Source organism: Oerskovia enterophila, assembly GCF_001692445.1.
Taxonomy (GTDB): Bacteria; Actinomycetota; Actinomycetes; order Actinomycetales; family Cellulomonadaceae; genus Oerskovia; species Oerskovia enterophila.
Map to the genome: position 1 here is coordinate 1 of NZ_MAQA01000004.1, position 57,671 is coordinate 57,671.

Consider the following 57,671-nt stretch of genomic DNA (forward strand, 5'->3'; position numbering starts at 1 on the left):
GCTCTATCCCCTGAGCTACAGGCGCGTGGGCACGAACACGGAGGATCGGGCCCGGGGTGGGCGCGGTTGGGACAGTCCGGGGCCGGGACGCTAGGCTGTCGGGCGTCCCACCGGGCCCGATCCTCCGTGTTCGTGCCCACGCGCCTGTAGCTCAGGGGATAGAGCACCGCTCTCCTAAAGCGGGTGTCGCCAGTTCGAATCTGGCCAGGCGCACCGAACGAACCCGCAGGTCAAAGGCACTTTCTGTTAACACCCTGGCTATTGCGCCTCCCCCAGCGGGGGAGAGAAACTGCACCAAACTGCGACGCTTTGACCTGCACTGATACAAACTTGTTATTTCTGGACCTCCCCCAAACCTCCCCCAGGGGAGCCTGTAGAGCGGGCGTCTAGGGGTGCGGCGGGACGGCGCTATCAAGCCGATCCTGAGCGCGGGAACGCGCGGGTGACAGGGGCGCCAATCTCGAAAGACCTCCCCCGGAGAGCGAAACCGTGCCGCTACGTCCTGGTTAGACCCATTTAGACCAGCTTTCTTGGCGGCCTGGAGTTCACAGGCCGCGGAACCCCACGGGCCGGTCAGAATCTCGCCGGGGGGCACCGGGCGATGGTCCGGAACGCGTCCTCCGCACGCAACCACACCACCAGATCGCGCTGACGCACCCCCGGGTGCGCTCATGACGTGGGTGTCGGTCCACTTGACCGCCCTTGCGGACAGCAACACATCGTGCGCGCTCCACAGCGAGCCCCGAACTACGAACCCGTGCCGCGCCTATCCACGAGACACCACACAGTTCACCCGCGTCGGCGAGCCCAGATCCGCTCCTTCGATGGCATCCTCACGGCAGGGCGGGTGCGCGCTGACCGCTACTTCAAGCAGATCCAACCCTTCGGACCCTTGATCGGCTACATAGGAGGCCAAGTGGCGAACTTCGTACGACTGACGATGGGTGGCCTCAGAGGCTTTGCCCAGGAGCAGAGTCTTGAGTTCGCGCAGCCCAACGGCTCCCAGGGAAGCGGGCTGACCTTGCTGGTTGGTGCCAACAACTCCGGCAAGTCGACGATCATCGAGGGTCTGCGAGCGCTCAGTCAGTCCGCACCGCCAGCGTTCTCCAGCGGTCGACGGAACCGTGCCTTCGGCGACCGAGTGATGATACGGCTGGAGGGCGCAGACGGGGAGCCTACCGTGAGGCTGGAATCCGTCCGACCCGGTGGCAGTGAAGCAACGGCCGAAGGGACGATTGAGTCCGGCAGCCTCTTCGTCGTGCCGTCACGCCGCAGCTTCGCGCACCTGTTCCACGCCTCCATAAACACCCCCGGAGATCGGGTCAACTACCTCGGGAGGTACAGGGACGAAAGCCTTCGCCAGCAGAACCTTAGCAATTTCGAGATTCGGTTGTTCTCCATCGACCGAGATGCGAGTCGCAGAGCGACGTTCCAAAAGATGATGTCCAGAGTCATCGACCCGCCCCCGGAGTGGACGATCGACCAGTCGGACAATGGGCAGCATTTCCTCAAGTACCGGTGGCCCAGCCCCGGCGGACTCGACAGTGACCATTCGAGCGAGGGGCTCGGGGACGGGCTGACGAGCCTCCTGTCGATCATCGATGCTCTGTACGACTCAGAGCCATCGACCATGATCGTGATCGACGAGCCCGAGTTGTCTTTGCACCCGGAGTATCAGCGTCGACTCGCCGCGCTCCTTGTCGACCTGTCAAAAGACAGACAGATCGTCTGTGCAACGCATTCCCCGTACTTCATCTCGTGGGAGGCGATCAGCAACGGTGCCTGCGTCGTTCGGACGTACCGCTCACCAGACGGCTGCCAGGTACGCGCCGCTTCGCGCGACTCGCTCCGGTCGGTTGCTAGATCGGTGCGCGACACAAATAACCCGCACACCCTGGGTCTTCAGGCGAACGAGGTGTTCTTCCTGCACGACAGGGTAATCCTCGTCGAGGGGCAGGAGGACGTGGTCTTCTTTGACTTCGTGATGAAGGCGCTGGGCGTTGAGCTGCCTGGTTCGTTCTTCGGCTGGGGTGTTGGCGGGGCCGGGAAGATGGGCGCATTCGCAGGGCTCCTGCGCGACCTTGGCTACGAGTTCGTCGTCGGTATCTTGGACAACGACAAGACGGAAGAGCGTGACAAGCTTAGGACTCGCTTCCCCGAGTACCACTTTGAGTGCATCCCAGCAGCGGACATCCGAACCAAAGAGGCCCAGCCTCCTCGTGAAGAAAAGGTCGGGTTGCTAGACAGCAAGGGTCGCATCCGCGAGGAGCACAAGGCGGATACCGCAGACATGTTCAGTCGGATCAAGGCATACTGCGAACCCACGACGGTTGACATTCCCGGAATCGCGGACGAAGACCATGCGTCGCAACGATGATGAACGCATTTCCGCGGGCAGTAGCTCCTCGTGCATGTCTCACAGGAGCCTGACGATCGCCGGTAGGTCGCCCGACGGGCGGACGGGCGCACGTCCGGGCAGCTCGTAGTTCAAGGGCCTGCGCTGCGACCAGGGGCGGTCCTCCAACTGACCTGGGCGGGGCGCGGACGCCGTCAACCCGGCCCGGTCGTCTCTCTTGCGGCGGACCAACCGGGCATCTATGCTGACCTGCAAAGACGTCCGATCTACCGCGGCTCTCCTAAAGCGGATGTCGCCAGTTCGAATCTGGCCAGGCGCACCGAGGTAAGAGCGCAGTTCAGAGGCTCGGAGGCCCTGGATCTGAGTTCCGAAGAGGCCGGATTCTGGGGACTAAAGCCGCACCGCGGTGATCTGCACTTATTCGAACCTGTCAACTCCACGAATCCCCAGAAAATCCCCAGGGACTCTTCGGGACGGGGGTCAGATCGCGACGTCGATGTCGACGCCGTGGACCGTCACGACCAGCCGAGGTCGCTCGGCGCCCGCTGCGACGAGATGGTTGCGCAGTGTGGACAGCAGCATGTCGCTCTGGCGCTCGATCTGCGAGACCGCGCCCTGCGTCACGCCGAGCTGCTCTGCGATCTGCGCCTGGGTCTGGGCTCCCGCCCTGCGGATGGCAGACAGCGTCGCGGCGTAGGTGTCGTCCTCGGAGCGCATCTGCTCCCGGATGGCCTGAACCCGTGTCGCACGGTCTGGGTCTGCGAGTGTGCGGGCAAGCTTGTCGTTGCCTCGCACGAACTCGTTCTCGCTCATTTCACTTCTCCCTCTCTCGCAGCCACCGGTCGATGACCTGGTCCGCGCGGGTGCCCACGCTCTCGTAGAAGACGTCGCCCATGTTTGCCTTGTCCCCGGCCAACAGCGCGACGACCACCGTGTCCTCGTCGTCCGGGAACCAGCAGATCAGCCGCAGGGCGATTCCCTGCACGTAGGGGTGGCTGACCCGCCACACCGCGTACTTCTCGGGATCGACCCCGCGATGATCGCCGTCGAGCTGCGCTCGACCTTCGACAATCTGCGCTACCGATGGGAGCACACCGACGACTGGACCGCAGCCGAGCTGGCGATCGCGAGGCACGCCGAGGCGGTACGGATCCACCCGTTCGTCGACGGCAACGGCAGGTCAACGCGCCTGCTGGCCGACCTCGTCCTCCTCACCGTCTCCCCGGACGACGAACCGGCAGTGGTGTTCGACTGGGACCTGGACAGGAGCTTCTACATCCCCGCGCTGCGCCGGTTCGACCAGACCCGCAACCCCGCAGAGCTTGCCGAGCTCGTCGCCCTCCAGCTCGTCGACTCTGACTGAACAGCCCCGTCGGGACATGCCCTCAGAGTTCGGCGACGAACGGCGCGACGGCTCGCTCCATCGCATCCGCAAATTCGTTCGGTGAACCGAGCGGGACAGCACGATCTGGTCGTAGCAAGCACGGCTGGACCTGTTGGGACGCGGTCACCCGCAACGCCCAGAAACCCTCGACGCACTGAGCGCGTACAGGGCAGTCTGCGCAGGCTGGGTCAGGAAGGAACCGCGGGGCTGGACGAGTCGATCAGGACGACGCTCACTCCGCGGTACTGGTACCGCAGCTTCGTCTGTCCTGTGACGCGCGAGTCGTCGACAGGCCGACCGCACTCCGCGGAGAGCAGCGACTTGATCGTGTCACCGTCCACCCTGTTCTCGCTGCGAGCGTTGAACTCGGTCTCGACGAGCTGGAGCAGCTGGAGATCCGCGCCGACCTCGTCGGCGAACAGCATGATGTCTCGGATCTCGTGCAGGTTCTGCGGCTGCACCAACGTGTTGATCTCGACCTTCGGTAGTCGCTCTGCGGCAAGCCGGATGGCGTTGGTCACCGCGCGCACGGGCATGCGGGTTGCGGCAATGGACGCGAAGCTGGAGTCGGACAGGTAGTGCAGCGACAGCTTGATCTTTTCGATGTGGCATTCCTCGAGCCAGCCGATCGCTCGCGGTAGCAAGGTGGCGTTGCTGACCAGTGCGACCGAGTAGTCCTTCGACGAGTGCTCTGGGATCGACTCCAGGATGGTGCGCGCGCCAGGGTGCAGAAGCGGCTCGCCTCCGGTGATGTAGATGTGGTGTGAGCCCAGCACTATCGCGGCACGTATGACGGCAACCGCAGTTTCCGTCTTGAGCATGCTCCCGGTTGCGGGCGTCACACTCTGCGGCGTTACGGCGCCTTCGTTGTGGCAGAACCAGCATGCGATGCGCCTCGCGATGTGAGCAACCAGCGCAGGGCGGCCGTCGATCTGGCAGAGGGGCTCCTTCACCAGTTCGGGCTCGACCACCTCAACCTGCTCGCTCGGCCCGGCGCCGGCTGAGCGCACGGTTGTTGGTCGACACCCGGTAGTGTGCCCCGGTGGGGCGGTGCTGTGGCGTTCGCGTCCACGTCGATGAGGACGACATGGAGGGGTTTTGGACGGGCTTCTAGACGGAGAGCTGCTTGAGGGGGCGCACGAGGCTCGGATCTCGTACAGGCCCGCCCGGATCGCGATGCCGCTCCGAGGTGGCGACTTCCGCAGACAGGTCGAGCACGTGTGCCAAGTGTGGGGTGGGGCCACGAGGCCGTTGATCCCCGTCGACCGCGAAGGGCGCGTCGGCGAGCTGTGGCGTGGCGTCCTGCCGGGAGCAGACGTGGACGGCCTGGACGGCGCCCACCCCTTCGATCTCGCGAAGATCGAAGAGCTCCGGGTCACTTCCGATAGGTCCGGTCCGAGCTACGGGGACCAGCTCGCGATCACCCTGCTGCCGTACCGGCGAGAAGAGGAGTTCCCGAAGCTTGAGGTTGTGACGCTTGAGCTGGACGACCCGTGGGACGGAATCTACGCCGCCTGCTTGGGGGCACTGCCCGAGTCGCTTGATGCTGAGTACCTACGGACTCAGCACTACAACCCAGATCTGGCGTTCGAGGATTTCGCACACGTTGACCGCGTACGAGTCATGGGTTCGCTGGACGACCTGCTGGAGCGTCTCGTGGCTCGTACGCCTGCCACGCCGAGGCGCATGTCGATGCTTCATCTCGCGTACGGGACGAGCGGGAGCAGTTCGATCCGCTCGAGGACAGACGTCATTCCTCAGGAGGGTTTCGCCCGCAACGACGCTGGCCCGAACGTCGTCGTCGTGTGTTCTCCTGGGAGCACCGACGACCTGGCGCTTCTGTGGAACCTGCGCGCGGCGAACGGCGACGCCTTCTCCGTACCGATCGGCGTACCAGCAGAATCCCTCGATGCCGACGCGCTCTCGAAGATCTTGCGTGAGGGCAGAATCGCGATCAACGGAATGCCTCACCGCTCGCTCTACGTGACGAGCACCAGCGTCTCGGCCGCCGACCTACGCAGCGCCGTGGCGCAGCAGGACATGGCAGAGATAGTCGAGCCTGCCGAATTGGTTGACTTAGGACGGCCGGGGACGATCAGCAGAGACGAGGTGCTCATCTGGGCAGAGGGGAAGTCCCGCGTTCAGATGGTGCCCCGGGATTCAGTGGAACGGATCTTCGAGCGCGGGGCACCAAGCGACTTCACCCGGATGTACCTCGATGTGCAGGTGTATGACAGCCCCCTGCCCCAGGCCCCCGACTACAGGGTCGGAGACTTCTACGCAGGGTCACGCACGACCTTCACAGTCCTAGACCGGTCGTCCAAGATCGAGGATCTTGAGTGGCCTTCGCGTCTGCTCATGGCGCAGTCGCTGGCGGCGAGGCGCGGCTACGATCTCGCAGAGTCTGATCCGGGCCGTGTGGCGCGCTTCGCGCTCGCCGCCATGGGAAGCATTCCTGGAATCGACATGCTCATCCACGCCCCGCTGCTCGGTCTCCTCGAAGAGATGGCGGCACGGCAAGGTTTCAACTGGTACAAGAGCCGCCTGCGATCTCAGGGGGACACCGCAGACCCGCTCGACGCAGTCGGCCCAACAGTGGACGAACTCCCTCGCAAGACCCTCAACGACTTCAGAAAGGTGCTCGGCCAGAACTCGGCGGCCGCGCGCCAGTGGCTGGTGTGGGCCGAGAAGGCAAACGTCGTCGTCAAGGGTTTCGAGATTTCGTGCCCGGTGTGCGGGGCGAAGCAATGGCTCCCCGTCTCGGCGTTCGCCCCACCGATCACGTGCCGTGGCTGCGCCGGACACATCGAGTACCCGTTCGGCCAGCACACCTCGGTCGACTTTCGGTACCGGCTGTCCGAGCGCATGAGACGTGTGTTCGAGTGCGATGCGATGGGTCACCTGCTGCTGCTCCGGCTCTTCAGGTACGTCTTCCACCCGAGTCCGGGCGGCGGGGGTTTCCTCGTAGGTATGAGTCCGGGGATGGAGGTGCGCAAGCGCGGAACTGCTGACCCCCTCGGAGAGGCAGATCTCCTCATGCTCAGCCGTGCCGGGGAGTTCATCCCGGCAGAGTTCAAACGTTCAGCGACCGGGTTGACTGAGGGCGAGATGGAGAAGCTCGATCGGCTCTGCGAGGCACTCCACTCACCCTGGTCCGTCGTTGCGTACGCCGCGTACAACAAGGACGTCGAGACCGACATCGCCGGTCTTGAGCGACGGGACAGCGCCGGGGTCCGCACGCGCGTCGTGCTCTCGTACGACCGGCTTTTAAGCGTGCACCCCGTCTGGAGCATGGGCGACGATCCCTTCGCGATTCGGACAATGAGCCAGGAGGAGATCGACGAGCGCGAGGCGGCGTTCGTCAGCTCCCTCGCCGGGATTGATCCTGGTGATCGCAGCTGGCTGGAGTACTCGATGCTCGAGACCCGCTGACGCTGGTCAGCCGGTCGGGTGCATCTGTGCGATAGGGCCGCGAGTAGTCCGATCGACCGGCTGGCGCCGGAGCCACCGCTCGAGCGCGAGGCCGAGCCGCGCAGCCACAATGGGGGTCGCCGGGTCCGGCGCGTCGGTGACGAACCCGCGCCGAGTGAGCGCGCCCTCGAGCCCGTCGAGCGAGACGACGTCGGCACCAGGCACGCTCAGCCAACGCACGCTCGCGCTCTCGCCAGCCTTGCTCGGCCACACAATCCAGAGCGGGCGCACCAGCACGCCGCCGGACTGACGGACGTACGAGCCCATCCTGTCGACGGCCAGCTGTGCGTGACGGTGCGTGGCCGGAGCGAACATTTCCGTGCCTCTGCGCGGGGTTACGCCCAGCCACCCACCCCAGTAGGTGCCTGGTTCCCAGAGCTTCGCGTCGACCAGCAGCACGCGCCCACCGTGAACCCAGATGCCGTCCACATCCGCACCTCGCGATCCGGGGATCGTGCACGGCCCTAGTGCCACCGCGTGGGGCAGCTGCTCGTGCAGCAGGTCCTCCGTTGCTCGCTCGGCTCGCGCTGCGAGGTACTGGCCGCGGGCAGCGGTTTCCCGCCATCCGGTGCTCGTCATGACTGCGTCTCCGTTCTCGACGGAGCCGTCCCCGTCGCCTCGTCGTCCGCTGCGTCGGTCCGAGCAGCGGTGCCTTCCTCTGTACCGCCGAGCAGGCGTCGTGCAGCCGAATCCGCCCTGCGGCCAGCGGGCGTGCAGGACGAGGGTCTCCGCGACGACGGTGCCGACCGCGTCACTGCGGTCGTCGGGGACGGTCGCAGGGAGCACCGCGGCGGCCTCCATCCACGCGCGCAGCACTTCAGCGAATCCCTCAGGAGGGTTGTCGCCGACGAGCACCGGGGCCACCGAGGACCAGGCCCCGGATGCCAGGCGGCAGGAGCTTCCCGTACGCGCGCACCAGCTCGGTCTGCTCGTCGATGATCGGTAGGCCGCGCTTGCTCTGCTGGTGCAGCCGGACCGCGCGAGTGCGCTCCGCCTTCGCTTCCGCTCGTCGCGTCTTGCGTGTCTTTCGTGCCTCGGCGGCGCCAGAGGCCAGCGCTGCACGGTCGAGGTCTGCGACGGTCCACGTCTCCAGATCCACACCGGCGTCGGCGACAGCCCGGCGGGTATTCTTACCCAGGCCGCCGGCGACCCTGGCGTGCGGTTCGCGGCCGTCAGCGACAAGCGCGCGAGACAGCGCAGTGCGCATCAGTGCCCACCAGCCCATGCGACCAAGCCCAGCGCCCTCGAAGACGTCGTGGGTCACCAGCCGTGCGACGGAGCGCACGTCTTCGGTCATCAGCTGAGCAAGAGGCGACGCAGAACCCGCATAATTGAGGGCCACCCGGAAGCCGAGGCCTGAGCTACGGCCGTAGTCGCGACGGACCACCCATACCCTCGACGGACCGGCATAACGACGAACCGCCGTGCGCACTGTCGCCGGGTCCCACCCGAGCGCCGCACCGGTGTCATGGGCCGTGCCTGGCGCAGCACACCCACGACAGCCTTGATGTCGTCCGCGTCGCACGCACCAGCCGCACGATCTGCGTACTGCACGGCACGGGCAGCCGCCAAAGCAGCGGCGCGAGGGGAGCGTCCAAGTGCCCGCGTCTGCACAGCGCGCACAGCAGCATCACGGGCGGCTGGGTCAGCGCGCACAGCAGCATCACGGGCGGCTGGGTCAGCGCCCTTCCCACCGATATGCACACCCGCCGACGGTGCAGTGATGGTCGATACGTCACTCATGAGGAACACCTCCCAGAGAGTCGGCGCGGGGCTCCGTCATCCGTCCCGACGTGCGCAACGCGGAGCGCCGCCGCGGAGCCGAGCGAAACTCGACCAGCGCGAAAATCGCGCGCAGCAAAGCCCCCACGGCGCCAGAGTGGAGGCGTTCTCGGCAACGCCGAGTCAGGGCGAGATTGGACGTCGTGGCGTGCGTCGTCGTGAGAAACGTCCGCAGTGTGACGAACAGGGCACCACCCTGAACCGCCGGAACCTGGGGCAGCGGCAGATGGCCGCCGCGGCGGCGGCCATCGGAATCCCTGACTTGACCGTCCATGAGCTCCGGCACACCGCGCCATTGCATCCGGTCTCGATGTCCACGCTGTCCAGCGCATCGCCGGCCACTCGCGGCTGTCTACGAGCCTGACGTGTACTCGCACTGGCTGGGGGGAGGACTGGACCGCCGCGAGGGAGCAGATAGGGGACTACGTGGCTGCGGAGCGTGCGAAGGCTGCGCTCAAAGTCCCCAGAAAATCCCCTGAGGCTCCCGAGCAAGCCTCTGACCTGCGCGACTAACTCAAAGACAACCGGGCTCCTAAGGCGGGTGTCGCCAGTTCGAATCTGGCCAGGCGCACCAGCATCTCCCCGGCTTGCCTGGGCCCCCGGGTCTACCGCTCGTCGCGCCGCTCGACCGACGCCCTCGTCGCCTCCGGCGCGCGGCCCCGCGCCACCACCCGCCCGGCGAACTCCTCGACCGCTGCGACGACCGCGTCGAACCTCATCGAGTGGAACAGGTCGAACCCGTGCTGCGCCCCGGGCAGCTCGGCGTACACGACCGGCGACGACGAGACCTCCCGCAGGTGCCGCACGAACCGGCGCGCCCCCTCGACCGGCACCAGGGTGTCCTGGTCGCCGTGCACCACGAGGAACGGGGGAGCGTCGGGCCGCACGTAGTCGGCCGGCGACGAGTCGACGGCCAGGTCGCGGCCGCTGCCGTAGTACTCGCCGAAGTAGCCGTAGAGGCAGACCACCCCGACCACGGACGTGTCGGCGCCCTCGAACCCGGGCTGGAACCGGGCGTCTCCCGGGGTGAGCGCGGCGAGCGCCGCGAGGTGCGCGCCGGCCGAGCTGCCCGCGACGACGACACGAGCGGTGTCGGCCCCGTGGTCGGCGCCGTGCTCGCGGACCCAGGCCAGCACCTGCTTGGCGTCGACCAGGTGGCCGGGGAAGTTCGTCGTCGGGCGCAGTCCGTAGTTCGCGCTCACGCACACCCAGCCGTGGCTCGCGAGGCGCGAGAGCATCGCCCGGGCCTCGAGCTCCTTGCGCCCGCTCACGTACCCACCGCCGTGGAAGTACACGAGCGTCGGCCCGTCGGGCGGGCGCGACCGGGGGCGGTACACGTCGAGCCGGTGGTGCTGGGCGCCGTCGCCGTACGCCAGGTCGCGCACACGCGCGACGTCGCGTCGCCGTACCGCGAACGGGGCCAGCAGGATCCGGCGCCAGGGCAGCCCGCGCGCCGTGACGGCTCCCGGCGCGGTCGCGAGTCCCGCGACGAGCGTGCGGTCGAGCGCGGGCACCGCGCGCAGGCCGCGTCGCGCGACCACGACGAGCCCGGCCGCGGTCAGGACGGACAGGGCGAGCCCGACGCGGCCGGCGGGCGTCGCGCCGTCGCCGTCGCCGACCGCGATCACCGACAGGGCGGTCAGCGCGGCCAGCATGACGAACGGCTGCTCGTTCACCAGGACGCTCAGGCGAAAGCTCAACCGTCCCAGTCCGGGCGGCCGGCGGGCGGGGACCAGGGACGTCGTGGTGCAGCACGCGAGCAGCAGCACCGGGACGAGGTACCCGATCGCCATGGCCCGCTCCTTCGCCGCCCGCGCGTGGACGCGTCGTCGTCCGCGTCTTCCGGTCTACACCGCCGGGCCCGACGGCGCGCGGGCAGGTCCGCACGCGCGGACGCCGCGGCCGGCCAGCCGGGGTGGGCTGACGGCCACGGCGTCAGGTTCTGTCCTCCCGTCGGTGCGGCACCTGTCGCCGCACCGACGGGGCGTCGGTCAGCTGCTCAGCGCCGCGGTCGGCGAGGTGCGGGACGCGCGCACGGCGGGCAGGACGCCCGCGACCGCCCCCACGAGGATCGTGACGACGACCCCCAGCACGGGGACCTCGGGGGGGATCGCGAGACTCCACCCGTTCGTCCTGGCGACGACGGCCGTGATGACCCACCCGAGGACGGCTCCGGCGACCCCGCCGAGGGCCGAGAGCAGCATCGCCTCGAAGAGGAACTGCACCCGGATGTGCTTGCGCGTGGCGCCCAGGGAGCGCCGCAGACCGATCTCCTGGCGCCGTTCCAGGACCGAGATGACCATGGTGTTGGCCACCCCGATCCCACCGACGAGCAGGGCGATCGAGCCCACCCCGACCAGGAGCCCGGTGAAGGCCTGGTCGACCGTGTTCTTCGCGGCGAGGGCGTCCGAGGGGCGGCTGACCTGCACCTGGCTCGGCGAGTCGGGGTGGATCGTCGGCGGCAGAAGCTTGCGCACCTGGGCGACGCTCTCCTCCGTGGACCGCTCGTAGATCGTCGTCGGCGCACCGTCGTGGTCGAAGAGGTCGGAGGCGATCGGTTCGCCGACGAGTGCCGTCGAGTCGAGCTCCGGGGCGAGGGGCGACGACTCGAGGATGCCCACGACGGTGAACGGGTGACCGCCCACCCACACGAGGCTGCCCACCGTGCCGATCCCCAGGCGTTCGGCCGTCCCGCGGCCCAGGACGACGGCCGGGTACTGCGCGGTCGACTCGTTGAGCCACGACCCGTGCATGAGCCGGGCACCGGTCGCCTCGAGCAGGTCGAGGTCGGCGGCCGCCACGGTCAACCCTCCGGTGCGGCCGGGATCGACCTCGGAGCTGCGGAAGATCGTGATCGTGTCGAGCGTGCCGATCGAGCTCACGTGCAGGACGTCCGGGATGCGCCGCACGAGCGCGACCGCGTCCGGTGGGAGGGGCGCGTCCTGGCCGAGGACGTCCGTGCCGGCCGTGACCGTGAGCAGGTTGGTACCCAGCGCGGACAGCTTGTCCTTGATGAGCGCCTGGCTCGAGGTCGAGATGCCGATCACGGAGATCATGGCGGCGATACCGATCGCGATGCCCAAGGACGAGAGGATCGCGCGCATGGGGCGGGCGCGCAGCCCGTGCAGGCCGAGGCTGAAGAGGTCGCCGGGCCGGAGCCTGGAACGGCGGTCGAGGCTCATCGGCTGTCCTCCCGGTCGTCGGAGAGGATCCTGCCGTCGCGGATGCGGACCTGCCGGGGCAGGCGGTCGGCGAGCTCCTGGTCGTGGGTGATGACCACGACCGTGGTCCCGGACCTGTTCAGGTCGTGGAGGATCTCGACGACGCCCTCGCCGGAGGCGGTGTCGAGGCTGCCGGTCGGCTCGTCCGCCAGGAGCAGGCGAGGTTCGCCGACGACGGCGCGCGCGATCGCGACGCGCTGGCGCTCTCCGCCCGACATCTGCCGCGGGTGGTGGTGCAACCGTGCGCCGAGGCCCACGCGTTCGAGAGCAGTGCGCGCCCGGCGACGGCGCTCGCGGGGCGCCAGGCCGGTGTACAGCAGACCGGTCGCGACGTTGTCGAGGGCCGTGACGCCGTCGGACAGGTGGAACTGCTGGAAGATGAACCCGATCGTGTAGGCCCGCAGGGCCGAGAGGCTCGCGTCGCTCATGGCGGTCACGTCGTTCCCGGCGATCCTGGTCGCGCCCGAGGACGCGCGGTCCAGGGACCCGATGATGTTGAGCATGGTCGACTTGCCGGACCCGCTCGGGCCGACGATCGCGACCATCTCACCCTCGTCGATCTTCAGGGTGACTCCACCGAGCGCGACCGTCGGTGGTGACCCGTAGGTGCGGGTCACGTCCTCCAGGTCGATGATCGCTGTGCTCACTTGGCCACCACGATCGTGTCGCCCACCTCGAGGTCGCCCCCGGTCACCTCGACCAGGCCGTTGGCGAACGTGCCGAGCTCGACCGGCACCAGGTGCGTGCTGTCGCCGTCCGAGGTCTCGACGGCGAAGCCGCCCCCCGGCTGCGCGAGCAGGGCCAGGACGGGCACGGTCAGCACGTCGGTCGCGCGGGTCCGGGTGAGCACGAGCGTGACGGCGACGTTGTCGAGAGACTCGGCCGCAGCCGGGTCGTCGAGCGTGAGGGTCACGGGCACCTTGAGCGTCTTGTCGTCGCCGCCCTCCTGCTCGACCGGCGCCCCCACCTCGGCGACCGTTCCCGTCGTGGAGACGCCTCCCGGGAGGGTGATCGCCACGTTGGTGCCGACGGGGGCGATGGGTGCCTGTGCCTGGTCGAGGAAGGCCTGGACCTGCTTGTCCGGTCCCGTGACGGAGAGGATCTCGGGACCGGCGGTGTCGCCGACCTGCGCCTTGTGCGACTGCACGCGGACGTCGACGAGCGAGAAGACGACCCGGCCCAGGTCGATCGTGCCGGTCTGCTCGACCTTCAGCGACTTCTGCCACTTCTTGATCGCGGCCGTCGTGCTCTCGCTGAACGTGGAGTCGGGCTTCGCGACGAAGAAGCCCAGCTGGGCGAGGTTCTGCTCGAGCTGGAGGACGTCGTTCCCCGGGGACATCCCGGCGGTGAACGCGCGCCAGGCGGGCAGGGGCCCTCGCAGCAGGGTCACGGGGAGGTCGTCGATCCGGAACAGCTCCTGGCCCACGGTGACCACCGTGCCCGGTGCGGGGAGCCCGGTGATCACCCCGGTGAGCTCCGTCCCCAGGTCGCGTTGCGCGTTGTGGGCCAAGGTGCCCTGGGTCCGGACCTGCTCCGTGAGGTCACCCCGGTTCACGGTGACGGTCTCGAGCTCGAGCCGGGTGCTCGTGGGGTCGGGGGCCGCGGGCGGACGCGTGAGAGCGACCACGCCGACGACGGCCGCGACGGCTGCGAGGGCGCCGAGGGTCGTCAGGATCCAGCGTCGTGCTCGGTGCGGGCGGGCGGTGGTGGTCGCCGAGGACTGGTCGGTGGTGGTGGGAGCGCTCACTGGACGGCTTCCTGGCTCTTGGCGTAGCAGGTGTCGACGACGTCGGGGTCGATCTCAGGACCGAGCGCCTCGCTCATGCCCGATCCCTTGACGGGGTCGGGGTAGTCGTAGCCGGCCTCGCGCATGCACGCGGCGAATGCCAGCTGGGCCTCGAACATCTCGTCCTCGGACGGCATGTTCTCGTCGACGGGGGCCTCGCCGATCTCGTCGATGCAGGCCGTGTACTCGGTGTCGAACGCCGCCGACTCCTCGCTCGTCATCGACGGCGTGCTGCCACCCCCCTCGCTCATGGCGACGAGGTCGTAGCCGGCGTCGAGCATGCAGTCGTCGACGTCCTGCCGCCATTCCTCGATGGTCATCTTGGCGGCTCCCGTGTCGAGCTCGGGGTCGGCGTCCGCAGCGGGGGAGCAGGCCGAGACCGCGAGGAGCAGGCCCGTCCCGAGGAGCGCGGTGAGGGAACGGATGGTCGTCGTGCGCACAGTGTTGTCCTTTCGTCGCGTCGAGGTCGGGCGACCTGACGTGCTGCGCCGATCTCATCAAGCCCTTGGTTGCGGAAACGTAAGGTCCGCGCCTTACCTCGACGCAACCTTCTCCGTGGTCTCCTGAGGGAGATGGATCGGCGAGGCGCCGCGAACGGGCTTCCTGAGCGAAGGAAGAAGGGTGGACACGCACGTGAGAGTGCTGATCGTGGAGGACGAGGAGTACCTGGCCGACGCCGTCCGGGCACGTCTGGCCATGGAGGCGATCGCGGCCGACGTGGCCCCGGACGGCGACGCGGCGCTCCTCGCCGTCGACCTGTACGACTACGACGTGGTACTGCTCGACCGGGACATCCCCGGCGTGCACGGGGACGAGGTCTGCCGGCGCCTGGCGGCCGACCCTGCCGGGCCCGCGGTGCTGATGCTCACGGCAGCGGGGACCCTCGACGACCGTGTGGACGGGCTCGGCCTCGGGGCCGACGACTATCTGTCCAAGCCGTTCGAGTTCCCCGAGCTCATCGCCCGGCTCCGCGCCCTCAACCGGCGCAGCTTCACGTCCCGGCCTCCGGTGCTCGAGCGACGCGGAGTCCGCCTTGACCCGTTCCGCCGCGAGGTCACGGTCAGGGGTCGGCGCGTCACCCTGACCCGGAAGGAGTTCGCGGTGCTGGAGCTGCTCCTGGCGGCCGACGGAGCCGTGGTCAGCGCGGAGACGCTCCTGGAGAAGGCCTGGGACGAGAACGCCAACCCCTTCACGCACGCCGTCAAGGTGACCGTCAGCACGCTGCGGCGCAAGCTCGGCGACCCGGGGGTCATCACGACGGTGCCCGGTGCGGGGTACGTGATCAGCGATGACTAGCCCGCGGCCCACCCCGCCGCCGTCGGACCTCGACGGCGGGGAGCCGGTGACGAAGCGCTACCGCCTGACGGTGCGCGCGCGGCTCGCACTGACCTACTCGGCGCTCCTGACGGGGGCGGGCATCGTCCTGCTCGCGATCGTCTACGTCTTCATGCGCTACGTCCCCACCTACGACTTCGCCGCGGCCACGACGGCGTCCACCGACGCGGCCTCGGTCGCCCCCGGGGGCTCGCTGGTCCCCACCGACGACCCGACGGCACCGGCAGCGGTGGTCGTCCCCGCGTCCGAGCTCCTGGTGACGTCGAGCGAGCAGCTCCTCAACCTCCTGCTCGTGACCTCGATCGTCGTGCTCGTCGTCCTGGCGGTGCTGGGCACCGCGGTCGGCTGGGCGGTGGCGGGCCGGATGCTCCGGCCGTTGCAGGACATCAACTCGGCCGTGCACCGGGCGAGCGAGGGAGACCTGGCGCAGCGGATCCGGTTGTCCGGACCCCGGGACGAGATCTCGGAGCTCGCAGAGAGCTTCGACGAGATGCTCGATCGCCTCGACCGGTCCTTCACGGCCACGCGCCGCTTCGCAGCCAACGCCTCGCACGAGCTGCGGACCCCGCTCGCGACGACCCGGGCCATGCTGGACGTCGCCCTGGCCCAGCACGACGACCCGGAGGAGAGGGTCGTGTTCGACCGCCTCCGGGTCATGAACGAACGGAACATCGAGACGGTGACGGCCCTTCTGGACCTGGCGAGGATCGACTCGTCGCCACCGCGCCTCGAGCAGTTCGACCCGTCCAGGGTCGTCGCCCAGGCGATCGAGTCGTGCGCCGAGGAGGCAGCGGCCCACGACGTGCGGATCGAGCACCGGCTGACCGAGACGACCATCGACGGCGAACCCGTCCTGCTCCGCCAGCTGGTCACCAATCTTGTGCAGAACGGGATTCGGCACAACGAGCCCGGCGGATTTCTCGCGGTCGAGGCCGCCCCGTCCGACGTTCCGGGGGGATGGGAGATCGAGGTCGTCAGCTCCGGCCAGGTCCTCGATCCCGAGGCCGTCGAGAGATTCACCGATCCGTTCATGAGAGGAACCGGGCGCACGAGGAATGCGAGCTCGGCCGGACAGGGACTGGGGTTGTCGATCGTCGCGGCGATCGTCGACCGGTTCCGGGGCGAGCTCCGGCTCGCGCCGCGCCAGGGCGGGGGCCTGCGGGTGAGCGTGGTCCTCCCGCCGGCCCGCAGCGTGAACGGCGAGCACCCGCGGTCCATGACGTGAAGAAGGTGATCCGGTGCCCGGGTCGCCTCGCCGGACCTGCCCCTCCCGACGAGGGGCAGGTCCGATACCGAATTCCAGAGCGGTCTCTTTCCGGGCAGCCTTGACAAAGGCGTCAGGAATGTTCGCCCCAGCATCCGTGGCGAATTCGCCAGGTGTTTCTTCCGGAGGTGCACGGCTTCTTCCGTGCACCGTGCCCGCGCGGTCGGTCCATCTGCTGATCGCGCATTGTCCGCGAGAAGCCGCACCCGCACGTGCAGCGGGCACCACGCCCCTAGGCTGGAGGCGCCCCGGGGATGGCCGGGGCCACTGCCTGAAGGGCCGCACGCATGAGCGACGTTCTGCACGACGACCAGACCCTCGACCCGCTGACCGTGAAGGGCTTCCGGCACAGCCGTCAGTGGGTGTTCGGCACCATGCTGTTCTCGGCGCTGGTCAGCCTGACCGCTTCGTTCGTCCTGTCCTACGACGCGGTGCTCCTTGCAGCGAACCCGACGGCCGAGCTCTCGTGCAACGTCAACGAGGTCCTGTCCTGCGGCGCCGTGGGGGTCGCGTGGCAGTCGTCGTTGTTCGGCTTCCCCAACGCGTTCCTCGGGCTGATCGCCGAACCCGTGGTCATCACGATCGCGGTCGCGAGCCTCGGCGGGGTGCGGTTCCCGCGCTGGTTCATGTTCTCGGCGCAGGTCGTCTACACGCTGGGACTGATCTTCGCGTACTGGCTCTTCTACCAGTCCATGTTCGTGATCGGCGCGCTGTGCCCCTGGTGCCTGCTCGTCACGCTCTCGACGACGCTCGTCTTCATGACGCTCCTGCACTGGAACATCCTCGAGAACAACCTCTACCTCCCGGCCAGGGCGCAGGAGCGCGCGCTGTCGTTCGTCCGCTCCGACGCGGACGTGTTCCTCACGGCGGCCTGGGTCGTCCTGATGATCGCGGGCGTCGTGCTCAAGCACGGTTCCAAGCTCTTCGGCTGAGCCCCGCGCAGGGCGGGGAAGAGCCTCCTGCCCGACGGCGCCACTCACCCTCGCGGCCACGCCCCACCCGGGGCGTGGCCGCTCGTGCGTCAGCACACGATGTGGCCGATGTGGCACTGAATGCCACGTTGACGGCCGTCCAGGAAGAATCTGCCGCGGCGAACTGGACGCTCGTCCACTTTCACCCGCTGCCGTCCGCTCACAGGTTTGACGAACCGTAGAAGACCTTGCAGAATCATCTCTGACGGTGCGTATCGCCTGCCCCCTGCGCGGTGCGCACCGTCCTCACACTTTCTCGGCCCGTTCTCGGTGCGCAATGACGCTCACAGCGAGTTCACAGGAGCCGGACCTCCCTCCCCGCAGTCGCCCTGGTGGCCTTTCTCGTCGCCCCGAGCAACCCGAAACGGCCGCCCACGGCGTGCCGGTGCCGGTTCGGCCACCCGCGACGGTTAGCGTTCCAGAGTGAACGCAGCCGCCCGCACCTCATCTGCCCACGAGTCCGTGGCCGATTCCGCTCGGCCGCTCACCGACCAGACCGCGCCCGACGGCGCCTCAGCCGGTGCCCCGCCGAAGGGGTCCGACGGCGCGACCGTCGCAGGGCCGCCCGTGCTCGTCGAGCCCCCCACGACCGCCGAGCTCGTCGAGGACGCCGTCCGGTCCTGGCGTGCCTCGCTCGTCGAGCTCGCGGGCGGTTCCTCGCTCGCGGACATCGGGCTCCTGGGGGACGCCGTCATCGATCTCACCGCGGCCCACCCGTCGGGGGTCGCGCAGCTCTTCGCCGGCCGACCGACCCGCCTGTCCAACCTCTTCCGCGAAGGGGCGTCGCTGCCCGCTGCTCGCCGCCGGGCCCGCGCCGTGGTCGTCCGGTCGCAGGAGCACGCCCAGCGCTACGGCGTCGCACCGACCTACCTCGCGATCGGTGTCACGACCTGGACCGAGGAGGAGCCCTCACGGCTCCCCACCGACGACGTCGCAGCGCTCGCGCACGTCGCCGGCTCGTCGCACGGCCGGACCATCGACGGGGCGACCGGCCTGCCTGCCGATCCCGCGGACCCGGCTCACGACCCCTCGGCCGACCCGGCCCAGGCCGCGCAGGGCGACCACGAGGCCGCCGCCGGCGCGCCGCACGCGGTGAGCGGCGCCGTCGGGCCCGAGGACGCCACGGTGAACCCGGCCGGCGGGGCCACCGCGCCCGACCCGGTCCTGCCGCGCACCGTGCGCGCCCCCGTCCTGCTACGCCCTCTCACGCTCACCCCGCGCGGCGACAGCGAGACCGACTACGACCTCACGCTCGAACCGACCGTCGAGATCAACCCCCTGCTCGCCCGCACCCTGCGCGCCCACGGCGGGCTGATCGACCCCGTGACGCTCGCCCGCAGCGCCTTCACGCCCGCGGGCTTCGACCCCTCGGACGCGCTCACCAGGATCACGGCCGTGGGCCGGGCCGTGCTCGGCGACTTCGAGATGACCCAGCGCGTGCTCGTCGGGACGTTCGTCCACCCCGGCCAGGTGCTCGTCGACGACCTCGACGAGCTGGCCTCGGGCCTGGAGCGGCACGAGGTCGTCGCGGCGCTCGCCGGCTCCGACGAGGCCGCGACCGCGCTCGAGCGCGAGCTCCCGGCGCCCCGCGTCGGGGACGCGGACCCCACCCAGGAGCGCGGGGTGGGCGACCTCGACCCCGCCCAGCGCCACGTGATCGACACGCTCGCGACCGGCAGCCACCTGTTCGTCGACGCTCCCGCGGGGTCCGACGTCGCGGGCACGCTCGCGGCCGTCGTGGCCGAGGCGGCGGCCAGCGGGCGCAGCATCCTCTACGTCCCCGGGCACCGCAGGGCGGCCGACTCGCTGACCCACCGGCTCGAGACGCTCGGCCTGGACGGACTGATCCTCGACATCGAGCCCGAGCCCACGTGGCGGGCCACGGCCTCGCACCGCCTGCTCGCGGCCATGGCCGCCGAGGCCGAGGTCGTCGACACCGACGCCGTGGCCCGCGTGCGCGACGGGCTCCTCGGTGCGCGTGCCCAGCTCTCGGGCTACGTCGAGTCGCTGCACCTGGTGCGCGAGCCGTGGGGGGTGTCCGCGTACGCGGCCCTGCAGGCGCTCGCACGCCTCACCGCGCAGCGCCCCGCTCCCGCGACGACCGTCCGACTCGGACCCGAGGTCACGCTCCGGATCGGCGCCGAGCGCCGCGCCGAGCTCGCGGCGCGGCTCGAAGGCGCGGCCGACGTCGGCGCGTTCACGCTCCGCTCGACGTCCACGCCCTGGTTCGGCGCGGACATCACGAGCAGCGAGGGCGCCCAGGACGCACTGGTCCGGGTCGAGCGGCTCGCGGCGCGGACCCTGCCCGAGCTCCGCGAGCAGGTCGAGTCGGTCGCCCGGACCACGGGCCTCACGCCTGCCACGTCGGTCCGCCAGTGGGGCGAGCAGCTCACGATGCTCGGCGGGATGCGCGGCACCCTCGACGCGTTCCAGCCCCTGATCTTCGAGCGCACCGCGACCGACCTCGTCGAGGCCACCGGGACGCGCCAGTGGCGCGCCGACAACGGGATCGACATGGGCTGGGCCCATCGGCGACGGCTCCGCAAGCAGGCCAAGGACATGCTCCGTCCCGGGGTCCGGGTCGCGGACCTCCACGCGGCCCTCGTCGAGGTCCAGGCGCAGCGCGCGGTCTGGCAGGCGCAGTGCCCCCGCGGCGGCTGGCCCACCCTCCCCGAGGGGCTCGCGGCGATCGAGGACACGTTCGAGGCCGTGCGTCTCGACCTCGAGTACCTCGAGCCGGTCCTGTCCACGACCCCCGTCGGGGCGGACCTGATGGATCTCCCGCTCCCCGAGCTCGCCGCGCGCCTCGTGAGCCTGAGCGAGGAGAAGGACGCGCTCGAGCACCTGCCGGCACGCACCGCGGCGCTGCGGTCGCTGCGTGACGAGGGGCTCGGCGAGCTGCTCGACGACCTCTCGGCCCGACGCGTCGAGAAGGAGCTGGTGGGCCCCGAGCTCGACCTCGCGTGGTGGAGCTCGGTCTTCGAGCAGATCCTCGCGCAGGACCCCGCGCTGGCAGGTCAGGACGGTGCGGGCCTCGAGGCGCTCGCGGGCCGGTTCCGCGAGCTCGACCGGACCCACATCACCGCGCTCTCGGCCCCCGTGCGGGTCGCGGTGCGCGAGCACCTCGGCGGCGCGATGCGCGATCACCGGTCCGAGGCGGAGGCCCTGTTCACCGAGCTCCTCGAGGGGCGGCTCACGAGCCTGCGCGACGCGCACGAGCTCTACCCCGAGGTCCTGCGCCGGCTGCGCCCGTGCGTCGTCGCGTCGCCCACGCTCGTGCCGCACCTGTTCACCCCGGCGCGCACGGTCGACCTCGTGATCCTCGACGCCGTCCAGCACCTGCCGGTCGAGCTCGTGCTGTCGGCCCTCGCCCGCGGCCGTCAGGTCGTGGTCGTCGGGGACCCGCGTGCAGCGTCCGGGTCGGCCGTCAAGGAGCTCGCCGCCGTCCTGCCCACGGTCGCCCTGTCCGCGGGTGGTGCGCGACGCGACCCGTACCTGACGGCCTTCCTCGTCGCGCACGGGTACGAGGGCGTGCTCCGCCCGAGCCCGCTGCCGCGGGCCGAGCCCCTGGTGCACCTCGACCTGGTCGACGGCGCAGGGATGCCCGACCCGACCTCGGGAGCGGTCGAGAGCACGCAGGCCGAGGTGGACCGGGTCGTGGAGATCGCGATCGAGCACGCCATGACGCGCCCCGAGGAGTCGCTCGCGATCGTCACGGTGAGCGCGGTGCACGCCGACCGGATCCGGGACGCGCTGCTCGCCGAGGTCCGGCAGAACCCGGCCCTTGCCGCGTTCTTCTCCGGTGCGCGGGCCGAGCCCGTCGTGGTGGCCGAGGTCTCGGCGGTCGCGGGGCTCACGCGTGACGCGATCGTCCTGTCGGTCGGGTACGGCCGCACCCCGCACGGGCGGGTCCTGCACCGGTTCGGCGTGCTCAACGCCGCGGGTGGGGACGCGATGCTCCTCGACACGCTGGGCTCGACGCGCCGTCGGCTGCACGTCGTCACGTGCTTCACCGCGGCCGACCTCGACCCCGAGAGGCTGCGGGGGCACGGCGCCAAGCTGCTCGCCGAGGTCCTGGACCTGGCCGAGCAGCGCAACGGCCGCGCGGACCAGGTCACGCTCGGCAACGGCGTGGACGTCGGGGGGAACCCGGACCGCCTCGTGATCGACCTGGCCGAGCGTCTGTGGCGCGCGGGTCTCGTGGTCGAGACCGACTACGGCGTGGCCGGGGGCGACCGGATCCCGCTCGTCGTGGGGCACCCCGACCTCCCGGGCGAGCTCCTCGTGGCGGTCCTGACCGACGACGACGCGTACGTCGCCGAGCGCAGCGTCCGCGTCCGCGACCGGCAGATCGCCGAGCGGCTCGAGTCCGCGGGATGGGTCGTGGCGCAGGTGTGGTCGGCGGCGGCGTTCCTCGACCCGGCCAAGGAGGCCGAGCGCATCCGCCGCGTGGTCCAGGCGGTGCGCGACGCTCGGCTGCCCGAGCGGGGCGGGATCGCGCAGACGGGGGGCGGCGACCGCATCGTCGTGGTGCCCGTGGTCGCGGACGACGAGTTCGGTACCGACTGACGGCTGAGAGAATGGGCGTGTGCTCCCCGACGACCCAGCCTCCCGCCCCGATGCCCCGGACCCTGCGGGAGACGTTGCGGGCGACGTTCCGGCGGTGGGCGTGCCGAGCGGGCATCCGCCGCGACGCAGGTCTCGCCGGGTCGTGCGACGGGGCACCGAGCAGGCAGGAGTCGCTGGACTGGGGTCCGACGACGACGCCGTGACCTGGGGCGACGCGCGCCCGGGGGCTGCGGAGAGCAGTCACGACGCCGAGCTTCTGCGAGACGTCCCGCCGCACTGGTCCTGAGTCGTCCGCTGCTCGGCGGGCTGCCCGGTCGGGCCGGCGCTCTTGCGGGCCGCGCCGGTGGGTCGGTGTTGCCAGGGGGCGGTGTTGTTTCTGCGTAGCCACCACGATTGTGGTGGCTACGCAGAAACACCACCCTCCTCTACCCGGAGGTGAGGTCGGCGGCACGCGGCCGCCGCCTTGAGGGCGCGAGCACGAACCTCAGCGGATGCCGGGCCCGTCGACCGGACCGGAACCCGGGCCGGCGCCGCGTGCGTTCTGCGCCGCGAGCAGGTCGCGGATCTCCTGGAGGACCAGGACGTCCTCGGCCGGCGCCTCGGGCTCGGCCTGCTCACCCGTCTTGCGCATCGATGCCAGGTGGTTCATGGGCATGACGATGACGAAGTAGAGCGCAGCGGCGACGCACAGGAACTTGAAGAGCGCGTCGAGGATGAGACCGATGCTGAAGTCGGCACCGTTGATGCTGAAGTTCAGGACACCCGTCAGGTCCGGCTTCCCGAAGATGGCGGCGACGAGCGGGTTGATGAGGCCGTCGACGATCGACGTCACGACGAGCGTGAACGCCCCGCCGATCACGACGCCGACCGCCAGGTCGATCGCGTTGCCGCGGAGCACGAACTCCTTGAAGCCGTTGAACACGTTCTTCATGCCAGGGTCCTTTCGAGAGGGGCGCAGACCCGGTCTGCGCGCCGAGGTCTCGGCGGCGTCCGGCCGGCAGGTTTGTCCTGACGTGATCTTTCCATGCTCGGGTGGTCGCGCATCTGGACGTCCGGCGCGCCGCGCGTCCGGGCACCGCCGCCGGCGGGGGCACGACCGCGGCCGCCACCCGCCACTACGGCACCAGCACGGCCGACAGTCCGCCCCACTGGCCGAGCCCCGCGAGCGACGCCGCTTCCTCGGGCAGCACGGCCACCAGCGTCACGCCGCTCTCGGCGGTGTCGCCGCCGAGAAGCCCGCCCGCGGGCTCCTTGGCGAGGGCCCCGGCCAGCACGAGCGCACGTCGCGCGACGTACGTGCCGGGCGCCCCGTCAGAGGACTCGTCGCCACCGGACGCGGCGACCAGGAGGTCCACCCGGTCCCCGGGGCCCAGCATGGTCGCCACGGCCGGGTCGGCCAGCCGCACCGGTGCCACGACCGTCCCGGCGGGGGCGGACGCCGCGAGCTCGCCCGCGGTCACGAGCGAGGGGGAGACGGTCTGCCCGCGCGGGAGTGCGACGGACGTCGTGCGCCCGACGGCGTCGCTCACCCTGGTCAGGGAGACCTGCGGTGCGAGCGACGACGCGACGTCCTCGACCCGGAGGTCGCGTCCGGTCAGCACGACCCCGGCACCGACGTCCCGGGCGGCGACCACCACGGGGCTGGTCTCGGGGGGTGGTGGGCTCACCCTGCCCACGACGACCGCGGCCACGAGGCCGCATCCCACGGCGACCACGACGGGACGTGACCGCCACGCGAGGGCGTGCAGGCGCCGTCGGGCAGCTGAGGACCGCGGCCGGGACGTGCGCCGGGAGCGTTCTGAGGCAGGAGGCATGGCGCGACCGTAGGGCGCCCGGCGGGGGTCGTGCACCGCCACTGGGCTATCTGTGGACGGACCGCGCCGCCCACGGCCTGTGGACGGCCTGGAGGCGCGTCAGCTCGCGGAGGAGCCCGACGAGCTCGACGAACCCGACGTCCCGCTCGACGAGGACGTGCCCGTCGAGCCGCTCGACGAAGAACCGCTCGACGACGAGCCGCTGCTCGACGAGTCCGACGACTTGGACCCCGCGGAGGGCGTGGTCGACGCGCTGCCGGCTCCCATGCTGGACGACTTCGAGGACCGCGAGTCCGTCCGGTAGAAGCCCGAGCCCTTGAAGGTCACGCCGACCGACGAGAAGACCTTGCGCAGGCGTCCGCCGCACTCCGGGCACACCGTCAGAGCATCGTCGGTGAACGCCTGGTGGATGTCGAAGGCGTGGCCGCAGGCAGTGCACGTGTACGCGTAGGTGGGCACGGTCTCTCCTCAAGAGGTCGCGGGGGGAGTGCGGTCGTCGCGGGCCGGGCGCGAGCCTGGACCGGGTGCCCGGCGCCCGCTCGGAGGCAGGGCCGGACTGGCACTCGGGGCTTCTGAGTGCTAATCATACGCCTGGCCCGCCCGGGGTAGTCTCGCACCGTGTCTGCTGAAGTCCCTGCCGGAGTCCACGGCGACCCGTCGCCGCCCGCCCACACGTCCCGACGGGGAGGTTCCCGAGCCCGCCGGGCCACGATCGCGATCGCCGCGCTGCTGGTCGTGCTGCTCGTCGGGGTGTCGATCTTCGCGTTCGTCACGGTCCGCCGCCCCCTCCCGCAGACCGACGGCACCCTCACGGTCCCCGGCCTGGACGGCGAGGTCAGCGTGCTCCGCGACGCCCAGGGCGTGCCGCAGATCTACGCCGACACCCCCGAGGACCTGTTCCGCGCGCAGGGCTACGTCCAGGCGCAGGACCGGTTCTTCGAGATGGACTACCGCCGCCACGTCACGTCCGGTCGCCTGGCAGAGCTGGTCGGGGACAGCAAGGAGGCGATCGACGCGGACAAGGTCACCCGCACCTTCGGCTGGCGCCTCGTCGCCGAGGAGGAGTGGAAGATCGTCGCTCCCGAGACCAAGGCCTACCTCCAGGCGTACGCGGACGGCGTGAACGCGTACCTCGAGGACCGGGACCCGAGCGAGATCGCGCTCGAGTACACCGTGCTCGGGACGAGCGTGAGCGTGGCCGACCCCGAGCCGTGGGACCCGATCGACTCGCTCGCCTGGCTCAAGGCCATGGCCTGGGACCTGCGCGGCAACTACGACGACGAGCTCGAGCGCGCCATCGCCTACGGCAGCTTCGCCGGCGGCGGGACGGGCACCGAGGACCCGGCCCGCGTCGCGCAGGACGTCGCCCGCGTGGGGACGCTCTTCCCGGCCTACCTGTCGGACGTGAACCTCCCCATCCTCGACCCCGCCGAGGTCCCGACGGCGACCGCCCCGGCCGAGGTCGACGTCGAGGACGTCGAGCAGACGAGCTACATGCCGACCCTCGGGGGCAGCGAGCTCCAGTCCGCGGTCGGCGCCGCCGACCGTGCGCTCGCAGCCGTCCCGGTCCTCGTCGGGCGTGGCGAGGGGACGGGCTCCAACTCCTGGGCCGTCTCGGGCGAGCACACCGAGAGCGGCAAGCCGCTCCTGGCGAACGACCCGCACCTCGCGCTCCAGGCCCCCGGGGTCTGGGCCCAGGTCGGGCTCCACTGCAACACCGTGAGCCCCTCGTGCGGGTTCGACGTCGCGGGCTTCTCGTTCGCCGGGTTCCCGGGCGTCATCATCGGTCACAACGCCGACGTCGCCTGGGGCCTGACCAACATGGGCGCGGACGTCACCGACTTCTTCATCGAGCGCGTCCGCGACGAGACGTACCTGCGGGGCGACGACTGGGTCCCGCTCGAGACCCGCACGGAGACCATCAAGGTCAACGGGGGACAGGACGTCGAGCTCGAGGTCTCGTCGACGCTCCACGGCCCGATCGTCTCGACCGTGCTGCCCCTGGACAAGGTCGCGGAGGCCCCCACCGAGGGCACCCCGCTCGGGGACTACGAGGTCGCGCTCCAGTGGACCGCGCTCGAGCCCGGCCGCACGGCCGACGCGGTCTTCGCGTTCGACCTCGCGGCGAGCGCCGACGACATGCGCGAGGCCGCCGCACTCTTCGAGGTACCCGCGCAGAACGTCGTGTTCGCGACGACCGACGGCCACATCGGCTACCAGGCCCCGGGCAGGATCCCGGTGCGCGAGGTCGTCGAGGGACCGGTGCCCTCGGACGGTACCTGGCCCCGCCCGGGCTGGGACGAGCGCTTCGACTGGACGGGCTACGTGCCCGCTGCCCAGATGCCGGGGGTCGTCGACCCCGAGGAGGGCTTCATCGTCGCGGCGAACCAGGCCGTGCTGCCCGCCGGGACCACCCCGTTCCTCACGACGGACTGGGACTACGGCTACCGTTCGCAGCGCATCCGGACGCTCCTGCAGACCGAGATCGACTCGGGCCGCAAGGTCGACGTCGCGATGATGAACACCATCCAGAACGACGACTGGAGCCCGTTCGCCGACGCCCTGCTCCCGTCGCTGCTCGACCAGGACATCGAGAACAGCAAGGGCGTCCGCAACGACTTCGCGGCCGAGGGCCAGGACCTGCTGGCCGACTGGGACGGCTCGATGGACAAGGACTCCGCGGCTGCGGCGTACTTCGCGGCCGTCTGGCGCAACCTGCTCGAGATCACCTTCTGGGACGACCTGCCCGAGGAGATCCGCCCCGCAGGCGGCAGCCGCTGGCTCGCCGTGGTCCAGAACATGCTCCTGGACGAGACCAACGCGTTCTGGGACGACCGGCAGACCGTGAGCGTCGTCGAGACCCGCGACGAGGTCCTCAACCAGGCGCTCGTCTCGGCCCGCCTCGACCTCACGACCGAGCTCTCCAAGAAGACGACCGACTGGGAGTGGGGCAAGCTGCACACGCTGTCCCTGGGGCACCTCGTCCTGGACAACGACGCCGTCCCGGGCGTCGTCCGCGCGTACATGAACCCGCGCACGGTGAGCATGCCGGGCGGGTCCTCGATCGTCAACGCCACGTCGTGGGACGCCGCGTCGGGGAACTTCGAGGTCACCTCGGGCCCGTCGATGCGCATGGTCGTCGACCTCGACGACCTGGACTCCTCGACCTGGGTCACCGTGACGGGCGTCTCGGGCCACCCGGCGTCGAAGCACTACGAGGACCAGCTGGGCACGTGGGCCGCGGGCGAGACGTACGCGTGGCCGTTCTCGGTCTCGGCCGTCGCCGACCAGACGAAGGACGAGCTCCGCCTCGTCCCGTGACGGGCGCGCCGCCGTCGGGCACCTGCTGCCCGACGGCGCCACGCACCCGCCCGCCCGGCCCACCCCGGTGGGCGGCCGGCTGAGCACGACGAAGGGGCCGGTCCGGGCGCGATGCGCCCGGACCGGCCCCTTCGTCGTCGGGGAGGTGCGGGGTCAGTCCTGGACGAGCCAGCGCCATCCCTGCGGGGTCGCGACTCCGTCGATCGTCCGGTCGTGCTTCTCGAGGGGGAGCGGACGCTCGTCGGCGTCGTAGACCTCGTCGGGGAAGACCACGGCGATCACCTTGGTGCCGGGGCGCATGTGCTCCAGGGCCCTGTCGTACCAGCCGCCGCCCTGGCCCAGCCGGACACCGCGCGTGTCGACGGCGAGCGCCGGCGCGATGACGACGTCGGCGTCGACGAGCGCGGCCGCGCCCAGCGCAGGTCCGCTCGGCTCGGGCGGGCGGCCAGGGGCGCGCTCGCGCAGGTCGTGCGAGCCCGCGTACTCGGCCCAGTCGCGCTGCAGTCCCGCGCCGAGCACGGGGAGCAGGACCCGGACGCCGCGCGCGGCGAGGCGGTCGAGCATCGCGGTCGTGCCGGGCTCCGTGGGGCGTGCGGCGTAGGTCGCGACGCAGCGGGCCGACAGGACCTCGGGGATGGTCTCGATCACGTCCGCGATAGCGACGGCCGCTTCGTCGCGGCGCCTCTCGCTACGCGTGGATCGGGCGGTGCGGATGGCTTTTCGGAGGATCTCCTTCGCGTCCTCGGGTTCGATGCTTCCGTGCAAGGGGTAGGGCTGAACCGGGCCACTCATGCGCCTATTGTCGCAAAGGTTCGGGCAAGAAGTGTCCGGGGTCCCGTCGTCGGACGGAAAGGGTCCGGGACGTGGGGGCTCGCGTGCCGACGGGTGTGGTGCGTGACTCGGCGCGCGGCGCTATCGTCGGTGCGCCAGATCGTGATACACCCTGTCCACCGGGCCTCACGTCAGTGATCCTGGTGCTCGGAGGCAGGACGTCTCGGGCTCTGCTGCCGGGAACGGATGATCGATGGGCGCACGAGGATGACCAACAAGATCGCACGAGCATGGAGCATGTCGAAGCCCTGGCCGGTCACGCTGCGCGAGGACGCGGTCGACGGCAGCGTGGTGCTGCGCCCGCTGCACCGTCGTGACGGCCACGACTGGATGACGCTGCGGGCCCGCAACGCGTCCTGGCTCGAACGCTGGGAGGCGACCTCGCCCCGACCCGGCACGGGGGCCGGCGGCCCGCCGACGTTCGGCGAGTACGCGCGCATCCTCGCCGCCCAGGCGCGCGCGGGGACGTCGTTGCCGTTCGCGGTCGAGCTCGACGGCGAGCTGGTCGGTCAGCTCACGGTCTCGAGCATCACCTACGGGTCGCTCTGCTCGGCGAGCATCGGTTACTGGGTCGGTGAGCACGTCGCGGGGCGCGGGGTGATCCCGACCGCGGTCGCCATGAGCACGGACTACTGCTTCCAGGTGCTGGGCCTGCACCGCATCGAGATCAACATCCGCCCGGAGAACGGTCCCAGCATCCGGGTCGTCGAGAAGCTCGGGCTGCGCGACGAGGGGCTGCGCGAGAGATACCTGCACATCCAGGGGCAGTGGTGCGACCACCGGACCTTCGCGATCACGGCCGAGGAGGTCCCCGACGGTCTGCTCGCGCGGTGGCAGGAGACACGGCGCTCGGCCTCCTAGCGCACGGACGCGACCGCGAAAAGGACCGACACGCCGTCCGGCGTCCGGTCGACCGCGAGGGGCCTCGCCTACGGTCGGGATGTGGATTCGACGACGGGCTCAGGAGGCGTGGCGGTCCTTGCGCTGTTCGTCCTGTGGTTCGCCTACTACGTCCCCCACCGGGTCAAGCAGCGCCAGCAGCTGCAGGACGCCCGGGTCGAGGACAGGTTCTCGGGGTCCTTGCGGGTCCTCGCGGTCGTCTCGGGACGTCGGCGCGGGGCACCGGGGGAGGGCGCGGAGCACGCGTCGTCGGGCGAGGGGCGTTCGTTGCTCCTGGGCCCGGTCCCGGTCAGCGAGCCGGACGTCGCCCTGATGTCGAGGGCGTCCGACGCGTCCGGGTCGACGTCACGCGTCCTGCAGGTCACGACCGGGGTCACCACCGACCGCCGGCCATCGTCGGAGGAGGAGCCGCAGACCATGGAGACAGACGTCCGCGCGAGCGATCCTCGCCCGAGCATCCCACCGCGCCGCCAGCCGGCCGGTGGAGGGTTCGACGACCCCTTCCCCCCGCGCAAGGCCGCGTCCCCGTCGCGCATCGCGATGCTGGAACGCCGCGCCAAGGCCGCGCGCCGTCGTCTGGCGCTGACGGTCGTGCTGCTCCTCGCGAGCGTAGGGGCGTGGGTGGCCTTCGGGTACGGGCTGGTGCCGTGGTACGCCGCAGCAGGCCCGACGGCGGTCCTCGTCCTCGTCCTCGTCCTGGGCCGCCAGGCGGCGCTCGCCGGGAAGCGGGCCGACGCCACCTGGCATGCGGACCGCCGCACGGCTGCGCGCGACGCCGCCCGCGCCGCCCGGGGGCCCGTCGCGGGCAGCCCGGTCGCGCCGCGCAACGTCCACCCCTCGCGCGTCACGGGGCACGCGGTGCGCTCCTCGCAGACGAGCACCCAGATGATCCCGCGCGTGACCGCCGAGGACCTGGCCCGTGGCGCCGCGCGCGGCAGGGACCAGCGCCCGGCGACCGGGTCGACCGCGCGCGTCGAGTCCTCGACGGAGCCCGACCAAGCACGGCCCCGGACGGGCGCGAGCGGCGGCGACCTGTTCGACGACCGCGATCGCTCGACGGGCTCGGAAGGCTCCGCGGCGGAGCAGACCGGTACCGCTCCCCGTGCGGGGACGGCACCCGGCGCCCCTGGTCACGTCGGCTCTGCCGCGGCGCCGACCTCCCCGGCGTCGGCACCGACCCCGGTCGTGCCCGTTGGTCGTCCGGAGACTCCCGAGGCGGAGATCGGCGCAGCGTGGGACCCGGTGCCCGTGCCGCGTCCGACGTACACCATGAAGCCCACGGCTCAGGAGACGGGTGTGCCGCCCGTCCAGGTGGCCGTCCCGACCGCCTCGCCCGCCCAGCCGAACCCGGCCCCTCCGCGGTCCGCGGAGTCGGAGGGCACGCCGTCGGGCGTCGGGGCTCCTCAGGGCGACCAGCCCGTGCCGTCGCCCGCCCCCGGGGACGAGAAGAAGCCCCGGACCGAGACGCTGGGCCTGGACCTCAACGAGATCCTGGCTCGCCGACGCGTCTCGGGGCAGTAGCCCGCGGGCCGCTCACCCCGCCGGGGGAGCGGATTTGTCGAAGTGCGCTGGTCAGGTGTTAATGTTGACCTCGTTCTGGGGCTATGGCGCAGTTGGTAGCGCGTCTCGTTCGCAATGAGAAGGTCGGGGGTTCGAATCCCCCTAGCTCCACCAGGCACAAGGCCCGGAACCTCACGGTTCCGGGCCTTCGTCGTTCGTCTGGTCGGCCATGGCGGAGACGACCACCACGCGCGTGGTGGCGCGATGGTCGCCATCGATGTCGGCGCCGTCGTCGTCTTGGTGATCGAGCTGCGCAGGTGGCGACGGGCGCCGCTGCCGTGGCCTCTTTGGTCCTAGGCGGGATCGGCCGGCGCAGGCGGGGCCTCGAAGAACAGGTCCAGGTCGCCCGGCGTCGGAGAGCTCACGTCGCTCCCTTCGGCGATGCTCTCCATGAGGCGGCGTGCGAGGCTGCGCAGCGATTCGTTGGTGACGTTCGAGTGATGGCGCAGGAGGTCGAAGGCTTCGTTCTCGGTCATCCCGTAGACCGTCATGACCGCTCCCTTGGCCTGCTCGATCACGGCCCGACTCTCGGCAGACGCTCTGATCGACTCGGTCGCCTCACGCTGGGCGAGCGTGCGCTGGGTGATGGTCAGGTCCACGAAGTAGCCGGAGACCTGGACCACCTCCCCGGTCTCGTTCTCCTTGCGACCACGGCCGACGACGCCGAGCGTGCGCGTGTGCCCGTTCGCGTCGAGGATGCGGTGCACGCACGCGAACGGCTCTCCGGACGAGCACGCCTGCGCAAGGACCGACTCCACGCGCGATCGGTCGTCGGGGTGCTTGTGCGCGAGCATGAGACCGGTGGTGGGAACGACGCCGCCGGGCTCGAAGCCGTGCATCGCATAGAGCCCGTCGGACCACCACCACTCGCCGGTGCGCACGGTCAGGACGAACTGGCCGACCGGCTGAGGAGTCCCAGCGAGCAGAACCTCCATGAGGTCCGCATCAAGAGGGCGAGCCACGTTGTACGAAGTCGTCATCTCAACTCCTAGGTGCAGGGAAGCGAAGGGCCTACTTCCAGACTCCTGGCGGGATCCTGTCGCCGCGCCTCTGAGCCTGTCCTGACCGGGTCGCTGCCGACGAACCGGCCTCGCCGATCAGATGAACTCGTGGCCCGCGGCGTCGAACCCCACAGCCACCCCGTCCACCGACTCCCCAGGAGCCTCCGGCACCTGCATGCTCCACTCGACCAGCACCACGCCGCCGCACAGAGCGCACAGCTGATCCTGCTTCCAGCCTCGAGTCCTGGACACGCTCGCTGACCCCCTTCATGCATCGGACGACAAGGAACATCTGCACCACGGCACCGAGTGCCAGTCCGGAATGTTAGCGGATCGTGACATCCGGTCAAGACCGCTCGAGGACCTCCCGCCGAGCGCTGTGGGGACGCCCCCGCCCAGGACCCGACCGCAGCCCGCGGCCCCCGCTCGGGTACTGTCGCGGGATGACCGAGCCGTTCCTTCCTGACTCCCTCGCGCTCGCCATCGGGTGCCACCACGACGGCCCCGGGCTGGCGGACCTCTCGCGTGCACGCCTGCCCTCCATGCCCCACCTGCACGACGAGGAGCTCTGGAGCACCACCTACCGGTTCGGGCCGGGCTTCCACCCGCGGGACCGGTACTTCCCGGTGCTGCGCGAGCAGGGCTCGGACTCCCGCGACGAGCACGTCGTCGCGTTCGCCTGGGTCGACGCCGCGCTCGACGAGCAGGCCGGCGTCGCGGAGCCGTGGTGGTGCCTCAACGCGATCGCGGTCGCGGACGAGCGCTCGGGCGCCGGGCTGGGCTCCTACCTGGTCCGCAAGGTCGTCGAGCAGGCGCGTGCCGCGGGGGTCTCGACGCTCTACGGCCAGACGCCGCCCGAGGCCGCGGGCTTCTGGGACCGGCTCGGGTTCCGCGTCGGGGGCGTCGACGAGATGCTCGCGTCGGACCGGCTCGTGACACTCGCCGACGGGCGGACGCTCCGCCCGGTCGTGACGCCCGAGCCGGGGCACCGGTTCTTCGTGCTCAACGGTCTGCAGGGCCAGACCGACGCCCCGAGGCTGCTGCCCGCCCAGTACGAGGCCTGAGCCGCAGCCCAGGCCGATCCGCTCGCCGGTTCCTACGATGGTCGGATGACGACCGAGGGCGCTGTCCGGCCCAAGAAGCTCGAGCCCGCCCAGTACGTCCGCGCCCTGTCGGAGATCGTCCGGCTCTCGGCGCGCACGTCGCCGCTCGCGGTGACCATGAAGGTGGTCGGGTCGATCGTGGCGGCCGCGCTCCCGCTCGTGACGACGTTCTTCGCGGCGCTGACCACGACGGCTCTCGCGGACGCGTACGCGGGCACCGACGGCGCGGGCAACCGGGCGATCGTGTACGTGATCGTCACGGCGGCCCTGGGGCTGTTCATGGTCGCGTTCAACAGCGTGGACCGCTACATCCAGCGTTCGATGCAGTACAAGGTGGGCGCCAAGGTCTCCGACATGATGTTCGAGCGCTTCATGTCGCTCGAGTTCTGGCGCTACGACGACAAGGAGACGGTCGACCTGTTCGACCGCGCCAAGCGGTTCTCCGAGGCGTACCCCCGCGTGCTGGACCGGCTCGCCACGATCTTCACGCAGGTCGTCTCGGTCGTCCTGTCGGTCGTGACGCTGTTCTTCGTGAGCTGGTGGATCGCGCTGATCGTGCTCGTCGCGATCCTGCCGAGCGTGTACCTGCAGTTCAAGCTGTCCCGGGCCCAGATCGCGCACTGGAACTCCCACATCGAGGTGCGGCGTCGGCGCGGCATGATCGAGCGCGGCCTGCTCCAGCCCCAGTACATCTCCGAGCTGCGCGTCTACGGCATGGTCCGCCACCTGCTGGGGCTGCGCCGGGACCTGCGCGACGAGGACGAGAAGCGTCGCATGGAGTTCGAGAAGACGTACATCCCCAAGCAGCTCCTGGGCGACGGCCTCCAGGCGGCGGCCGAGGTCACGGCCCTGGTCTGGGTCGTGCGCCAGATCGTGCTCCAGGCCCAGCCCGTGGGGCAGTTCGTGCTGGTCCAGCAGGTCGTGTCGCGTGCGCTGGACAGCGCGAACGGACTGGTGGACTCGCTCAGCAGCATCGACGAGGACCTCGCGAACCTGTTCGACTACGAGGCGTTCATGGCGCTGCCCGTGCGGGGCGAGCGTGAACGTCAGCTCGCCGCGGCACCGGAGACCATCGCGGTCGAGGACGTCACGTTCCGCTACACGGGCTCCGACGTCGACGTCCTCAAGGGGGTGTCGCTGACCATCCACCGTGGGTGGCACGTCGCGATCGTCGGCGAGAACGGCGCGGGCAAGTCGACGCTCGTCAAGATCCTCGTGGGCCTCTACGCGCCCACGACGGGAGCGGTCCGGCTCGACGGCGTGGACCTCCAGGAGCTCGACGTGAACTCCTGGCACGAGCAGCTCGCGGTGCTCCAGCAGGACTACCTCAAGTACGACTTCGCGACGGCGCTCGAGAACATCCAGTACGGCGACATCGAGGACCCGCCCAGCCGTGAGCGCGCGCTGGCCGCCGCGCACGACGCCGAGGCCAAGGAGTTCCTCGAGAAGCTCCCGCGCGGGATCGACTCGTACCTGAGCAACTGGATGGAAGAGAAGGGTAGCCGCAAGCGCGGCACACAGCTCTCGGGCGGTCAGTGGCAGCGCCTCGCGCTCGCGCGGAACTTCTACCGGGCCGCGCCCGTGGTCATCATGGACGAGCCGACGTCGGCGATCGACGCCCTGGCCGAGGCGCACATCTTCCGTCGCCTGTTCGCGGACAGGTCGCGCACCATCATCGCGATCAGCCACCGGCTCGCGACCATCGAGAAGGCCGACGTGATCTACATGCTCGCCGACGGCGTGGTCGCCGAGCAGGGGACGCACGCCGAGCTCGTGGCCCTGCGAGGCAGGTACTACACGATGTTCGAGGCCCAGCTCTCGGACCGGGACCGCGAGCAGGGTGCTCCAGGGACCGGCGTCGACGCGCCGGAGCGCCCCGCGCCCGAGCCGACCGTCGCGGCGGGAGACGACGGGTAGCGTCGGGCGGCATGGAACATCAGCCCGCCCCGGTCTTCGTCGCCGGCCCCGTGTCGTGGAACGAGCTCGTCTACCTCGACACCCTGCCCGAGCCCCGCTCGCAGACGCTCTTCGCGCAGCGCCACCTCGCCACGGTGGGCGGCACGTCGGCGGGCAAGGCGCTCAACCTGCGCGCGCTGGGGCGCGCGGTCACGCTGCGCACGGTCCTGGGGTCCGACGACGTCGCTCCCCGTGTCGAGGACGTCCTGCGCAGGGCGGGGGTCGCGCTCCTCGTGGAACCGGCCCCGGACGGCCGGACCGAGCGGCACCTGAACCTCATGGGTGGCGCGGGCGAGCGGCTGTCGATCTACCTCCAGGCCCCGGGCGACGTGCCTCGTGGCGAGACCTGGGAGGCCGCGGTCGCGGCGCTGAGCGCCGCCCCGGCGGTCGTGATCGACCTCGCGGTCCCGGCGCTGCCGCTGCTGCGCGAGTCCCGACGACTGGGCAAGGACGTGTGGTGCGACGTGCACGACTACGACGGCGAGGCCACGTTCCACCGCGAGTTCCTCGACGCCGCGACGTTCCTCTTCCTCAGCTCGGACCGGCTGCCGGGATATCGCGCGTTCATGGAGCAGCGGGTGGCGGCCGGCGCGCGGCTCGTGGTCTGCACGCACGGAGCCCGGGGAGCGAGCGCCCTGACGGCGGACGGCGAGTGGTTCGACGTGCCTGCCGTGGCGGTCGAGCGCGTCGTGGACACCAACGGGGCGGGGGACGCGTTCTTCGCGGGGTTCCTCGACGCGTACCTGTCAGGAGCGACGGTCGTCGAGGCGTTGCGCGCGGGTGCTGCCCGCGGGGCGCTGTGCGTCCAGAGCCCGGACCTCGCGCCGTCGGTCTGAGCGCAGCGCGAGGAGATCCACGCTGGGGCCGAGGGGTGGGACGTGCTGGTCAGGACCCGGCGGGAGCGACGCACTCGATCGGACGCCCGTCGACCTCGTGGATCCCCGGGCCGAGCTCGGCGCACTCGCCCATGAGCCAGACCAGCGTCGCGGCCCAGATCACGATGGCCACGATCACGAGGAACGAGACGATGATCGCGGCCACGGCCCACCAGTTGTTCCGGTGCACCCGGCGTGCCTTGACGAGTCCCACGATCCCCAGGACCAGCCCGACCAGCGACAGGGGGATCGACAGCACGAGCGCGACGATGCCCAGGGTCTTGCCGGGGGTGGGGGTGAGCGGCTCGGTCTGGGTCACGGGGGTCCTCACGGTCGGTGCGGGCGCTCGTCGTGGCGACGTGCCCGGGTGCGGTCGGTGCTGCGGGGGCGGTGCACGTTCGGCGGGCCGTCAGGGTCCGCCGGCCGCCCGTCTCCAGTATGGCCGAGCGACGGTCTCGCCCGGTGCCCGTCCCAGGAACGCCCGTGGGCCCCGACCGGAGGACGGTCGGGGCCCACGGGCGTCGTGCGGAGAGGTCAGGAGCAGGTGTAGGTGACCCCGTCGACGTAGTGCGTGCCGGCTCCGAGCTCGGCGCACTTCTCGATGAGCTCCGCCGCACCGAGCCCGAGGACGATCCCGACGACGATGCTCACGACCAGCAGCACCGCCCCGACGATGATGCCGGCGAGCGCGATGCCGTTCTTGTAGCCGGCCTTCTTGGACTTGTTGAGCGCGACGATGCTCAGGATCAGGCCGATGAGCGACGTGCAGCCGATGATCGACAGCACGAGCCCGACGATGCCGAGCGTCTTGCCCGGGTCCTGGGCCGGTGCGCCGGGGACGCCACCGGGGGTGTACGGCGCCTGCGGGGCGCCCGCGCCGTAGGGGGCCTGGGGTGCGCCGGGCGCCGGCGCGCCGTACTGCGGGGCCTGCGGGGCGCCGTACTGGGGAGCCTGGGGTGCCTGACCGGCAGCAGGGTCCTGGGGGCCGCCGGCGTACGGGTTCGGCTGACCGGACGGGTTCTGCTCGGGCTGCTCGGGGTAGGACATGTCACTCCTCGTGGTGCGGTCGATGATCGCCGACAGTATGTCGTGCGTGAGGACCCACGACAATGGTGAGGGCACCCGTGTCGGGTGCGGCGCCGTCGGGCCTCCTGGGGCGCTGCGGGCCGCCCCGGATGTCCACGACTCGCCCACGACTCGGCGCGACAGACCAGGTAGGCGATGATAGAGACGTGAATTCACGGAAGGTCCGAATCGTCGCTCTTGCCGCCTCTGTCCTGGTGGCGACCCCGCTGCTGGCCGGTTGTGGGGAGGAGGGCGGTCCAGCGAGCACGGCCGAGGCCCCCGACGGCGGGCTGCGCGTCGTCGCGGCCGACGAGGTCGCGCCCGTCGTCGTCCTCGGCTCGAGCGACCCCGCCGAGCTCACGCTCACGGCGAGCCAGGCGTTCTTCGCCTCCGCACCGGTCGTGATCCTGGCCGACGCCGAGGACGAGACCGCACAGGCGGCCGCGGCCGCTGCTGCGCTCCCGCTCCACGCTCCCGTCCTGCTCACCGGCGGGGCGATCGCCGACAGCGGTCTCACCAAGGAGATCGCCCGGCTCGGCGCGGTCACGGCCGTCGTCGTGACGCCCGACCCGGCCCCGCGCGTCGACGCGTCGGGCACGGCCGGAACCTCCGGCGCGGCGGTCTCTTCCGTGTCCTCGTCCGAGGACCTCGAGGAGGAAGCGCGCAAGACGGTCCGGGCGATCGACCCGGACCTGCAGACGGTGCTCCTCGGGGCCGGGGCGCTCGTCGAGACCCAGGACGGCGGGACGGAGATCGACGACAGGGACCTCGCGGAGGTCCAGGAACAGCTTCCCGAGACCGAGTCCCCACGGCTCCTGACCGAGGTGCTCGCGCTGGTCGACCAGACCCCGGGGCAGGCGACGGCGCTCGCCACGGCACAGGCCGCGGGCGTGGTCCCGCTCGCGGTGCCTGGTGGTGACCCCCGCGCCTCGAGCGTCTCCGTCCAGGCCATGGCGCAGGCCAAGGCGCTCGCGGTCGTCGGGATCGGCGAGTCGTTCGGGACGGTCGAACAGCTGACCGCCCGCGTCCGGTCGGCCGAGACGGGTGTCGAGCTCACGGGCGGCGGGCAGCTCGTCACGGCGGGCAAGCGCTACGTCGTCCTGCCGGGGACGACCGTCCCGGCGACCCCGGCCAAGATCACCGACGCCGTCGCGCGGACCGCGGCTCGCGCCGAGCCGTACGTCGCGGTCGCGGGCGAGTCGGGCGAGACCGACAAGACCGTGACGGTCCCGACGCTCGAGCTGGTCGTCACGGAGGCGTCCGGGGCGGCGGGCAAGGACGGGAACTACTCGACCGAGCTCACGGTCGAGGCCGTGCGTCCCGCGGTCGAGGCGGCCCTCGGCGCGGGCCAGCACGTGCTCCTCGAGTTCCAGCCGGGGAAGGCGACGTTCGTCGAGCAGGTCCGGCAGTACGCGGATCTGCTGTCCCTGCCCGGCGTCGGGGTCTCGCTCGACCTCGACGCGCGCCGGGCGAGCGGCGCGGTCAAGAAGGACGGCGTGGTCCCCGCGCAGGAGATCGACGCGGTCGTCGACTACCTCGCCGGGGTCGTGGAGGGCAAGGCCCTGCCGCAGAAGATGCTCGTGGTGCACGTCTCGCAGCCGGGCGCGCTGACCGAGGCGCAGTCGCTGACGACGACCGACGACGCCGTGGCCGTGGTGCTGCACTCCGACGTCACGGGTTCGTCCGCGGTGCGGGAGAAGGCCTGGAACGAGCTCACCAAGGCCGTCCCCGGGGTGTCGTGGTGGGGCTGGACGGACGTGGCGGGCGAAGCGACCGCAGGGCCCGCCGCTGCCGCTGGCGGAGTCGGCGCACCGCTCGTCGTCGTCGTGGAGTAGGGCGGGGCGCTCGCGCACAGGTCGCTTGTCCGCGCCTGCCGGGGCGGTTACGGTATGTCGACCAGAACAGACGAATCGATTCGACACGGTCGGGTCGAGAGACGAACGACGACGAGGTCCCCCCGATGGTCGCCATCATCCCCCAGCCCCTGCACGTCGAGTCCCCGGTGGGCGGTGCCGCGTTCCCGCTCGAGGGTGCCGTCCTCGTGGCCGGGCCCACCGAGGCCGAGCAGCGGGTCGCGGCCTACGCCGCGGACCTCCTGACGCGTGCCGCGGGCACACGGGTCGCCGTCGCGGGCTCCGTGCCCGACGGCGCCCCCTCCATCGCGCTGCGGCTCGCCGACGTCGCGGGCCCCTCCGGCTCGGACAGCCCCGAGCGCTACACGCTCGAGGTCGACGGCTCGGGTGCCGTCCTGACGGCCACCGCGCCGGTCGGCCTGTTCCACGCGGTCCAGACGCTCCGCCGGCTCGTGACCGAGGGCGAGCACGGCCCCGAGGTGAGCGCCGTCGTCGTGCACGACGCCCCGCGCTTCGCGTGGCGAGGCCTCTCGTTCGACGTGGCCCGCAACTTCTTCCCCGTGCGGCAGATCGAGCTCGTGATCGACGTCCTCGCCTCGTACAAGCTCAACGTCCTGCACCTGCACCTGACCGACGACCAGGGCTGGCGCATCGAGACGCCGTCGCGCCCCGAGCTCGCGAAGCTCGCGTCCGAGACCTCCACGAGCGGCACGGCCGGCGGGCACCTGAGCCTCGCCGACTTCCGGCACCTGCAGGACTACGCCGCAGACCGCTTCGTGACGATCGTCCCGGAGATCGACCTCCCCGGGCACACCAACGCCGCGACCTCGGTCTACGGCGAGCTGCGGGCCGACGGTCAGCGCACCGCACCCTACGAGGGCATCGAGGTCGGGTTCTCGCAGCTCACGTACGACCTGCCCGCGACCGAGCCGTTCCTGCGCGAGGTCCTCGCGGACGTCGCCGCGATCACCGACGGCGAGTACCTCCACGTGGGCGGTGACGAGGCGCTCACGCTGGGCGCCGAGGAGTACGCGCAGTTCATCGCGCTGCTCGAGGAGATCGTGGCCGAGACGGGCAAGAAGACCATCACGTGGCAGGAGGCGGCCCAGGCCGGGACCCGCCCGGACACGCTCCTGCAGTACTGGGACAACCGGGTCGACAGCGCCCCGTTCCTCGCCGCGGCGGCCCGCGGCTCGCGCTTCATCATGTCCCCGGGCAACCGCGCCTACCTCGACATGAAGTACACCGCCGAGTACCCCCTGGGTCAGGACTGGGCAGGCCTCATCGAGCTGCGCACCGCGTACGACTGGGACCCGGCCGAGGTCATCGAGGGCCTGCCCGTCGACCAGATCGAGGGGGTCGAGGCCGCGGTGTGGACCGAGACCCTCTCGACCCAGGAAGAGCTCTTCCTCATGCTCCTGCCGCGCCTGTCCGCGGTCGCCGAGGTCGCGTGGACCGCGCCCGAGCGCAAGGACTGGGACGACTACCGCGCCCGCGTCGTGGCGGAGGCCGCGACGTGGCGTCGCGAGGGCCTGTCGTTCCACGAGACGCCGCAGGTCGACTGGTCGTAGTCCGCGCCCCTGCGGCGCCGACCGCCCCGCGGTGCCGAGCATGCGGTCGTCGTCCACGATCCTGGGATCGACGACGACCGCATGCTCGACCGACCCCCACCCCATGCTCGGCTCACGACATCGGCTGGTCGGGCACGGGCAGGCCGCACCCGACCGGGGACGGCTAGATCCAGCTGGGCAGCCACATGTGCAGGCGCCAGAACCACTCGGGGACGTTCATGGCCGTCCAGATCGGGTAGAAGAAGATGCTCATCACGGCGATCACGGTGAGCAGCGCGGTCGCGCCCCAGACCACCCAGCCGCGGGCCGTCCGGTCCCGGTCGGTGGCCTCGAGCAGGACCGTCACGACGTAGACGAGCGCGAGGACCACCCACGGGGTGAACACGATCGCGTAGAACGTGAAGATCGTGCGGTCCGGGTACGCGAACCAGGGGAGCCAGCCCGCGACCAGGCCGCTCAGCACGGCCGTCGCGCGCCAGTCCTTGCGCCAGACCAGGAGCACGACCGTGGCCACGATCGCGAGCGCGGCCGACCACCACAGGACCGGGTTGCCCAGCGACGTGATGACCCGCGCGCACTCGTCGTAGCCGCAGCCCGTCACGCCGTCGGACCCGTCGCGGTAGTAGAAGGACGTGGGCCGCCACTGCACGATCCACCCGATGGGCTTCGACGCGTACGAGTGCTCGGCGCTGAGCCCCGTGTGGAAGTCCCACATCTTCTGGTGGTAGGCCCACAGCGAGCGCAGCGCCTCGGGGAGCCACTGCACGCCCTCGCCCGGATGCTCCGCGGCCCAGTCGCGCATGTACGAGCTCGGTGAGCGGAACCACGAGAACCAGGTCGCGAGATAGGTGAGCGCCGCGGTGGGCAGCATGACGAGCGCGGCCGGGACCGCGTCCGCGAGCAGCGCGTCCTCCCACCACCTCTTGATACCGACGGTGCGGCGCGCCGTGGCGTCCCACAGCACCGACAGCAGGGCGAAGGCCGCGAGGAAGTACAGGCCCGACCACTTGACCCCGCACGCGAGACCGAGAGAGACGGCCGCCGCGAAGCGCCACCAGCGCCACCCCAGCCGCGGGCCGTAGCGGCCGATCTCCCGTCCCGAGTCGACGAGGGCGGCGACCCGGTCCGCGAGCCGGCGTCGTGCCTGCTCGCGGTCGAGCAGGAGGAAGCCGAACGCGACGAGCACCCAGAACATGAGGAAGTTGTCGAGCAGCCCCGTGCGCGAGTGCACGATCGCCATGCCGTCGATCGCGAGCAGGCCGCCCGCCAGGACGCCCATCGCGGTCGAGGCGAACAGGCGGCGCGCGATCCGGGCCAGCAGGAACACCGACAGGATCCCGACGAGCGCGGTCGAGATGCGCCACGACCACGGGTTCTCGGCCCCGCCGAAGAGCTGCATGCCGCCCGCGATCATCCACTTGCCGAGCGGCGGGTGGACCACGTAGTCGGGGAGGTTCAGGAACGTGTCGACGTTCCCGGCCTCGAACGCGGGGTTGGGGTCCTCGGGCCACTTGGCCTCGAAGCCCACCCGCAAGAGCGTGTAGGCCTGCTTGACGTAGTACGTCTCGTCGAACACGAGGTTGCCGGGGCGACCCAGGTCCCACAGGCGCAGGCCACCGGCCAGCAGCGCGACCAGCGCGGGGCCGAGCCATCCCCACAGGCGGTCCTGGGGCGTCGACCCCAGCGCGAGGCGGCGCGCTCCCAGGAGCTTGATCAGGAGGCGGTCGCGCACCGACAGCCCGGCCTCCTCCTCGGCCTCGACCCTGGCCACCGGGAACGGGGAGTCGCTCCCCGGACCTGGACCGGGGGCTGCGGGCGTGGGGTCGGCGGAGGGCTGGGGCACGTCGGCCATCGTAGGACGTGGAACGCTAGGGGGTATGAGCCACGCGCACCCCACCCCCGTTCCCGACCCGTTCGAGGCCCCTGCGGAGGGCGAGGACGTGGCGCGCGAGGTGAGCGACGCCGTCGGGCAGGAGAGCGAGGACACCCCCGACGAGCACGACGACGCGCCCGCAGGTCGCCGGCCGCGCGACGACGGGCACCTCGTCCTCGCCGCGACCCCCATCGGCAACGTCGAGGACGCGAGCCCGCGGCTGCGACGCCTCCTGGCGGAGTCCGCGGTCGTCGCGGCCGAGGACACGCGCCGCCTGCACGCCCTCGCCGCGCGCATGGGCGTGCCGATCGGCGGGCGCGTCGTGAGCTACCACGAGCACAACGAGGTCGAGCGCGCCGACGAGCTGCTCGACGTCGTCGAGGGCGGCGGGACCGTCGTGATCGTGACCGACGCCGGCATGCCGTCCGTCTCGGACCCCGGCTACCGCGTCGTGACCCGGGCCGTCGAGCGCGACCTGCCCATCACCTCGGCCCCCGGCCCCAGCGCGGTCCTCACCGCGCTCGCGCTGTCCGGGCTGCCGACCGACCGCTTCTGCTTCGAGGGCTTCCCGCCCCGCAAGCCCGGCGAGCGTGCGCGCACGTTCGAGGCGCTCGCGCGCGAGGCCCGCACCATGGTCTTCTTCGAGGCCCCCCACCGCATCGACGACACGCTCGCCGCGATGGCCCAGGGGTTCGGCGCCGACCGGCCCGCGGCCGTGTGCCGCGAGCTCACCAAGACCTACGAGGAGGTGCTGCGCGGCACGCTCGGCGAGCTCGCGGACGAGGCCGCCGAGCGGCAGCTGCGCGGCGAGATCTGCATCGTCGTGGCCGGGGCGCCCGCACGCGAGGCCGTGTCCGTCGAGGAGCTCGTGAGCGAGGTCCTCGCCCGGGTCGACGCCGGAGAGCGCCTCAAGGAGGCCGTCGCCGAGGTCGCGACCGCCACGGGAGTGCCCAAGCGCGAGCTGTACGCCGCGGCACTGGCGGCGCGCAAGGGCTGATCCCGGCGCGGACGGGTCGGAGCGGACGGGCCGTGCGCGCTCCGACGCGCCGCTAGACCTCGGTCGACCGTGCCAGCTCGACGCCGGCCGCCGCGAGCTCGACCCGTGCCGCCGCACCGAGGTCCTCGGACACCGGCACGGTCAGGTCGGTCAGGACGCGCGTCGCGAGCCCCAGCGCGTGCGCGTCGAGCGCAGTCGCCCGCACGCAGTGCGACTCCGCGATCCCGACCACGTCGGTCGACGACACCCCGGCGTCCCGGAGCAGCTGCTCGAGGGTGCGCCCCTCGCCGTCGACCCCCTCGAAGCCCGAGTAGGCGGCCTGGTACTCGCCCTTCTTGACGCTCGCGTCGGGCGCGAGGTCCGCGAGCGCCGGGTGCAGCTCGGCGTTGGGCGTGCCGGCCAGGCCGTGCGGGGGCCACGTGTCGACGAAGTCGGGGACCGCCGGGGCCGTCGCGAAGTGGTGCCCCGGGTCGACGTGCCAGTCCTGCGTGGTCACCACGAGGTCGTAGTCCGCGCGCCGCTCGGCGGCGAAGACCGCGATGGCCTGCGCGACGGCGTTGCCGCCCTCGACCGCGAGCTCACCGCCCTCGCAGAACGTGGGCTGGACGTCGACGACGATCAGGGCGCGACCGGTGGCGGTCGTGTCGGTGCTGGTCATGCCCCCACTCTGCCACCGGGGCCGTCGTTCGTGGAGCGCCCGGGCCCGGTCGTTCGTACGCTGGGGGACCAGACGAAGCAACCGCCGGCGGGCAGCCCGCACGCCGTGAGGCCGAGCGAAGGAGCCGTCCATGAGCGCGTCCGAGGGGATCGACAGCCCGGCAGGCAGCGAGGGGTCTGTGGGCGGCGTGAGTGCGGCGGGCACGACGACCGACCGTGACCCGGGCGAGCGGCCCATCGGCTACTGGCTCAAGCTCGTCGACCGGCTGATCGACCAGGACGTCGACGAGGTGTTCCTGCGGACGGGCCTGACGCGGCGTCACTGGCAGGTCCTCAACATGGTCCGGGACGGCGTCTCGGACGTCACGACGGTCGACAGCGTCCTGTCGCCGTTCACGACCGGGGGCGCGGCGCGACCCGGCGGGCACGCGCCCGCGGTCAGCGCGGAGATCTCCGACCTCCAGGCCCGGGGGTGGGTGGCCCAGGGCGGGGCCGGGTGGGAGGTGACCGTCGCGGGGCAGCACGCTTACCACGACCTCCTCGACGCGGTCTCGCTCTCGCGCGAGCGCCTGGCCGAGGGGATCACGCGCGAGCAGTACGACCGGACCATCGCGACGCTCGAGCAGATGGCGCGCAACCTCGGGTGGTCGCCGGGGACCTGAGCCCGTCCGAGGAGCGAGGCAGGGCGGCACCGACCGCCCGGGAGCCGCGTACCCTGGCGTGCGCGAGCCCTCGTGGTGCCGGTCGTCAGCCCGGCGGCGGGTCGCCCGCGCCACCAGACCCTGCCGCGCGACCCGAGGACCGACGACCATGCTCCGTGACGAAGCCCTCCGCGCCGTGCAGGACCCGGCCGCCCCGCCGACCGTGCTCGCCCAGGTCGCCGGCGAGTTCCCCGACCTGCGTCCCCAGGTCGCCGCGCACCCCGGTGCCTACCCGGGGCTGCTCTCGTGGCTCGCGGCCGGAGGCGACCCCGCGGTCGACGCGGCGCTCGCGGCCCGCCGGGCCGCCCCTGCGGGGTACGGCGCCCCGATCCCGCCGTACGCGTCGCAGCCGCAGCCGTACGCGCCGGCACCTCCTGAGGCAGCGCACGTCACCCCTCCGTACGCGGCCCCGCCGTACGCCCAGCAGCCCACCGGCCGGCAGCCCTACGCCCCCGGCGGCCACGCGGTGCACCAGCCCCAGCCGGCCGCGCCGTACCCGCACCCCGCCGCGCCGTACGCGCCGTACGTGCCCGGGGCGGGCTACGCCGTCGGGCCGCAGGTCGCCGTGGGAACGCGGTCCTCCGCACAGCGGCGCGCACGCGTGACCCTGATCTCGGTGCTCGCGGGACTCGTCCTGGTGCTCCTCGTGGGTGTCGCCGCGTTCCTCGCGGCCGGCAGCGGGTCCCCGTCCGCTGGGCCCGCCGGACCAGGGGCCGCGGACCCGTCCGAGGGCCCGGCGTCAGACGCTGGTGCCCCCGGGAGCGCGACGCCGAACCACGGGCTGCTCGCGGGCGCGGGCGACGAGTCCGCCCCCGTGACGGTCGAGGTCTACGTCGACTACATGTGCCCGATCTGCGGGCAGTTCGAGGCCGTCAACGGCGAGAGCCTCGCAGCGCTGCGCGAGGCGGGGAGCGTGCGCGTCGTCTTCCACCCCATCGCGATCCTCGACCGGTACTCGCAGGGCTCGCAGTACTCGACGCGCGCCGCGTCGTCGGCCGCGCTCGTGGCCGACCGTGCCCCCGACGCGTTCCAGGACTTCCACGCGGGGCTGCTCGCGCACCAGCCCCAGGAGGGGTCGGAAGGCCTGAGCGACGCGGAGATCGCGGACGTCGCGCGCGCGGCGGGCGTCCCGGCGGACGTCGTCGCCGAGCTGGCCGACGGCGGGGCGGCCGAGTTCGCGCCCTGGGTCGCCACGGCCACGCAGGCCGCGACGAGCGACCCGGCGCTCGCGGGCCCGCGAGGCTTCGGCACGCCGACGATCGTGATCGACGGCGAGCGGTGGGCCGGGGACTGGAGCGACGCGCAGTCGCTCGTGCAGGCGATCGAGGGCACGGCCGTCTGACGGCGCCGACCGAGCCCTGGCCCGGTCCCGACCGAGCCCTGCTCGAGCCCCGGACCGGGCGACGGACCATGCCCCTGGACCGGGCGACGGCCCGCGCACGGCAGGCGTACCCTGCCTCCATGCCACGCGAGATGGAGTTCCGCCGGATCCCCGGCCTGCCCCCGTACGTCTTCACGATCATCGACTCGCTCAAGCTCGAGGCGCGTCGCGCCGGGCGCGACGTGATCGACCTGGGCTTCGGCAACCCCGACCTGCCGAGCCCGCAGGTCGCGGTCGACAAGCTCGCCGAGGCGGTCCACAACACGCGCAACCACCGGTACTCGGCGTCTCGCGGCATCCCCAAGCTCCGGCAGGCGGCCGCGGACATGTACCAGCGCCGGTTCGGGGTGACGCTCGACCCGGACACCGAGATCATCTCGACGATCGGGGCCAAGGAGGGCTTCAGCCACCTCATGTGGGTGCTGCTGCAGCCGGGCGACGCGGCGATCGTCCCCACGCCGAGCTACCCCATCCACATCTGGGGTCCCTACTTCGCGGGGGCCGACGCCCGCCAGGTCGCGATCGGCGACGGCACGGACGCCTCGGGGTACATCGACCGCGTCATGGAGGCGTGGGAGTACGGGTGGCCCAAGCCGCGCGTCGTGGTGCTCTCGTTCCCGCACAACCCGACCACGACCATCGCGACCAAGGAGGACCTCCAGCGCCTGGTCGACTGGGCGCGCGAGCGCGACGTGGTCCTGGTGCACGACCTCGCGTACGCCGACATGACGTTCGACGGCTGGCGCCCGCCCTCGATCATGGAGTGCGACGGGGCCAAGGAGGTCGCGGTCGAGCTCTACTCGATGACCAAGTCGTACTCCATGGCTGGGTGGCGCGTCGCGTTCCTCGTGGGGCGCCCGGACGTCGTGGGGGCGCTCGCCAAGCTCAAGTCGTACCTCGACTACGGCACGTTCCAGCCCATCCAGATCGCGGCGACCGTGACGCTCAACGAGGCCCTCGACTTCCCCACGGAGGTCTCGGCGGTCTACGAGTCGCGGCGCAACACGCTGTGCGACGGCCTGGACCGCATCGGCTGGGACATCCACCGGCCGAAGGGCACCATGTTCGCGTGGGCGCGCATCCCCGAGCCGTACCGCGAGATGGGCTCGATCGAGTTCGCGACGCACGTGATCGAGAGCTGCGACGTCGCGGTCTCGCCGGGCGTGGGGTTCGGGCCGGGCGGCGACGGGTTCGTGCGGTTCGCGCTCATCGAGAACGAGCAGCGCACGGGGCAGGCGATCCGCAACCTCAAGAAGGGGCTGACGCGGCTGCAGTAGCGGGGCCCCGAGCGCCCACGGCGTAGCTGTCAGAAGTGAGCCGGGCGCGACCCCAGGCCACGTCTGACAACGTGGCCCAGCGGGCCCGACGACGGAGCGCACCTGGGCGCGCAGGTGCGCTCCGCCGTCGGGCCGGACGTGTCGATCCGGCGGCGTGCGCCGCCGGGGTCAGGCCACGTGCTCCGGGGAGAGGCTGCCCCGGAGGTCGCGGCCGGCCGCGTCGAGCGGGTCGGCGTCCAGCACGGTCCGGAGCAGCGTGAGCGCCTCGGCGTCGGCGCCCTCCAGCGCCGCGAGCTGTGCGCGCAGGAGCAGGAGGGTCCCGTCCTGGCGCACCTGCGGGTCGTCCGTGAAGAGGAGCATGGTGGGCAGCGACGTCGCGAAGTAGTCGACCTGCGCGGGGGTGACCGCCAGGTGAGCGACGTGCTCGGCGAGGCCCTCGATCAGCGCATCGGCCCGGTCCTCCCGACCGAGCCGCCGCCATGCCAGGACCGACGCGCACGTCTTCTCGGAGTACGCCCGCACCTCCATCGTCTGGAAGTCGCCCTCGAACCGCGCGGCCTCCTCCCAGGCTGCGCGCGCGGCCCCGTGCTCGCCCCGGGCGGAACGCACGTCGCCCAGCAGCAGGTGCAGGTCCGACGCGTTCGCGAGCGGGTGACGTGCCTCGCCGAGCGCAGCCGGCACCTCGAGCGCGGCCTCGACGTGCGTCAGCGCGCCGTCGAGGTCTCCGGTGGTCAGGGCACGACGCGCGAGCGCGGCCCGGACGTGCTCCCACGCGCCCAGCGCCTGCCCCTCGCCGCCCTCCCACGGCTGGAACGACCGGTCGTCGAACAGGGCGAGCGCCTCGTCGAGCCTCCCGACGCTCACGAGGAGCTCGATCAGCACGATCGTCAGGTCGTCGCGCTCGTGCACCAGGTCGGGGCGCGCGAGCAGCGCCTCGATGCGGCTCGCGGCCGGTGCGCCGGTCCGGCCGGCGAGCTGGTCGCGCTCGTACCGGAGGCGCGCGTCGTCGGGAGCGAGCGCGATCGCCCGCTCGTAGCGGGCCGCGGCGGCCCCCACGTCCCCGAGCAGGTTGTACGCAGCGACCGCCAGGTTCCGGTGGACGACCGGGTCCGTGCCGTCGAGCGCGACGGACGTCTCCCACCACGTGACGGCCTCGTCGCGCCGTCCAACGGCGTACCCCCAGTGCCCGAGCAGGGCCCAGGCGCGGGCCGCCCACGGGAACGCCTCCACGATGCGGGCGAGCATGTCCGCGTCGTCGAGCCGGGAGGCCAGGCACCAACGGGCTCGGGCCTGCTGCGCGCGCTCGACGGCGGCCGCGGCGGCCACCACGTCCCCTCGCCGCAGCGCGACGTCCGCGAGATGGAGCAGGGCCAGCGGGGCGACGTTGACGTCCCCCACGTGGACCGGGAGTGACGCGGTGTGGTCGAGGACGCGAGCGGCCGCGGCGAGCTCGCCGACCGAGACGAGCTCGAGCGCGACGTCGAGGGCGGTCGGCGGATGGGTCGGCAGCGCACCGTCGTCGAGGAACCGGAGCCACCAGTCCAGGCCGTCGAGGCGCCGGGACTCGTCGAGCAGGACCGCAGCCTCCCCGTGCCGACCCGCGCGGCGCAGGACGAGGACGCGCACGGCCCGGGCCTGCAGGTTCTGCGGATCGACGGCCAGCACCTCGGCCGTCTCGGCGAGGGCCGCGGCGTCGTTCCCGTCACGGGCCTCCAGACGGGCGAGCGCGAGGCGCCCCGGGGACCTCCAGGATGCGTCCCACGCGGCCTTGCCGAACGCGTCGCGTGCGGCCTCGTCGTGCCCCGTGCGGGCCAGGACCTGGCCCAGGAGGTAGTGGGCCTCGCCGTCCCGGGGGTTGGGGTTGCGCAGGGTCAGGCGTCCGAGGGCTGCCTCGAGGTGGGTCCGGGCGTCGGCGTAGCGCCCGGCGCGACAGGAGCGGGCGGCGAGCGCCACGTGGGCGCGCGCGTCGTCGGGGTCGCGCCGCAGCGCCTCCTCCCAGTAGGGCTCGGGCGAGCGGGTCGCGTGCCGGTACTGGCTCAGGTGCAGACCCGTGGCGTGGAGCTCGTCGGCCGAGCCGATCTCGGCGGGAGCGGGAGGCTCGGTCGCAGGGTCCGGGAGGACGGCGTCGCCCGTGACGCGACGTGGCCGCCACCGGACGAGCGTCGTCCCCCGGTGCTCGACGACGACCTCCACCTCGGTGGGGTCGAGGGGCAGGTCCGTGCTGATCGTGCGCACGAGGGAACGCCCCGGGCCGAGGTCGGCGTCCATCGTCGCGAGCCGGGCGCCGCCGGGGCCGGTAACCGTCACGGTCACCCCGTCGCGGGGCGAGGTCACCGCGACCCCGAGGCGCACCTCGCCGCCGGACGCGGACCGGACGACGTCGAGGTGCACCGCTGCGTCGAGCGACGCCTGGTGGGCCGGACCGATGTCCTGGATCGGGAACCAGTACTGGCTGAACGTGCGGGTCTCGCCCGGGCGCAGGAACGTGAAGTCGGGCTGGTTGTCGGTGTAGACACCGGCCATGAGCTCGACGTAAGGGCCGTCGCCGTCGGTCAGGTGCGCGTCCCATGCCAGGCCGAACGGGGCGTTGCCCCAGGTCCACTGCTTCTTCCCCGGGGCGACCCGGTGGTCGGCCCAGTGGACGAACCCTGCTCCGACGCCGTGGTCGTACCCGCCGAAGAAGTCGTCCGACGTCCCGAGGCACATGTACGACGTGGGGACGGGCACGTTGCGGTACCAGTCGATCCGGTCTCCGTCGGGGGTCCCGGGGGTGACCTGCGCGGGGTAGTCGACGCCGTAGTAGCGGCCGTCCGCGGAGGGGAAGGAGGAGACGGCGCGCTTCGCGTGGTCGGCGACGTGGTGGACGTCGGTCGGGAAGAACGACTGGTAGTCGTCGTTGGCGTGCGCGGCGACGTTGGCCCACCACATGAACGTCTGCTCGTGCTCCGAGCGGTTGTAGAGACGCGCACGGAGCTCGATCACGGACGAGTCGGGGCGCAGACGGAACCCGTGCATGCCCTTCATGCGGGCGAAGGGGTCGTGATCGGAGCACCAGACCGTCACCGCGCCGTCGGGCTCGTGCTCGATCGACGCCGCGGTCGGGAGGAAGGTCGCCGGACGGTGGTGCTGGGGCCAGTTCAGCTCGACGCCGCCCGAGACCCACGGGCCCGCGAGCCCGACGAGGGCCGGCTTGATGACGTTGTTGCGGTAGAAGAAGTCGTAGTCCCTCGTCTTGTCGATCCCGACGTGCACGCGCCCGCCCAGCTCGGGCAGGATCATCAGCCGCACCCACTCGTTCTCGAGGTGGATCGCGTCCCACGAGCGCGAGACCTTCTCCTGGCTGATCCGTTCGTGGAACGGCAGCGGGTAGACCTGGCCCGAGGACCCCTGGTAGACGCGGGCGTCGAGGTAGGCGGGGTAGCGGTCGGGAGCGCGGGGCAGGTAGGTGTCGATGGCGACGTCCTCGCGCCAGGCGCGCACGGCGTCCGCGCGCTGCTGGGTCGGGGCGTCGGGAAGCTCGATGCGCGATGCGTTGACCATACGATTCACGGTAGGCCGACGACGTGCGCGCCAGAATGACCGTTTCGCTCGCGGGGATGGACGATTCGACTGTCCCTGCACGGCCCTGGCCGCCTGCTGGACCCGGTGGTGGCAAGGGCGGTCGAATCGTCCATGAGCACGGCGGAATCCTCCAGCAGGCACTCCTCGCCCCCCACCTAGCGTGAGGGCAGGACGACCCGACCAGCGGTGTGAAGGGAAAGTGCAGATGACCGTCGAGACCTCAGTCGTCCACCTCCGAGGAGGTGGGACGAGCCTCGTCGTGACGACGAGCGGCGCGCGGCTGCCGCGCATCCTCCACTGGGGGCCCGACCTCGGCGACCTGACCGACGCCGACCTCGCGACCCTGGAGACCACGGCGTCGCCCGCGATCGGCGACTCGGCCGTGACGTACCCCCAGCCGGTGCCGGTCGTCGCGCAGCTCGCCGAGGGGTGGCTCGGGAGGCCGGGCGTCGTGGGCGACCGTGCGGGCGCCCACTGGGCGCCGGTGTTCGTGGTCGACGACGTCGTGGTCGAGCGGGCGGACGACGCCGAGCGCCTGCGGGTCGCCTCGTCCGACGTCGCCTACGCCCTCACGCTGGGCGTCGAGCTCGAGGTCCTCGCGTCGGGGCTGGTCCGCGTCCGGGCCGAGGTGGGGAACGTGGGCGACGAGCCTTACGAGGTCCGCGCGCTCGAGCTGGGCCTGCCGGTCCCGTCGACCGCGACCGAGCTGTGCGACCTGGCCGGACGCTGGGCGCTCGAGCGGGTCCCGCAGCGACGTCCCTTCGATGTCGGTTCCTGGGTGCGCGAGGCCCGGGGCGGCAAGCCGGGGCTCGAGCACGCCTTCATGATGCTGGCGGGCGAGCAGGGCTTCGCCAACCGGGCAGGGCGGGTGTGGGGCGTCCACCTGGGATGGAGCGGCAACCACGCGCTCGCCGCGGAGCGCACCCCGGCCGGGAGCCGCCGGCTCTCGGGCGGTGAGCTCCCGTGGCCGGGCGAGCTGGTCGTCGAACCGGGAGCGACGAGCACGACCCCGTGGCTCTACGGCTCGTGGGGCGAGGGCCTCGACGACCTCTCGCACCGGGTGCACCGCTGGATGCGGTCGCGTCCGACGCACCCCCGCACCCCGCGGCCCGTGGTGCTCAACACCTGGGAGGCCGTCTACTTCCAGCACGACCTCGCGACGCTCGAACGCCTGGCCGAGGCCGGTGCGGCGGTCGGCGTGGAACGGTTCGTCCTCGACGACGGCTGGTTCACCGGTCGCCGCGACGACACCACGTCGCTCGGCGACTGGACGGTGGACTCGACGGTCTGGCCCGACGGGATCGACGCGCTCGCCGACCGGGTGCGCGAGCTGGGCATGGACTTCGGGATCTGGTTCGAGCCCGAGATGGTCAACCTCGACTCCGACCTCGCGCGGAACCACCCCGAGTGGGTCTTCGACGCCGGGCACGGCCCGGGCATGGCCTCGCGCTACCAGCACGTCCTCGACCTGACCCACCCCGGGGCCTACCGCCACGTCCGGGACGCGATGTCCGAGGTCGTGGACCGCCTGGGCGTCGCGTACGTGAAGTGGGACCACAACCGGTACCTGCTCGACGCCGGGCACACGCCCACGGGCGTGGCGGCGGTCCGGGGACAGACCTTGGCCGCCTACGCGCTGATGGCCGAGCTCAAGGAGCGGCACCCAGGCCTGGAGATCGAGTCCTGCGCGAGCGGAGGCGGCCGCGTGGACCTGGGCGTGCTCCAGCTCACCGACCGGGTCTGGGCCTCGGACTGCAACGACCCGCACGACCGGCTCGAGATCCAGCGCTGGACCCGCCTGCTCGTGCCCCCGGAGCTCCAGGGGACGCACATCGGCGCGCGCGAGTCGCACACCACGCATCGTGTCCACCCGCTCGACTTCCGGGCGCAGGTCGCGCTGTGGGGGCACCTGGGGCTCGAGGTGAACCTTCTCGAGGCCTCCCCGGACGAGCTCGACGAGGTCCGGGCCTGGGTGGCGTTCCACACGGCGCACCGGTCCCTGCTGCACTCGGGCGACGTGGTCCACGCGGACCTCGGCGACCCCGCGCTGCGCCTCGAGGGCGTCGTGGCGACCGACCGTCGTGAGGCGATCTTCCAGCTCGCCGTGGTCGACCGGCCGATCACCTGGCCCCCTGGACGCGTCACCGTGCCGGGGCTCGACCCGGGGCGCCGGTACCGGGTCCGCCAGGTCAGCCCTGTCGAGCGGTCCGTCGCGGGGGTGCTGCCGCCGTGGACCGCGGCCGAGGAGGGTGTCGTGCTCCCGGGCGTCGTGCTGGCCCAGGCCGGGCTCGAGGCGCCGTCGCTCGACCCGGACCGCGGGGTCCTGTGGCACCTGGTGGCCGAGTGACCGATCTGCTCGACCACGACACCCTGCGGCTCTCGCGGGGCTCGGTCGGCGGTGCCGTGTCGGTGTGGGGCGCGAGCCTCGTCGGGCTCGACGTCGGCGGCCATCACCTCGTGGAGCCGGTCGCGGGTGCGGCCCGCCCGCCGCTCGCGGCGGGGGCGACGCTCGTCCCCTGGCCCAACAGGGTCGAGGGCGCGGCGTGGACCAACGGCGGCGTGGTCAAGCGGCTCGAGGTGAGCGAGCCCCCGACGGGGCACGCGCTCCACGGTCTGCTGAGCGGCGTCCGGTGGGACGTCGCTCGGCAGGGCGCGGCCGCCGTGTCCCTCACGTCGCGGATCCGGCACGCTCCCGGGTACCCGTTCGACCTCGACGTCGAGGTGGCGTACTCGCTGACCCCGGCCGGGGTCGAGGTGAGGTGCACGACGACGAACGTGGCGCCGTCGGGCCGTGCGCCCGTCGCGATCGGGGCGCACCCGTACCTGCGGTGCGGCGAGACCCCGGTCGAGGACCTGGTCGTCGCGATCGACGCGGGCGCGGCTCTCGCCCTCGACGGCGACGGCATCCCGCGAGGGGCCTTCGGGACCGCGGGGACCCCGCACGACCTGCGCGACGGCGTCGTCGTCCGGGACGCCGTGCCGCACGCGTGCCTGACGGGGCTCGCGACGCGGGGCGGCCGTGCCCGGCACGTCCTGGCCGACGCGACGGGCCGGCGCACCGTGCTCTGGGCGGACGAGGTGTTCGGCTACGTCCAGCTCTACGTCACCGACCTGATGCCCGGGCGCCCCGCGGCGATCGCGATCGAACCGATGACGGCGCCGCCGGACGCCCTGCGCTCGGGGCACGGTCTGCGGTGGATCGCCGCCGGCGAGAGCTGGACCGTGCGCTGGGGGATCGAGGACGAGGCGCGCGCTCCCGCGAGGTGATCGCTCGGGACGGTGCCGGTGTCAGCCCTTGACGCGCCGCCGGTACTCGCTCGGGCTCACGTCGTGGATCCGCCGGAACAGGCGCGAGAAGTAGTAGGGGTCGTCGTAGCCGATCTCGTCCGCGACCGCCTTGACCGGGGCGGCGGTCGTGTCGAGCAGGTGCCGAGCCCGCGCCATCCGCAGCGACGTCTGGTACGCGATGACGCCACCGCCGGTCGCCCGGCGGAAGAGCGCCCCCAGGCGTGAGGGCGAGACCCCGACCATCGCGGCCAGCTCGGGGACGCGCAGGGGACCGTCGACCCGGTCCTTCACGTACTCCATGGCCCGTTCCAACGGGTCGCCCGGCGCCGGCTCGAGCCGGTCGACCGCGAGCTGTGCGAGCAGCCGCCACGCCGCAGCGGTCGTCGCGAGGAGCCGGACGGGCGCGTGGTCGCGCTCCAGGGTGGAGAGGATCTCGTCGAGCAGCGCCACGACCCGCTCGACGTTGCGCAGCACCACGAGCGGGCGCAGGGCGTCGAGCTCGCCGACCGACAGGAGCTCGCCGACGTCGGAGCCCTGAAGGTGGCACCACCAGATCGACCACGGGCGGTCCGCCGCCGCGCCGTAGACGTGCGGGACGCCGCTCGGGATCACGACCGCGTGTCCCGCGCCGAGCCGGTGCTGCTGACCGAGCATCTCGACGAACCCTGTCCCGTCCGTGCACACGAGCAGGATCGTCTCGGGAGCGCCACCGGGGCGCTCCATGAGGTGCGTCTCGGCCCGCGGGTAGTAGCCCGCGTGGGTCACGACCAGGCGCCGGAGCAGCCGTCGCCCCAGGGCGTCCTTCACGACCGACCGGGGAAGGACGCTCAGTCGCTCGTTGTGGAAGCCGTCCTGCATCGTCATGCCCTGAGTATCGGGCCTGCGGGCAGGGGACTCGTCGCGCCGGTGCGTCCCCCGGCGGCTCTGCCGGGTGCGGCGAGGCGCGGGGGAGCGGTCCCCGGGGGCTGCTGGTAGCGGTCGACGCGCGCGACGACCAGCGTGACGCCAGGGGCGATCGCTGCGACGATGAGGCTGAGCACCTTCGGGTTCAGGGAGGTTCCGATGAGCACGGCGCGCGCGCTGCCAGGGACGCTCGTCGTCCTCGCCGTGCTGCTCGCGGGGGCGTGCTCGGACGGGCCCGTCCCCACCCCGAGCCCCGCCTCCGACGGTCAGGTCGTCGAGCCCGCCCCGGACGTCCCGACGGTCCGCGCGACCGCGACGTCCCTGATCGGCGACCTGCCCTCGCCCTGGGGGCTCGCGGCGCTCCCGGACGGCCGTCTCCTGAGCACGTCGCGCGACGAGGGGACGGTCAGCCTCCTCGACCCGGGGACAGGCCGCGTCACGACGGTCACGGGCGAGGGGGCCGACGACCTCGCGTCGGGGACCGACCACGGCGGCGAGGGCGGCCTGCTGGGCGTCGCGGTCGCGCCGACGTTCGCCGAGGACGGGTCCGTCGTGGTCTACCGGACGGGCGAGGCCGGCAACGAGGTGCTGCGGGGACGCCTCGACGTGGACGAGGCTCGCCTGGGTGCGCTCACGACCGTGCTCGAGGGCATCCCGAAGGCGAGCAACCACAACGGCGGCCAGGTCTCGTTCGGCCCCGACGGCTTCCTCTACGTCGCGACCGGGGACGCGACCACGTCGGGGGCCGCGCAGGACCCGGGCTCGCTCGCGGGAAAGATCCTGCGGGTCGGGCTCGACGGCGAGGCCGCGCCCGGCAACCCTGACGGCTCGCGCGTGTGGAGCCTGGGGCACCGCAACGTCCAGGGCCTGGGATGGGACGCCTCGGGCCGGATGTTCGCGAGCGAGTTCGGCCAGAGCACGCTCGACGAGCTCAACGTCATCGTCCCGGGCGGCAACTACGGCTGGCCGGACCGTGAGGGGACGCTCGGCGAGGCGGCCGCCGCGGACGGCACGGCGTTCGTCGACCCGGTCGCGACGTGGCCCACCTCGGACGCGAGCCCCAGCGGCCTCGCGGTCGCCGCGGACGCCGTGTACGTCGCGGGGCTGCGCGGGGAGCGCCTGTGGCGCGTCCCGTTCGCGGGCGGCGCGGCGGGGGAGGTCGAGGCGAGCCCGGTGCCCGACGGCGGAGCCTCGCCCGCCGCGTTCGGCGTGCCCCAGGCGCTGCTCACGGGGGAGTGGGGGCGGCTGCGCGCCGTCGTCGTGGCTCCCGAGAGCGCCGGCGACGCCGAGGGCGGGACGTCGTTGCTCGTCCTGACGAACGAGACCGACGGGCGGGGGAGTCCCGTTCAGGGCGACGACCATCTGCTGCGGGTCGACCTGGCGACGGGCTGAGGGCGGCCCTGGTCGGTCGCCGTCAGCCACGAGGTCGGTCACCCTCGGCGGCCCGGTCCGGTCGCCTCGGTCAGGCTCCTCGGACCGCGGCGCACCGGCGGGGTCCGGCCAACTACCATGAGGACCATGCCTGACGCAGCCCCGGAGACCTTCTACCTCACCACCCCGATCTACTACGTGAACGACGCCCCGCACATCGGGCACGCGTACACGACGGTCGCGGCCGACGTCGTCACCCGCTGGCACCGCCAGCGCCAGGAGCCGGTCTGGTTCCTGACGGGGACGGACGAGCACGGGCAGAAGGTCATGCGCACGGCCGAGGCCAACGACGTGACCCCCCAGGAGTGGGCGGACCGCCTGGTCGAGAGCTCGTGGAAGCCCGTGCTGCACACGCTCGACGCGCTCAACGACGACTTCATCCGCACCACGCAGCCCCGCCACACAGAGCGTGTACAGGCCTTCATTCAGGACTTGTACACCAAGGGCGAGATCTACGCGGGCTCGTACGAGGGCCCGTACTGCGTGGGCTGCGAGGAGTACAAGCTCCCGGGCGACCTGATCGACGGCACGGGCGAGTACGAGGGCCAGAAGCTCTGCCCCATCCACAGCAAGCCCGTCGAGATGCTCTCCGAGCAGAACTACTTCTTCAAGATGAGCGCGTACCAGGACCGCCTGCTCGCGCTCTACGAGGCGCACCCCGAGTTCGTCCAGCCGGCCAGCGCCCGCAACGAGGTGCTCGCGTTCGTCAAGGGCGGCCTGCAGGACCTCTCGATCTCGCGCAACACGTTCGACTGGGGCATCCCCATCCCGTGGGACACCACGCACGTGCTCTACGTGTGGTTCGACGCGCTGCTCAACTACGCGACCGCCGTCGGGCTGGACAGCGACGACCCGGAGCAGCAGGCCAAGTTCGCGGCCACGTGGCCCGCGAGCGTGCACCTGGTCGGCAAGGACATCCTGCGCTTCCACGCGGTGATCTGGCCCGCGATGCTCATGGCGGCGGGGCTTCCCCTGCCCAAGACGGTGTTCGCGCACGGCTGGCTCCTGGTCGGCGGCGAGAAGATGAGCAAGTCGAAGCTCACGGGCATCGCGCCGAGCCAGATCATCGACCACTTCGGGTCCGACGCGTTCCGCTACTACTTCATGCGCGCGATCGCGTTCGGCCAGGACGGGTCGTTCTCGTGGGAGGACCTCTCGGCGCGCTACAACGCCGAGCTCGCGAACGGGTTCGGCAACCTGGCCTCGCGCGTCGCAGCCATGGTCGGCAAGTACTACGGGGGCGTGCTCCCGCAGGCGGGCCCCGCCGGGCCGGCCGAGCAGGCGCTCGAGCAGGTCGCCGCGCAGGCGGTCGAGGCCGCCGAGAAGGCGATCGACGCGCTCGCGATCCACGAGGCCATCAACTCGGTGTGGACGCTCGTCGACGCCACGAACCTGTACCTCACCGAGCAGGAGCCCTGGAAGGTCGCCAAGCTCGACGAGGAACGTGACGGCACGGCGCCCGATGCCACCTGGATCCAGGAGGGGCGCCTCGCCACGGTGCTCGTCACGGCCGCCGAGGCCCTGCGCTCGCTCGCGGTGCTGCTGCACCCGATCACCCCGAAGGCCGCCCAGGCGCTGTGGGAGTCGCTCGGCGCGGAGGAGCCGCTCGGTGC

The 57,671-nt window shown here is 71.8% G+C and carries 46 protein-coding genes, 2 tRNA genes and 1 pseudogene (1 of these 49 running past the window's edge); 26 read left to right on the forward strand and 23 right to left on the reverse strand.

All coding sequences use genetic code 11. The annotated features are described in order from the left end of the window. Positions 1–140: 140 nt before the first annotated feature. Positions 141–213, forward strand: a tRNA-Arg gene (locus OERS_RS02570). Between the two features lie 703 nt (positions 214–916). Continuing rightward, a complete protein-coding gene (locus tag OERS_RS02575) occupies positions 917–2,377 on the forward strand; it encodes an ATP-dependent nuclease (RefSeq protein ID WP_139107655.1) in 1,461 nt (486 codons plus the stop codon). A gap of 459 nt (positions 2,378–2,836) precedes the next feature. On the opposite strand, the gene OERS_RS02580 is transcribed toward OERS_RS02575, so the two are convergent. After that, entirely contained in the window at positions 2,837–3,169 is a 333-nt protein-coding gene (locus OERS_RS02580) for a helix-turn-helix domain-containing protein (protein ID WP_068624220.1), read from the reverse strand. A gap of 1 nt (position 3,170) precedes the next feature. Continuing rightward, positions 3,171–3,341, reverse strand: coding sequence for a hypothetical protein (locus OERS_RS02585; protein WP_211268430.1), 171 nt, complete (start codon positions 3,339–3,341; stop codon positions 3,171–3,173). Between the two features lie 6 nt (positions 3,342–3,347). On the opposite strand from OERS_RS02585, the gene OERS_RS02590 reads away from it, so the two are divergent. After that, positions 3,348–3,719, forward strand: coding sequence for a Fic family protein (locus OERS_RS02590; RefSeq protein ID WP_211268431.1), 372 nt, complete (start codon positions 3,348–3,350; stop codon positions 3,717–3,719). 209 nt (positions 3,720–3,928) lie between these two features. Here OERS_RS02590 and OERS_RS02595 read toward each other — a convergent pair whose 3' ends face one another. Beyond that, the gene (locus OERS_RS02595) at positions 3,929–4,711 is read right to left on the reverse strand and encodes a radical SAM protein (RefSeq protein WP_169834181.1); all 783 of its coding nucleotides are present in this window, start codon (positions 4,709–4,711) and stop codon (positions 3,929–3,931) included. 280 nt (positions 4,712–4,991) lie between these two features. Between OERS_RS02595 and OERS_RS21720 the strand changes: the two genes are divergently transcribed. Beyond that, positions 4,992–7,172 (forward strand): hypothetical protein, encoded by a 2,181-nt coding sequence (locus tag OERS_RS21720; protein WP_211268432.1) that lies wholly within the window; start codon positions 4,992–4,994, stop codon positions 7,170–7,172. Between the two features lie 6 nt (positions 7,173–7,178). On the opposite strand, the gene OERS_RS02605 is transcribed toward OERS_RS21720, so the two are convergent. From OERS_RS02605 to OERS_RS02640, 7 genes are all read right to left on the reverse strand, one after another. Further along, positions 7,179–7,790, reverse strand: a complete 612-nt coding sequence (locus tag OERS_RS02605) for a hypothetical protein (RefSeq protein ID WP_139107657.1) — start codon at positions 7,788–7,790, stop codon at positions 7,179–7,181. Between the two features lie 250 nt (positions 7,791–8,040). Further along, positions 8,041–8,508: a hypothetical protein gene (locus OERS_RS20950; RefSeq protein ID WP_139107658.1), complete on the reverse strand. Its 468-nt coding sequence runs from the start codon at positions 8,506–8,508 to the stop codon at positions 8,041–8,043. 1,090 nt (positions 8,509–9,598) lie between these two features. After that, entirely contained in the window at positions 9,599–10,786 is a 1,188-nt protein-coding gene (locus OERS_RS02620; RefSeq protein ID WP_068624232.1) for an alpha/beta hydrolase, read from the reverse strand. A 198-nt stretch (positions 10,787–10,984) separates the two neighbouring features. Further along, positions 10,985–12,175, reverse strand: coding sequence for an ABC transporter permease (locus OERS_RS02625; RefSeq protein WP_068624234.1), 1,191 nt, complete (start codon positions 12,173–12,175; stop codon positions 10,985–10,987). After that, the gene (locus OERS_RS02630; protein ID WP_056760457.1) at positions 12,172–12,861 is read right to left on the reverse strand and encodes an ABC transporter ATP-binding protein; all 690 of its coding nucleotides are present in this window, start codon (positions 12,859–12,861) and stop codon (positions 12,172–12,174) included. The genes OERS_RS02625 and OERS_RS02630 overlap by 4 nt, the downstream gene beginning before the upstream one ends. Continuing rightward, positions 12,858–13,961: an efflux RND transporter periplasmic adaptor subunit gene (locus tag OERS_RS02635; protein WP_056645499.1), complete on the reverse strand. Its 1,104-nt coding sequence runs from the start codon at positions 13,959–13,961 to the stop codon at positions 12,858–12,860. The genes OERS_RS02630 and OERS_RS02635 overlap by 4 nt, the downstream gene beginning before the upstream one ends. Then, a complete protein-coding gene (locus tag OERS_RS02640) occupies positions 13,958–14,440 on the reverse strand; it encodes a hypothetical protein (protein WP_056760452.1) in 483 nt (160 codons plus the stop codon). The genes OERS_RS02635 and OERS_RS02640 overlap by 4 nt, the downstream gene beginning before the upstream one ends. A 193-nt stretch (positions 14,441–14,633) precedes the next feature. Between OERS_RS02640 and OERS_RS02645 the strand changes: the two genes are divergently transcribed. The 4 genes from OERS_RS02645 to OERS_RS02660 all read left to right on the forward strand — a co-directional run bounded on the left by OERS_RS02645 (position 14,634) and on the right by OERS_RS02660 (position 22,139). Further along, the gene (locus tag OERS_RS02645) at positions 14,634–15,296 is read left to right on the forward strand and encodes a response regulator transcription factor (protein WP_068624402.1); all 663 of its coding nucleotides are present in this window, start codon (positions 14,634–14,636) and stop codon (positions 15,294–15,296) included. Then, positions 15,289–16,560 (forward strand): sensor histidine kinase, encoded by a 1,272-nt coding sequence (locus OERS_RS02650; RefSeq protein WP_068624236.1) that lies wholly within the window; start codon positions 15,289–15,291, stop codon positions 16,558–16,560. The genes OERS_RS02645 and OERS_RS02650 overlap by 8 nt, the downstream gene beginning before the upstream one ends. Positions 16,561–16,886: 326 nt before the next feature. Continuing rightward, complete coding sequence (locus OERS_RS02655) at positions 16,887–17,531, forward strand: vitamin K epoxide reductase family protein (RefSeq protein ID WP_056645508.1); 645 nt, start codon at positions 16,887–16,889, stop codon at positions 17,529–17,531. 501 nt (positions 17,532–18,032) lie between these two features. Next, entirely contained in the window at positions 18,033–22,139 is a 4,107-nt protein-coding gene (locus OERS_RS02660; RefSeq protein WP_169834182.1) for a hypothetical protein, read from the forward strand. Positions 22,140–22,623: 484 nt separating this feature from the next. On the opposite strand, the gene mscL is transcribed toward OERS_RS02660, so the two are convergent. Together mscL and OERS_RS02670 are read right to left on the reverse strand one after the other, a co-directional pair. Then, positions 22,624–23,070 carry a large conductance mechanosensitive channel protein MscL gene (gene mscL, locus OERS_RS02665; RefSeq protein ID WP_068624237.1) on the reverse strand — a complete coding sequence of 149 codons (447 nt, stop codon included), beginning with the start codon at positions 23,068–23,070 and terminating at the stop codon, positions 22,624–22,626. Between the two features lie 184 nt (positions 23,071–23,254). Further along, the gene (locus OERS_RS02670; RefSeq protein WP_169834183.1) at positions 23,255–23,854 is read right to left on the reverse strand and encodes an SAF domain-containing protein; all 600 of its coding nucleotides are present in this window, start codon (positions 23,852–23,854) and stop codon (positions 23,255–23,257) included. Positions 23,855–24,032: 178 nt separating this feature from the next. Here OERS_RS02670 and OERS_RS22340 point away from each other — a divergent pair, with 178 nt between their 5' ends. Next, positions 24,033–24,257 carry a hypothetical protein gene (locus OERS_RS22340; protein ID WP_068624241.1) on the forward strand — a complete coding sequence of 75 codons (225 nt, stop codon included), beginning with the start codon at positions 24,033–24,035 and terminating at the stop codon, positions 24,255–24,257. A 14-nt stretch (positions 24,258–24,271) separates the two neighbouring features. Here the strand turns inward: OERS_RS22340 and OERS_RS22345 are convergent. After that, positions 24,272–24,412: pseudogene (locus OERS_RS22345) on the reverse strand (FmdB family zinc ribbon protein); the annotation flags it as partial. 159 nt (positions 24,413–24,571) lie between these two features. Here OERS_RS22345 and OERS_RS02680 point away from each other — a divergent pair. Next, complete coding sequence (locus tag OERS_RS02680; protein ID WP_083201169.1) at positions 24,572–27,274, forward strand: penicillin acylase family protein; 2,703 nt, start codon at positions 24,572–24,574, stop codon at positions 27,272–27,274. A gap of 153 nt (positions 27,275–27,427) precedes the next feature. Here OERS_RS02680 and OERS_RS02685 read toward each other — a convergent pair whose 3' ends face one another. After that, positions 27,428–28,066: a 5-formyltetrahydrofolate cyclo-ligase gene (locus OERS_RS02685; protein WP_056645528.1), complete on the reverse strand. Its 639-nt coding sequence runs from the start codon at positions 28,064–28,066 to the stop codon at positions 27,428–27,430. A gap of 276 nt (positions 28,067–28,342) precedes the next feature. Here OERS_RS02685 and OERS_RS02690 point away from each other — a divergent pair, with 276 nt between their 5' ends. From OERS_RS02690 to OERS_RS02700, 3 genes are all read left to right on the forward strand, one after another. Continuing rightward, complete coding sequence (locus OERS_RS02690; protein ID WP_056761332.1) at positions 28,343–28,966, forward strand: GNAT family N-acetyltransferase; 624 nt, start codon at positions 28,343–28,345, stop codon at positions 28,964–28,966. Between the two features lie 108 nt (positions 28,967–29,074). After that, complete coding sequence (locus OERS_RS02695) at positions 29,075–30,526, forward strand: hypothetical protein (RefSeq protein WP_068624243.1); 1,452 nt, start codon at positions 29,075–29,077, stop codon at positions 30,524–30,526. A 77-nt stretch (positions 30,527–30,603) separates the two neighbouring features. Then, positions 30,604–30,679, forward strand: a tRNA-Ala gene (locus OERS_RS02700). A 179-nt stretch (positions 30,680–30,858) separates the two neighbouring features. On the opposite strand, the gene OERS_RS02705 is transcribed toward OERS_RS02700, so the two are convergent. Both OERS_RS02705 and OERS_RS21415 read right to left on the reverse strand, forming a co-directional pair. Continuing rightward, the gene (locus OERS_RS02705; protein ID WP_231907610.1) at positions 30,859–31,545 is read right to left on the reverse strand and encodes a PAS and ANTAR domain-containing protein; all 687 of its coding nucleotides are present in this window, start codon (positions 31,543–31,545) and stop codon (positions 30,859–30,861) included. A 117-nt stretch (positions 31,546–31,662) separates the two neighbouring features. After that, positions 31,663–31,818: a hypothetical protein gene (locus tag OERS_RS21415; protein WP_157516306.1), complete on the reverse strand. Its 156-nt coding sequence runs from the start codon at positions 31,816–31,818 to the stop codon at positions 31,663–31,665. A gap of 191 nt (positions 31,819–32,009) precedes the next feature. Between OERS_RS21415 and OERS_RS02710 the strand changes: the two genes are divergently transcribed. Genes OERS_RS02710 through OERS_RS02720 form a run of 3 tightly spaced genes read left to right on the forward strand, consistent with a single transcriptional unit; the run spans position 32,010 to position 35,461 of the window. Further along, positions 32,010–32,630, forward strand: coding sequence for a GNAT family N-acetyltransferase (locus OERS_RS02710; protein ID WP_068624248.1), 621 nt, complete (start codon positions 32,010–32,012; stop codon positions 32,628–32,630). A gap of 45 nt (positions 32,631–32,675) precedes the next feature. Next, a complete protein-coding gene (locus OERS_RS02715) occupies positions 32,676–34,586 on the forward strand; it encodes an ABC transporter ATP-binding protein (RefSeq protein WP_068624250.1) in 1,911 nt (636 codons plus the stop codon). Positions 34,587–34,597: 11 nt separating this feature from the next. After that, positions 34,598–35,461: a carbohydrate kinase family protein gene (locus OERS_RS02720; protein ID WP_068624252.1), complete on the forward strand. Its 864-nt coding sequence runs from the start codon at positions 34,598–34,600 to the stop codon at positions 35,459–35,461. Between the two features lie 49 nt (positions 35,462–35,510). Here OERS_RS02720 and OERS_RS02725 read toward each other — a convergent pair whose 3' ends face one another. Together OERS_RS02725 and OERS_RS20955 are read right to left on the reverse strand one after the other, a co-directional pair. Next, complete coding sequence (locus OERS_RS02725; protein WP_068624254.1) at positions 35,511–35,819, reverse strand: hypothetical protein; 309 nt, start codon at positions 35,817–35,819, stop codon at positions 35,511–35,513. 215 nt (positions 35,820–36,034) lie between these two features. After that, entirely contained in the window at positions 36,035–36,622 is a 588-nt protein-coding gene (locus OERS_RS20955) for a DUF4190 domain-containing protein (protein WP_139107659.1), read from the reverse strand. A 158-nt stretch (positions 36,623–36,780) separates the two neighbouring features. On the opposite strand from OERS_RS20955, the gene OERS_RS02735 reads away from it, so the two are divergent. Both OERS_RS02735 and OERS_RS02740 read left to right on the forward strand, forming a co-directional pair. Continuing rightward, positions 36,781–38,400 (forward strand): hypothetical protein, encoded by a 1,620-nt coding sequence (locus tag OERS_RS02735; RefSeq protein WP_068624256.1) that lies wholly within the window; start codon positions 36,781–36,783, stop codon positions 38,398–38,400. A 125-nt stretch (positions 38,401–38,525) separates the two neighbouring features. Then, entirely contained in the window at positions 38,526–39,989 is a 1,464-nt protein-coding gene (locus OERS_RS02740) for a family 20 glycosylhydrolase (protein ID WP_068624258.1), read from the forward strand. Positions 39,990–40,152: 163 nt separating this feature from the next. Here the strand turns inward: OERS_RS02740 and OERS_RS02745 are convergent, their stop codons facing one another. Continuing rightward, entirely contained in the window at positions 40,153–41,841 is a 1,689-nt protein-coding gene (locus tag OERS_RS02745) for a dolichyl-phosphate-mannose--protein mannosyltransferase (protein ID WP_083201170.1), read from the reverse strand. A 25-nt stretch (positions 41,842–41,866) separates the two neighbouring features. On the opposite strand from OERS_RS02745, the gene rsmI reads away from it, so the two are divergent. Beyond that, complete coding sequence (rsmI, locus tag OERS_RS02750; RefSeq protein ID WP_082848700.1) at positions 41,867–42,859, forward strand: 16S rRNA (cytidine(1402)-2'-O)-methyltransferase; 993 nt, start codon at positions 41,867–41,869, stop codon at positions 42,857–42,859. 52 nt (positions 42,860–42,911) lie between these two features. Here rsmI and OERS_RS02755 read toward each other — a convergent pair whose 3' ends face one another. After that, positions 42,912–43,517, reverse strand: a complete 606-nt coding sequence (locus tag OERS_RS02755) for an isochorismatase family protein (RefSeq protein ID WP_068624260.1) — start codon at positions 43,515–43,517, stop codon at positions 42,912–42,914. 130 nt (positions 43,518–43,647) lie between these two features. On the opposite strand from OERS_RS02755, the gene OERS_RS02760 reads away from it, so the two are divergent. The 3 genes from OERS_RS02760 (at position 43,648) to OERS_RS02770 (ending at position 46,875) form a co-directional block, all read left to right on the forward strand. After that, complete coding sequence (locus OERS_RS02760; RefSeq protein ID WP_083201171.1) at positions 43,648–44,178, forward strand: hypothetical protein; 531 nt, start codon at positions 43,648–43,650, stop codon at positions 44,176–44,178. Between the two features lie 148 nt (positions 44,179–44,326). Beyond that, on the forward strand, positions 44,327–45,559 hold the full coding sequence (locus OERS_RS21420; protein WP_169834184.1) for a DsbA family protein: 1,233 nt from the start codon (positions 44,327–44,329) through the stop codon (positions 45,557–45,559). Positions 45,560–45,678: 119 nt separating this feature from the next. Further along, positions 45,679–46,875 (forward strand): aminotransferase class I/II-fold pyridoxal phosphate-dependent enzyme, encoded by a 1,197-nt coding sequence (locus OERS_RS02770; protein WP_056646620.1) that lies wholly within the window; start codon positions 45,679–45,681, stop codon positions 46,873–46,875. Positions 46,876–47,043: 168 nt separating this feature from the next. Here OERS_RS02770 and OERS_RS02775 read toward each other — a convergent pair whose 3' ends face one another. Continuing rightward, positions 47,044–50,415, reverse strand: a complete 3,372-nt coding sequence (locus OERS_RS02775) for a DUF5107 domain-containing protein (RefSeq protein ID WP_068624262.1) — start codon at positions 50,413–50,415, stop codon at positions 47,044–47,046. A gap of 226 nt (positions 50,416–50,641) precedes the next feature. Here OERS_RS02775 and OERS_RS02780 point away from each other — a divergent pair, with 226 nt between their 5' ends. Together OERS_RS02780 and OERS_RS02785 are read left to right on the forward strand one after the other, a co-directional pair. Beyond that, the gene (locus OERS_RS02780) at positions 50,642–52,783 is read left to right on the forward strand and encodes an alpha-galactosidase (RefSeq protein ID WP_068624264.1); all 2,142 of its coding nucleotides are present in this window, start codon (positions 50,642–50,644) and stop codon (positions 52,781–52,783) included. Continuing rightward, a complete protein-coding gene (locus OERS_RS02785) occupies positions 52,780–53,703 on the forward strand; it encodes an aldose epimerase family protein (RefSeq protein ID WP_068624266.1) in 924 nt (307 codons plus the stop codon). Before OERS_RS02780 ends, OERS_RS02785 begins: the two co-directional genes overlap by 4 nt. Positions 53,704–53,724: 21 nt before the next feature. Here the strand turns inward: OERS_RS02785 and OERS_RS02790 are convergent, their stop codons facing one another. Both OERS_RS02790 and OERS_RS21425 read right to left on the reverse strand, forming a co-directional pair. Next, a complete protein-coding gene (locus OERS_RS02790; RefSeq protein WP_068624268.1) occupies positions 53,725–54,588 on the reverse strand; it encodes a helix-turn-helix domain-containing protein in 864 nt (287 codons plus the stop codon). After that, a complete protein-coding gene (locus tag OERS_RS21425) occupies positions 54,585–54,794 on the reverse strand; it encodes a hypothetical protein (RefSeq protein ID WP_169834180.1) in 210 nt (69 codons plus the stop codon). The genes OERS_RS02790 and OERS_RS21425 overlap by 4 nt, the downstream gene beginning before the upstream one ends. Between OERS_RS21425 and OERS_RS02795 the strand changes: the two genes are divergently transcribed. Then, on the forward strand, positions 54,787–56,019 hold the full coding sequence (locus OERS_RS02795) for a PQQ-dependent sugar dehydrogenase (protein ID WP_211268433.1): 1,233 nt from the start codon (positions 54,787–54,789) through the stop codon (positions 56,017–56,019). The two genes, OERS_RS21425 and OERS_RS02795, sit on opposite strands and share 8 nt — an antisense overlap. 126 nt (positions 56,020–56,145) lie before the next feature. Further along, positions 56,146–57,671, forward strand: partial view of a methionine--tRNA ligase gene (metG, locus tag OERS_RS02800; protein WP_139107662.1) — the 5' portion only. 121 nt of this gene lie beyond the right edge of the window; the window shows 1,526 of its 1,647 coding nt (coding positions 1–1,526); its start codon is at positions 56,146–56,148; its stop codon lies off the right edge, out of view.

What these genes read in the sequence shown, in the direction of transcription:
- OERS_RS02580 (WP_068624220.1), bottom strand. Translation starts at nt 3,169, where the DNA reads ATGAGCGAGAACGAGTTCGTGCGAGGCAACGACAAGCTTGCCCGCACA.
- OERS_RS02605 (WP_139107657.1), bottom strand. Translation starts at nt 7,790, where the DNA reads ATGACGAGCACCGGATGGCGGGAAACCGCTGCCCGCGGCCAGTACCTC.
- OERS_RS20950 (WP_139107658.1), bottom strand. Translation starts at nt 8,508, where the DNA reads ATGACCGAAGACGTGCGCTCCGTCGCACGGCTGGTGACCCACGACGTC.
- OERS_RS02620 (WP_068624232.1), bottom strand. Translation starts at nt 10,786, where the DNA reads ATGGCGATCGGGTACCTCGTCCCGGTGCTGCTGCTCGCGTGCTGCACC.
- OERS_RS02625 (WP_068624234.1), bottom strand. Translation starts at nt 12,175, where the DNA reads ATGAGCCTCGACCGCCGTTCCAGGCTCCGGCCCGGCGACCTCTTCAGC.
- OERS_RS02650 (WP_068624236.1), top strand. Translation starts at nt 15,289, where the DNA reads ATGACTAGCCCGCGGCCCACCCCGCCGCCGTCGGACCTCGACGGCGGG.
- OERS_RS02655 (WP_056645508.1), top strand. Translation starts at nt 16,887, where the DNA reads ATGAGCGACGTTCTGCACGACGACCAGACCCTCGACCCGCTGACCGTG.
- mscL (WP_068624237.1), bottom strand. Translation starts at nt 23,070, where the DNA reads ATGAAGAACGTGTTCAACGGCTTCAAGGAGTTCGTGCTCCGCGGCAAC.
- OERS_RS02685 (WP_056645528.1), bottom strand. Translation starts at nt 28,066, where the DNA reads ATGAGTGGCCCGGTTCAGCCCTACCCCTTGCACGGAAGCATCGAACCC.
- OERS_RS02690 (WP_056761332.1), top strand. Translation starts at nt 28,343, where the DNA reads ATGTCGAAGCCCTGGCCGGTCACGCTGCGCGAGGACGCGGTCGACGGC.
- OERS_RS02705 (WP_231907610.1), bottom strand. Translation starts at nt 31,545, where the DNA reads ATGACGACTTCGTACAACGTGGCTCGCCCTCTTGATGCGGACCTCATG.
- OERS_RS02710 (WP_068624248.1), top strand. Translation starts at nt 32,010, where the DNA reads ATGACCGAGCCGTTCCTTCCTGACTCCCTCGCGCTCGCCATCGGGTGC.
- OERS_RS02715 (WP_068624250.1), top strand. Translation starts at nt 32,676, where the DNA reads ATGACGACCGAGGGCGCTGTCCGGCCCAAGAAGCTCGAGCCCGCCCAG.
- OERS_RS02720 (WP_068624252.1), top strand. Translation starts at nt 34,598, where the DNA reads ATGGAACATCAGCCCGCCCCGGTCTTCGTCGCCGGCCCCGTGTCGTGG.
- OERS_RS02740 (WP_068624258.1), top strand. Translation starts at nt 38,526, where the DNA reads ATGGTCGCCATCATCCCCCAGCCCCTGCACGTCGAGTCCCCGGTGGGC.
- OERS_RS02745 (WP_083201170.1), bottom strand. Translation starts at nt 41,841, where the DNA reads ATGGCCGACGTGCCCCAGCCCTCCGCCGACCCCACGCCCGCAGCCCCC.
- rsmI (WP_082848700.1), top strand. Translation starts at nt 41,867, where the DNA reads ATGAGCCACGCGCACCCCACCCCCGTTCCCGACCCGTTCGAGGCCCCT.
- OERS_RS02755 (WP_068624260.1), bottom strand. Translation starts at nt 43,517, where the DNA reads ATGACCAGCACCGACACGACCGCCACCGGTCGCGCCCTGATCGTCGTC.
- OERS_RS02760 (WP_083201171.1), top strand. Translation starts at nt 43,648, where the DNA reads ATGAGCGCGTCCGAGGGGATCGACAGCCCGGCAGGCAGCGAGGGGTCT.
- OERS_RS21420 (WP_169834184.1), top strand. Translation starts at nt 44,327, where the DNA reads ATGCTCCGTGACGAAGCCCTCCGCGCCGTGCAGGACCCGGCCGCCCCG.
- OERS_RS02770 (WP_056646620.1), top strand. Translation starts at nt 45,679, where the DNA reads ATGCCACGCGAGATGGAGTTCCGCCGGATCCCCGGCCTGCCCCCGTAC.
- OERS_RS02775 (WP_068624262.1), bottom strand. Translation starts at nt 50,415, where the DNA reads ATGGTCAACGCATCGCGCATCGAGCTTCCCGACGCCCCGACCCAGCAG.
- OERS_RS02780 (WP_068624264.1), top strand. Translation starts at nt 50,642, where the DNA reads ATGACCGTCGAGACCTCAGTCGTCCACCTCCGAGGAGGTGGGACGAGC.
- OERS_RS02790 (WP_068624268.1), bottom strand. Translation starts at nt 54,588, where the DNA reads ATGACGATGCAGGACGGCTTCCACAACGAGCGACTGAGCGTCCTTCCC.
- OERS_RS02795 (WP_211268433.1), top strand. Translation starts at nt 54,787, where the DNA reads ATGAGCACGGCGCGCGCGCTGCCAGGGACGCTCGTCGTCCTCGCCGTG.